The following is a 47,370-nucleotide window of genomic DNA, read 5'->3' on the forward strand; positions in this document are numbered from 1 at the left end:
GTGAAAGTGAAACAGTGATTCTTGCTTATGGTGCCTATGCGAAGCGCCCTGTTGTAGTCGAACGTGTAGCGCAAGTGATGGAAATGTTAAAACCACATAAAAAGAAAGTTAAAAAACTCATTAATCCAGCAACAAATGAAATCATGCATCCACTTAACCCTAAAGCACGTCAAAAATGGACTTTGAAATAAAGGAGGATTATCTATGAACCATGACACTACACAATCAAATTGGCGAACAGTTGCTAACTTCTTAGCAAAGCATAATTATACATCAGTAGTAAAAGGGCTAGTATATCATTTCACAGTAATTGAAGATGAAGAAATATTGGATAAAATCTATGAAGATTTTATGAATGACGATTGTATTACAACGGTACTTAATAATGATTTACAGACAATTATTAACCATTATCTATCAAAATGAAAACTATATTCTAATAAAACTAGAGCATCCTTCACTTTTGCGGTGAGGGATGCTCTATTAATTTATTTTTTTAAATATTACTTAATAACCTTTTCAATGACTCTTTTTGTTGCTTTTCCATCATCTAATAAACAGAATTTATTATAAAATGCTTCGTATCTCTCTTTATAATTATTATTTACAACCTCAATATTTTTTATATTATTAATAACTTCCAATGAATCAAATAAAAGCGGTCCTGGTAAATCTTTTTCCATATCTATATAGAAACCACGCAGTTCATCTTTATATTTATCTAAGTCATAAGTATAGAACAAAATAGGTCTTTTCAGATTGGCATAATCAAAGAAAACTGAAGAATAATCTGTGATTAATATATCGCTTACAATATAAAGATCATTTACATCATTATATTTAGAAAAGTCAAACGCAAACCCTTCATATTCTGAAATATCTAATCTATCTGATATAAAGTAATGCATTCTAAGTAGTACGATATATTCTTCTCCCAATTCTTGTCTCATTTGTTCTAAGTCTAAATTTAATGAAAATTTGTATTGCCCTACTCCATGATATTCATCATCTCTCCAAGTAGGAGCATAAAGAACGACTTTTTTATCTGTAGGTATATTTAATTTTTGTTTAACCTTATTTTTATATTCTCGATTATAATTACTTAAGATATCATTTCGAGGATAACCATAAGTTAAAATATTTGAAGTAGGATATTTGAATGCTCTCTCGAAAATTTGCTCACTATATTTATTAGCAGCAATTAGGTAATCCCAATTTCTTGATTGCTGATAAAAATCTTGTTTATAATTTTTACTTGCTGAAGTTACATTATCCATATCAAATACTAATCTTTTTAAAGGAGTACCATGCCATGTAGATAAAATAGTTTGATCTTTCTTTTTAACTAACCATTTGGGTTGTCTCATATTTAGTATAAAATACTTTGCGACAGTTACATAATAAAAATATTCCCAGCTAAATCTATCGATAATTTTCACATTTTCATCATTTAATATTGGATAGTCTTCTAAAATATCTTTATTATTTAAAATCCAAACATGCTTAAATTTATCGCTATCAGAGGATTTAAGATATTCAAAAATTGCTTTAGGACTGTCAGAGTAATTTTTCCCTAAAAAGCTTTCATAAACTATCAAATCTTTACGTATTGGCAGCTTTGTAAAAATATTTTTTTGTATAACTTTTTTTCTATATCTTTCATTTTTAGGCTTCAAAAATTTATAAGTGTTATACAACTTAACTCTTCTTCTTGTTCTATTATAGGCTTTTCTATATTCCCCGCTCTTAATAGGATTAATTTCCAATTTATGACGCAAATTGATTTTGAGTCTTTTTGAAGGTTTATTTAGTAAATCTCGTAAAATTGAATATATTGGTTTTACATTGTTAAATGAGTTTCGAAAATCTTCACTTTTACATACATAATACAAATATTCTCTCGTAGCAAAACCTTTTAATTTTCTCGCTAAGTTTAAATTAGGACAATAATTCAATGCTTTATCATAAGCTAATAATTTATAATAGCTTTTAGTTTCTTTAAATTTTTGTGTATGTGACGGATAACTAATACTATCGTTATGTATTAATTTAAAATACAATTTTACCTTTGTTTGTTTTATTCTATCTACTAAATTATATAATTTGATAACAAATGGAATATCTCCATATAAACTGTTAGTTGTATCAAATTCTAGTTCATGATCTATTATGAATTGTCTATTAATTATTAACCCATTAGATTTCAAACGATAACTAATATTGTCTAAAAATTTATTTTGTTTAATATTATCATAACTATGCTTTACTAATTCAAGCTCATATAGTTTATTAATAAACTCTGGATTAGATACATTTTCATTGTTTATATCAATAAGTAGCTTTCTTAATTTTTCGGAAGTTTCAGGTTTATAAAAACTTCGAGTGTTTTCCTTGAAAGTTAAACTTTTAGTATAGTGAGTTTTTTTTACTCCTAGTTTAACCACAAAATCGTGTTCTTCATTTATAATTTCATTGGCATAAATTAACGAATTAGGATGTAAGTAATCATCACTATCCATAAACAAGATATATTCACCCTTTGCTTCCTTAATGCCTATATTTCTATAGTATTGAGGGTTTGATGAAACATTAGATTCTAAAACTTTATGGTTAAAATTAATATTTTTTATTTCATCATGCAAATTTGAATCTCCATCATGTATAAATAACACCTCAAAATCTTTAAAAGTTTGATTATTAAGACTATCTAAACAATCATTAAACATCTTTGAATCTGTTTCTTTATAAGGCATAACTATTGAATATTGCAAACTATTTTCCTCCCTAAAATGTTCACCTAATACTAAAGAGCATAGTTTTCTCATATGTATATATTATAATTTAATCTTTACATAAAATTTACATATTATGGATAATTTTAACAAATGTGCTGTGAAAGGTAAATTTTAATTTTACTACTTTTTGATAATTTTTAATTATATAAATCTATTTTTAATAATATATTTATAAGTGTTATACATTCTTAACAATTATTATTTAATATTAAAAAAATATATTTACTAATATTAAAATAAATGCTATTTTTAGCTTATAGTTATTGAATAAGGAAGGGAACTTCTATGAAAAAATTAAAATTCTTTTTATTAATTCCTTTTTTACATATTTTTTATACACGACTTATTGATATTAGAAATAAAAAATTGGTAGATAGTGTAGATATTGAATCTGAAGAAGATATCCTTTTGCAAAAAAATCTATATAGAGATTCAGATGGAAAAATAAGAGAATTTATTAATTATTAATTATATTTTATATTTTTAAAGATTTATTTCTTTTTCAAGAAATAAATCTTTATTTTTATATCTTAATACATGTATTGCGCTAATTCTAATTTTTTCATGAAGCGGTTAAAAAAACCGCATCACTTATGATATGCTTCGCCTCTCATAATCTTAAATGCTCGATACACTTGTTCGATTAAGACGACGCGCATCATTTGGTGTGGGAAGGTCATTTTGCTGAATGAGAGTGCGTAGTTGCTGCGATTTAAGACGTCTTGATGGAGTCCGTTCGATCCCCCAATGACGAAGACGAAGTCGCTTTGTCCTTGTGTCATACGTTGTTGTAGTTCTTTAGCTAAACCTTCTGATGACAACATCTTACCTTGTATTTCTAATGTAATAACGGTGGCTTGTGGTTTAATTTTGGCTAATAATCGTTGTCCTTCTTTTGCTTTGACATGTTCAATCTCTTTGTCGCTCATAGTTTCAGGTGCTTTTTCATCCGGCACTTCAATCATCTCAATTTTAGAGTATGCCCCGAGTCTTTTTTCATATTCAGCAATCGCTTGTTTCCAGTACTTTTCTTTTAATTTTCCGACAGCTAAAATAGTAATCTTCATTATAGTCCTCCATGTTGATAATAGTTATTCGACTTATCCACAAGTTATCAACTTGTTAACAGAATTCCCTCTAATTATAACAGTAATGTATATAAATTCTGTGGAAAATTCAAGATTTATCTACAAAAAATCTCATTCATCCATCACTTTTGTGGATAAGTCTGTGTATAATGTGAGTATTTCTGTGTGTATTATTCACAATAGTGGATAACTTTCTTCAGATTTGGGGATAACTTCACGACCGTCTTTTATATTTATTCACAGATTCTAAGTAAATCACTTTAATTATCCACTTTTTAATGAATATTCATGTATAGTCCAAATTGTTAGATCATATCTTTAATTTTTCCAAAAAAAGAGCTTAATAAAAACCTCATATTCCCTTAAGATTTTCATTAAGCTTCATACTTCTTTTCAATTTTATAACGTGTAAATCGGTGTCGCTTGTGCTTTATCTGTGTCACATAACAATACTTCTTTTTCAGTATCGATATCATGTTCATTTAATACTTGTCCGACGCTCATTCGTGCTAAATCTTTCATATTATTATCACGAGATAAATGTGAAAGATAGATACGTTTCGTATTACCTGTAATCACATCCGCCATCGCATGTCCTGCATCTTCATTTGACACATGTCCCATATCACTTAAAATACGCTGTTTCGTCTTCCAAGGATAACGACACATGCGTAACATATCCACATCATGATTACTTTCAAACATAAATGCGTCACTACCTTGAATCATACCTTTCATTCGGTCTGACACATAGCCGGTATCTGTAATCATCGTAAATTTCTTATAGTTATTATGGAAAATGTAAAATTGTGGATCAATCGCATCATGAGAGACATTAAACGATTCTATATCAAAACCTGCAATAGATTTTGTTTCATAGGGATTGAAAATAAATTTTTGATCCATCGGAATTTTATCATCTTTTTTTTCAATCGCTTTCCAAGTTTTTTCATTCGCATACACTGGTAAACCATATCGACGTGCAATGACGCCAAGTCCTTTAATATGGTCGCTATGTTCATGTGTCACTAGGATGCCATTCAGATTCTTCATATCCCTATCAATCTGACTAAATAAATCTTCCATCTTTTTACCCGTAAGACCGACATCTACTAAAAGACTGCCTTTCTCACTTTCTACATAAGTCGCGTTTCCTGTACTACCGCTTGCTAATACGCTCATTCGAATCAAGATGGTTCATCCTTTCTCATTATCTTAAGTTTTAATTATTTAGAGTGCCTTCAGTCTAATTATTTTATATTTACTCTTTTTTCTAAAAAAATATAGTTTCGAACTTGTATCTCTGTTCGAAACTTTCCGCTCTAAAAGTACTTTTATAGTATACTATACCAACCTGTAACTAAAAATTCCAATTCTCTGTTTATATTAAATATGTAAGAGCAAAACAACGGGCAAATTTGACCGCCATTTTGCTCTATTTAAAATGATTCACTTTTTAGTTATCAATCACTTTTGGATTGACTGAAGTGGCTTCAACATAATATTTTTTCGTTTCTTCTTTACCTTTATGTTTCACTTTGATTTCCCAGTTTGCTTGTAGTAATTGAACGTTGGTTTCTCTTACTACTGAGTAATATCCTAATCTTGCATCTAATACTTCATCGCCAGCTTTTAAGTAACGATTGAAATACAAGCTTTCAATTGCTTTACGCGGTGTAATGACTTGCTTCTTAGGATTATTGTCACCTTTTGCAGGTTCAATTTTACTCATTAATGTTTGTTTATACATTGTCGCTTTACCATCGTCTATATTAAAGCGAAGGCGTGCTTTATTGTTATTAAGCAATGGGTACCCATCATATGTTTGTTCATAGGTAACAGCATTTGAATTAATATCGCCAAGTTGATAGACCTTACCATTATAAATATGATTGATAATGTAATCTTTTAAATCACTAAGATTACGATCACTTACATTTACAGTATTATCTACGTCACCACTTACTGTGAAACCAGAATCACTTGTTTCTAATGAAGATTTATTTTCAGCGTATGATTTAAAGTTTTTAGAAGTAGCAGTAATCATTTGCATCTTCGTACCACTTACATCTTTATTTAATACATCTGTCGATACTTTAATCTCTTCTTGCTGGAAGTTGACTTCATTATCGCTTTCAGTTTCATTAATTTGCGATTTAGTCACCTTATTAATATAAATCAGAATGAGAAAAATATTGACTAGAACAAACACGAAAATAAACAATGTTTTGGTTAGTTTCCAGTTCATTTATTCAAGCCTCCCATCCTGATATACATACCATTCACCATCATACTCAACATACCACGTTGGAATAAATTCACTATTACGTTGTACTTCGATGTCATCTTTATCTGGCTGATCATCTTCTTTATAGCCAACGATCATATTCGATATTTTTTCAAAATCAATATTATGATTGTTCGCAAGTGACGCACGCACAGTTTCCAAACTATCTAATGATGTCGTTGCACCTTCTAAAGGCACGCTTGAACGTAGAAGAGCACGTTTATAGTCATAAATTCCTTTTTCTCCCCAAGTCACGTTAATTTCATTTAACTGCTGATCATTAAATGTAGGATGTCCATTGAGGAATAATTGATAGGTTAATTCTCCTGACATATTATCCGTATTGAACAGACGGAAATCATCGTTAAAGAAACCACCATGATTATTAATATATTCGAATGTACTTGGAATGGAGGTATCCATATCTTTCGAACCTGATTCATCTTCAGATAAGTTTTTATAATGGTACTTTTTACTGTCATCATTATAGTTTGCGACGCCGGTATTATTATTATATGTGGTTGAACCACTTTTTCCGCTTCGAATAATGACAGAATCATCAAATAAAATTGAGTTCATCGTTTCGACTGAAATCGTATCATATACCATACGATATGAGCGTAGGTCTTTTGGATGTTTCGGCGCAAAAATATGCGTTGATTTATCAATCGTCGTCTTATTCGTAATCACTTCCGAATAGGTTTCCATATCTTTTTCTAAATGATGAATGGTTTTATTAAATGGCGTTGCCTTAGCGTCTATCGTCACTTTCATGACTTGTTGATGACGTTTACTCAGCGCATATAATTCTAAATCACCCTTAGGATTTTTATCAATTAAAATTCGATTAAAGCTAAAATGTTTAGGAATTTTAGCTGAGTTATTAAGTACTTGACCTAAATAGGTTGTTAGTGGCATATCATACGTAAAATCCAACACGACAAAATCATGGTCTAATATCGGAGTTTGCAAATTATACCCTTTTTGCATTAATTCCACTTTACTCACTTCATGATCTTTGAGTGGATCAATAACTTGAGCGAGTTGAGATCTTGATGGTGTCAATCCTTTTACTTTATCTCCTTTAACTGACACAACTTGATAAGGTGAAATCACTGTGTCCATCTTTGCAGCTAAAGGTTTACCAATGGTTTTAGTATTATTTTTTTTACTATCCGCGCTGTCTAAATTATTTAAATCTGGAGTAAAGTTCCATATCATATACGTAAGGACAATACTCATCATGACTAAAAGAAAAAGGATAACTGATTTAATATGTTCCTTACTGTTCATCCCAATCACCGTCGTCTATCACTTCACATGGAAGTGTAATAAATATCGATGTGCCTTGTCCTTCAACACTGTTTGCCCAGATACGACCATTATGTGCTTCGACAATTTCTTTTGAAATGGCCAGTCCAAGACCCGTACCACCCATTTTACGTGTACGTGCTTTATCTACGCGGTAGAAGCGATCAAAGATTTTATCCACTTTATTAATTGGAATACCGATGCCATTATCTTTAATACGAATGGTCATTCGATTATAAAGTGCATTTTGTTTCACGTGGAACTCGACACGTTTATCTCCACGAGAATATTTCATCGCATTCGTAATGACGTTATCAAATACTTGCGTCATCTTATCTGGATCTATTTCTGTGAAAATCGTTTCATTTGGAATTTCACGTACAAACGTTGTATCTTTCGCTGCCATTTCATGTCGATTAATAATTTTATTAATAAACATATTAAAGTCAACAATTTCTTTTGTAATTTGTTCTGTCTCATTATCCATTTTAGATAATTGAAGTAAGTCATTGACCAGTCGAATCATACGTATCGTTTCTTCACGTGTGACTGAAAGGAACGATGGCGCAAGATTTTCATCTTTCCAAGCGCCTTCTTCAAGTGCTTCAATATAACTGTTCATTGAGGTTAGTGGCGTACGTAATTCGTGTGATACATTGGCAACGAATTCGCGACGTTCACGTTCTACTTGTTGTTGCTCTGTAACATCGTGTAATACGGCGATATAACCATTAACAAATCCCGTATCTTGTACAATCGTGCTAAAGTTGACACGTGCAATAATACCTTCTTCTTCATTCATATCAATTAAGATACTATCATTATTCTCTTGAATTTCTTCTAATGAAAAATCGCCTTCTATTTTTAAAACATTTAGCATGTAATAACCAATGAGGTCTTCTTTCGCCATACCTAACATTTTAATCGCCATATCATTCACAATACGAATACGACCACGTCGATCCGTCGCAATGATACCATCACTCATATGTGTAATGACAGAATCGAGTCGACGTTTTTCACTTTCTGTATTCGCTTGGGCTTCTTGTACACGTTTAGAAAGATTATTAAACGCAAGCGCAAGTTCACCAATTTCGTCATTGCCATAAATCTTAACACGCTGTGTATAGTTCCCTTTTGACATTTCAACTGTTTGGTTACGCATATCTGTAATCGGTCGCGTAATCGTTCGCGCAATAAAGAAACCGAGTATGACCGTGATAAATAAAGAAATAGCCGTACCAATAATAAAGATTTGATTAATATTGTTAAGCTGGTTATATACATCATTAATATTTGACTCTATGTAAATATTACCGATCACATCATTGCCATTCTTAACTGGTAAGTTGTAAATCCAAATCCGTTCTTTACCATTACCATAGTCTTTTAAGACGTTATGACTATTTGCTTCGCCAAGAGAGATTGCTTTTTGAACAGAATTATCATTCACCTTTTGATTAATTAAGCTATGTGATGATAACTTCGCTGTAGCCATTATAATTTGATCTTTATCAATAAAGCGGATTTCTTCAATCTCTTGTCGGTTAGCGTATTCATTCAGTAGCGATTGAACTTCCTTTTGTGCATTTGAAGGATTATCTTTATAAATACGCTCAATATTGACTTCGAGTTGTGTCGCATATTGTTTAATATTCTTCATGAAATTATTGGTTAATTCTTTTTCTAAACTATTAGTGAAATACAGACCAATAATCTGCATTCCAATAATAATCAGTAAGACATAAACAATAACGAGTTTTGTGTGAAGGGATTGGAGTTGTTTCAGCCACTTCATCGTTTGCAACCCCTAATCATGTTGTTGGAGGAAGTATCCAACGCCTCGACGTGTCACTATATATTCTGGATGAGATGGATCGTCTTCAATTTTTTCTCTTAAACGACGAATGGTTACATCCACTGTACGCACGTCTCCAAAATAATCGTATCCCCAAACCGTTTGTAGTAAGTGTTCACGTGTCATAACTTGACCCATATGTTTTGACAAATAGTGGAATAATTCAAATTCACGATGTGTTAATTCAATATCCTCACCACGTTTTTTAATTGAATAAGCCTCAGGATAAATTACGATATCTTTAATCGCAATTTCATTCGTTTTACCTTCAGATTCTTGCGCAGGTTGAGAATAGTGACGTCTTAAGTTTGCTTTCACACGTGCAATTAATTCACGTGTACTAAATGGTTTCGTCACATAATCATCAGCGCCTAATTCAAGACCCAATACTTTATCAATTTCTGAGTCTTTCGCTGTTAACATAATAATTGGCATTTCGTATTTTTTACGTACTTCACGACATACTTCCATGCCATCACGACCAGGTAACATAATGTCTAACAATACGATGTCTGGCTCTTCTTCATAAATTAAATCGACTGCATCATTACCATCATAAGCGCAATGAACTTCATAGCCTTCTTTTTTTAAATTAAATTCTAAAATATCCGCAATTGGCTTTTCATCATCAACTACAACAACTTTTCTAGCCATATCTATAAACCTCATTTCTCAAATTGTAGTTTAAACCTTAATGTTTATTATATTTTGAGTAAAACATTAACTGTATTATATGGCGCTATCTTACGTCTTAACGCACGTTTATCTACTATATAATTTAACATTAATATTCACTTAATTCTATTTTCATATTTAAAATTATAGAATAACATTAATTTAAAGTTTACCACTCTCGTTTTATATTACAAATAAGTTGAGCGCCTTGAATATTGGACAAAAGTCGTAGGAAGACTGAAACGATACAATGTTACAAAATGATGATAGAGGATAGTCGTTGAAAATTAAGAGTGATATATAAAAGATGTATAAAAAAAGAGAGAAATATTAAAAATATATTGCGACGTCACCTATTTGTAATACACACATCGTTTTACTCATGATAACGTCTATATATTTATAAAAATAAAGACGCAATATTAAAAAAGCATAAAAAAAATGCCTACCCTTTTGGATAAGCAATACGGTCTCGACGGGAATCGAACCCGCGATCTCCTGCGTGACAGGCAGGCGTGTTAACCGCTACACTACGAGACCTAAAATGGTGACTCCTACGGGACTCGAACCCGTGTTACCGCCGTGAAAGGGCGGTGTCTTAACCGCTTGACCAAGGAGCCGTTCTTAAGCACAAGATAGATTATAGCATAGCTTTTATTTTAAAGACAAGAACTTTTTTACATAATTTTAATATTTTTTTATAATTCCTTAATTTTTAGAAAAAAAGAGTTGTTTTGAAGATAGATTACATAACAATATACTTTTTTTCTTTACTTTTACATTATTAATTCATATTCAAATTTAAATGATACGGTTATCATTATCTTATTTTATATATAAAAAACGTTGCTAAAGTGAGTCACTTTAACAACGTTAGATGTATACAATTAAATGTTTTATTATTAACGGGCTTCGAAACGTAATTCTCTCATCCATCATATGCTAATCTCTAAAATCAAAAACCGATTTTCGCTCTTAGCACGTTATTGCTCTAGGTTTATACGCTTTTCTTACCATAATTTTTCTAATAGGTTTGTTTGCTCACGGTCAGGGCCTACAGAGAAGATTGAAATATGAACGCCACATAATTCAGAAATACGTTCTAAGTATTTACGTGCGTTTTCAGGTAATTCTTCTAATGTACGACAACCTGTAATGTCTTCCGTCCAACCAGGTAATTCTTCGAAGATGGGTTTACAACGACGTAATTGATCTAAGTTTGCTGGATATTCTGTGATTGTTTCACCATCTAACTCATATGCTGTACAGATTTTAACTGTATCTAAACCTGTTAAAACGTCAATTGAGTTAATAGATAAGTCTGTAATACCACTTACACGACGAGAGTGACGTAATACAACTGAGTCGAACCAACCTACACGACGAGGACGTCCTGTTGTCGTTCCATATTCACGACCTACTTCTCTAATATGATGACCATCTTCATCGAATAATTCAGTAGGGAATGGGCCATCACCTACACGAGATGTATAGGATTTACATACACCAATCACTTTAGATACGAAGGTTGGACCCACGCCAGTTCCTACTGTCACGTTACCTGCAACAGGATTACTTGACGTTACGAAAGGATATGTACCATGGTCGATATCTAACATAACACCTTGTGCACCTTCAAATAAAACCTTTTCATCAGCTACGAAAGCGTCATCCAAAATTTTAGCTGTATCTGTAACGAATTCTTTTAAACGTTGACCAGCGGCATAGTATTCATCGAACATTTCATCAAAGTGTGGACAAGTTTCATTAAACATCCCTTTGAAATATGCATTTTTAATCTCAATATTTTCTTTTAAACGTCTTTCAAATGTATCTTTTTCTAATAGATCAGCCATACGAATACCAATACGTTGTGCTTTATCTACATAAGCTGGTCCAATACCTTTTTTCGTTGTACCGATTTTATTATCGCCGCGACGACGTTCTTCATATTCATCTTGTGCTAAGTGATACGGTAAGATGACTTGCGCACGGTTTGAAATACGTAGATTATCTGTAGAAATACCACGTTCATTTAAACCGTCTAATTCTTTTAATAATGCAACAGGATCTACAACCACTCCATTACCAATCACTGCTAATTTATCTTTATAAAAAATACCTGATGGTACTAAATGTAATTTGTATGTTTCTCCACCAAACTGAATGGTATGACCTGCGTTATTACCACCTGAAAAACGCGCAATCACATCTGCTTGTTCTGCTAAGAAATCTGTAATTTTACCTTTACCTTCGTCTCCCCATTGTGTCCCAACTACTACGATTGATGACATGTGAGCACCTCCAAAGTTTTCTCAATTAACCACTAAGTATTCTATCAATACGTTTCATATAATGCAAATAAAAATCGAACATTAAAAATAGCATTCACATCAGTCAAATAAATACGTATTTTTTATTAAAAAACCTTTAAAATTGCTAATTTACCAGTATCTCAAGTCAGTTTTACAAATGTTTAATACACATACTTCACTTAACTTTACTTTTTAAAAACAAAATAAAAACCGTACATTTATATTAAAAATAATAATAATGTACGGTAAAAAATATTTTTATGACATGTCTGCATGTGCATAATCAATGTCTGTAAATTTATTATATTGTTTCATAAAGTGTAACTTCACTGTGCCTGTCGGGCCGTTACGTTGTTTGGCAATAATAATTTCAATCTCACCATTATCGTCATTGGATTGAGGTTCGAACTGCGTACTATCGTCATCTTCTTCACCATCGCCTCGATTATAATAATCATCACGATACAAGAACGCAACAATATCTGCGTCTTGCTCAATTGATCCTGATTCACGAATATCACTCATCATTGGTCGTTTATCTTGACGTTGTTCTACGCCACGAGATAACTGACTCAGTGCGATAACGGGACATTCTAATTCACGAGCGATGGCTTTTAACGTACGTGAGATTTCAGAGACTTCTTGTTGTCTATTATCTGAAAAGCGTGAGCCACTCCCTTGAATAAGTTGTAGATAGTCAATGACAATCATATCAAGACCATGTTCTTGTTTAAGACGACGACACTTTGATCGTAAATCTGTAATACGAATTCCTGGTGTATCATCAATAAAAATCTTTGTTCTCGATAATTTACCTACTGCAATCGTAAATCGATTCCAGTCTTCTTCTGTCATTGTCCCTGTTCTTAAACGGTTAGAATCTACATTTCCTGAACTACAAATCATACGTGTCGCAAGTTGATCGGCACCCATTTCAAGTGAGAAAATACCTACTGTATAGTTATCTTCATGAGTGGCTACTTTTTGAGCGATATTAAGTGCGAAGGCAGTCTTACCTACAGAAGGACGGGCTGCTAAAATAATTAAATCATTTCTATTAAAGCCCGCAGTCATCTGGTCTAAATCGCGGTATCCAGTAGGAATACCCGGCGTTTGCCCACTATTTTGATCAAGTTCCTCTGCAGTCTCATATACTTGACCTAAGACATCTCTAATATCTTTAAATCCATCACTTTGACGGTTTGCTGAGAGTTCAAGAATACGTTTTTCAGCATCACTTAAAATAGCATCTAATTCAAGCTCATTATTATACCCATCATTCGCAATGCTATCAGCTGTTTGAATTAATCGACGTTTAAGCGCAAGATTAGCAACTATATTTCTATAGTATTCAATATTACGTGTCGTCGGTACATTATTCGATAATTCAGCTAAATATTGAGGGCCACCAGCCTCACTTAATGTACCTTCTTTCGTTAATTGTTCCATTAACGTGACTACATCAATCTCATGAGCATCTTCGTTTAAGTTCATCATTGCTCTAAAGATATGTTGGTGTGCACCTCTATAAAACGACTCAGGAAGTAATACCTCCTGAGTCGAACCTATTAATTCTGGATCTAAAATAATTGCACCTAAGACAGACTGTTCAGCTTCATTGTTATGGGGCATTTGTCTTTGATCATACATATTATCCATCAATCATTACACCCATCTATCTTAAAATTTTCGACATGCTAGTGCAACATTATATCTTTCTATGAATTGCTTTTAAAAGAATGGACTACCTATTTGTCCTAAATCTTTTTATTTTTCTACAGTGTGTACGCGAATTGTACCTTCAACTTCTTTGTCTAATTTAACAGGTACATTAGTATAACCTAACGCGTGAATACCGTGTGGTAAATCCATTTTACGTTTATCAATTTTAATATCGTGTTGATTTTTTAATGCGTCAGCAATTTGTTTTGTACTAATAGAACCAAACAATTTACCGCCTTCACCAGTTTTAGCACTTACTTCAACTTCGATATCTTCTAATTTTGCTTTTAATGCTTTAGCATCATCGATTTCTTGTTGTCTATCCGCTTCAGCACGTCTATTTTGTTGTTCTAATTGTTTTAAATTACCTGGTGTTGCTTCAACAGCATATTTATTTTTTAATAAAAAGTTATTTGCGTAACCTACTGGCACGTCTTTAACTTCACCTTTTTTACCTTTACCTTTAACATCTTGTGTAAATATTACTTTCATGTATCTTCACTCCTACTCATTTGTTCAGTAATTGCTTGTTGTAATTGCTCGATTGCTTCTTCTATAGTGACACCTTTTATTTGCGTTGCAGCATTTGTTAAGTGACCTCCGCCACCTAAGGCTTCCATTGTTAATTGAACATTAATACCGCCTAATGAACGTGCTGAAATACCAATAAGATTATCTTCACGTTTCGCTACAACGTAAGAAGCTTCAATGCCTTCTAAACTTAACAATTCATCCGCAGCTTGTGCAACTGTTACAGGATGATAGATTTTATCATTAGAACCGTGAGCAATCGCGACACCGTGATCTTGAACTTCAACTGTACGTATCAATTCAGAACGATTAATATACGTATCAACATCATCTTTAAGGAATTGTTGCGTTAAGATTGTATCGGCACCATGCGCACGTAAATAACTTGCCGCATCAAACGTTCTTGAACCTGTTCGTAATGTAAAATTACGTGTATCAACAATAATACCTGCATACATAATTGTAGATTCTAAACGTGATAAACGTTGTTCTGTTGGCTGATATTCTAATAACTCTGTGACAAGTTCTGCAGTTGAACTTGCATAAGGTTCCATATAAACGAGTAATGGATTTGAAATAAAGCTTTCTCCACGTCTATGATGATCAATGACTACTTTACGATTCGCTTTATTTAAAATATTTTCATCTAATACCATTTCAGGTTTATGTGTGTCTACCACAACAACCGTTGTTTTTGACGTCATCATATCCCAAGCCTCATCAGATGTCACAAATCGTTCTTTCAATTCAGGTTTTTTATCAATTTCTTCCATCACACGACTTAATGTTGGATCGATATCTTCTTCATTAAGTACCACATATGCTTCTAAATTATTCATTGACGCAAATCGAGATACTCCAATAGCTGCGCCAACCGCATCTAAGTCGGGACGTTTATGTCCCATAATAATCACTTTGTCGCCTTCAGTTAAGATATCTTTCAATGCGTGAGAGATAACACGTGCTCTAACACGTGTTCGTTTTTCCATCGGGTCAGTCTTACCTCCGTAAAAGCGGACATTACCATTCATGTTTTTAATTGCAACTTGGTCTCCTCCACGACCTAAGGCTAAATCAAGTCCTGATTGAGATAATTCACCAAGTTCAATTAAATCTTCGGTACCTTCACCAACACCAATACTTAATGTCAATTGTGCACGATAGCCTACACTTTTTTCACGTAACTGACTTAGAATATCAAAATTAGAATCTTCTATTTCTGCTAAGATTTTTTGGTTTAAATACGCTACGAATTGATCTGAACTATAACGTTTAAAATAAATGTTATATTCAGTTGCCCATCGACTAATAATACGTGTCACCATTGAGTTGATTTCAGAACGTTGTGTGTCATTCATATTTTGTGTAATTTCATCGTAGTTATCTAAAAACAACGTTGCAATGATAGGCTTTGATTCTTCATATAATTCATTTGTATGTACTTCTTCTGTAATATCGAAGAAATATAAACAACGTTCTTCTTCAGAATAACGCACATGATAATGGTACTGACCATGTTCGATTTCTATTTCTTGTATTCTTTCAAGTTGCTTAAGAATATTCGGAAAAACTTCATTGACTGGTTCTGAGATGACATTCGTTTCTAGATGTTCAGACATATATTGGTTGATCCATTCGATGTGATCGTCAGCATCAATCACAACTAAACCAATTGGCATGCGTTTAATTGCTTTATTACTTCCTGCTGAAATATGACCACTCAGATTATCCACATAATGATCCATTTTTGATAATGCTTGTTTAATCAATACCGCACTAATGACGATCATAATGATTAAAGCAATCGCCGTAAACGTTGCAATTAAAGGTTTAAATATAAACCCTACAATAACAATTGCAATTGCCGTAAGCACCATCAAAATGTAAGGAATAAGCAATGCTTTTTTAGTGGATTGACGGTTCATTCTTCCACCTCTATTCACTTTTTAAAGTCATTTTTTAATCATTCGTTTTAAGTTAATTCCTAAATCAAGTACGCCAAGTAATGATACGATATGCGTAAAGGGTGAAATCACTGTCCCCACGACCATTAATAATATAGATACCGCATCAGGTAATCGTTTGGCCTTTCCAAAGAAATGAATCAAACTCAATCCTTGGATATACATTAATAATGATAACACAACTTCGAAATTCAATACGATACTTTGGAATATACTTGGTTTCATCGCAAACATCACACATACTAGCACAATCATGTAAATCCATAATAATGTGCGATTCATCTGCCAAGCAAATAAAGGTCTAAAAATAGGTGTTGCTACTTTGAATTTGCGTAAAATTGGAAATGTAATGATGATATTAATTAAAACTAAAAGAAAGACCATAATAATGATGTAACTTGGAAGTTGAACAGCCATTTGACGAAATCCTTCTTCTAAGATGATCTTATAATCTGATTCAACGCCTGAATTTACAATCGCATTGTTCATTGCGTCTTTTGCTGGTTTAATCAATACTTCGGTATTTGGAATCTTTTTGAACGCTTGTAATAACATAAATGCAATTAACGTCACAATACTTATATACATTGTTGTAATATATAAGATGCGTTCTTTAGATGTACGTTCTTTTAATAATTGGCCAATTACAAAACTTAGTAATAAAACTAGAATCATGGCACTTAATACAAAGGTATTCCCTAATAAGGTCGTGATGACTACAGTGAGTAAAGCTCCAATTCCAAATGTAGCAATTGATTTATGCCACATGATAATCCCTGGAATGGTAGCGAATAAACATAGAATCAGACCAATTATTGGCAATACATACGTAACTAAAGCAACTGCTACAAGCACGATAGTTCCTATAATTATTGCTTTAGGATGTACTTTTGAAAACACATTCGCCACTCCTATACTTTTTTGACTATAACGTCTATTTTAACCTCTATATTCAAATTAAACAAATGTGTTAACTGTTCTCTTATCTATTATTTTCGTTTGAATTTCGAAACTTTTAAAAAGTGATACAAGTTAGGTGCCCAGTCATTAAAATTAAGTAAAAAACCATCATGGCCTACGTTGTCTGGAACAAAAAAGTGACGATGATATTTAAAACGTTCTCCTACTGCTCTAACTTGATCATCTGGATATAACAAGTCATCTGTAAAGCCCATAGTTAGTACTTTTGTATTTAAAGATTGGAAGACCTCATCCACATCATCGCGCTGACGATCAAGATGATGACTATCTAAGACATTCAACATCGTTAAGTAACACGATAAATCGTAGGATTCTTTAAACTTATTGCCTTGATAACGTTGATAATTGACTACTTCATCTGGTGTGAAACGCGCGTCATAACTTTTTGAAGAACGATATGTTAAGAATCCAAGTTGTCTTGCAATACTAAGTCCCTCTTTACCTCCAATATGAATCGCTTCACGTGCAATTTCATTGAAAGCACGACTGTATGAAGAGGTTTTATCTGTAGCTGCTAAGATGACTGCCTTATCTACTTCGAATTGATGATTATATAATAATTCCATCACTTGCATGCCACCTAAACTGCCACCAATTAAAATATCGATTTTAGTAAATCCAAGGGCCTTTATTCCCAATTCAATTGCCTTAACTATATCTCTTAATGTTATTGTTTTAGGAAAATGAGCATCGTTTAATGGGGAGCTTGAACCAAAAGGACTTCCAATAACATTAAAAGTAAGAAACTGATAATCATAGATTGGCATATAACCACCATCAATGATTTCACGCCACCATCCAGGATGTTCATCTGTACCATAAGTTAAATGATTACCAGTCAGAGCATGACAAACCACAACAAGCGGTTGTCCCGAATAACCTACGTGCTCATAACGCAATTTTAGATTCTCAATTGTTTCACCTGATTCTGTTGTAAAAGCACCTAAATGTAATGTATCTACTGTATAATTTGTCATGCTATGCCTCCTTAGAATAAAAAAATCGCTTCTACTCTTAATTTTAAAAGTGTGAAGCGATAATACTTTAGTACTTATCATTCGAGTATCTCGTTGGTTGTAGCACCGTACAATGATTTGTCGGTTGCTGAAGCTTCATAGGGCCAATTCCCTCTACTTCTCAAAATAAGAGTATCTATATATTGATTGCATTGTTTAATTTAAATTTATTTTAATACAATTGTCTAGTTAACTTCAATGCGCAGTAAATAAATGGGTTAAAAGAACCATCGTATACCTGCAATGAATATAATACCTACAATAATAGTGATGGTTAGACTACGCGTCACAATTGCGATAATGACTGTAGGAATGGTTGCTACAATGAATGGAATATTTAATTCAAAGCCCTGCATGCCTTTATGTTGAACGATAAAACTATCAATAACTAACGCAGTGAATAATGAAATTGGAATAAACGACAGCCATTTGATGACTGTTTCTGACAGTTGAATACGTGAAATCATTAAAAAAGGTACGACACGTACAATTAATGTCACTAATCCACATAAAACGATGAGTAAAAGCATATGTCCAGTTATCGTCATCGATCCATCACCACCCCAAGTGTTGCAGCACAAATTGATGTAACAAGAATGGCCACATAAGAGGGCATCAACCAACTTAAAATGAACATCATTACAATAACGAACGCAATTAATACGATATATATACTTATTTTGGAACGTGTAATCGTTTCAAATTGAGCCATAGCCAAGAAAATAAACATAGCTGTAATCGCAAAGTCTAATCCTAACATTTCAGGATGAGAGATGTATTTCCCAAAGACTGCTCCTAACACACAAGCGATTGCCCAAAATGAATAAGCAGTAATATTTAATCCATGTAACCATCGGTCATTAATTGTTTCCCCTTTTAAGTGTGGCGTTATAGCAACCCCAAAGGTCTCGTCAGTAAGAAGAGAAGACAAAGCTAAACGATTCCATATACCATAATCTTTATAATTAGGTGATAATGTCATAGACAATAAAAAGAAGCGGGAATTCACAATTAACGTTGTTAACACGATTGCTGATATAGGTGTACCAGTAATAACTAAAGCACAAATAATAAATTGTGCTGCGCCTGCATAAACCAATAAACATAACAGAAGAATTTCTAGAACACTAAAATCCTGAGAAGCTGCCACAATGCCAAATGATAGTCCTATACCGATGTATCCTAGTAGTGTTGGAATACATTCTTTGACTCCTTGTTGAAATGTTACATGTGACGTCATGTTAGCTCCCTCTTTATATATGTATTTTCAAATTGACTATATATTTTAATTAAATTCAGTCTAATATAATCTAATAGACGCTTCAATATCTTTAGACGTCCGTTTGAGTGAGGTTAGAGAGAAGGGCGTTTAGAAATATTGATAATTCAATGTTTTAAAAATATCAGAAATTTTCGATATTTTTAAAAGCTACCTTTATCAAAGCAGTCTTATTTAATATAAAAATAAATAAAGCGATAGAGGACTATGTCACTCTATCACTTTATGAGTTGAATTCTATTGAATGATTAGTTGACTGGACGAATTTCTGTTTTGCCGCCCATAAATGGTACAAGTGCTTCTGGAATTGTAATTGAACCATCTTCGTTTTGGTAGTTTTCTACGATAGCTGCAAATGTACGACCTACTGCAAGTCCACTACCATTTAATGTGTGTACTAATTCTGGTTTAGAAGAAGCATCACGTTTGAAACGAATGTTAGCACGACGAGCTTGGAAATCAGTACAGTTTGAGCAAGAACTAATTTCTTTGTAGTCATTGTAACTTGGTAACCATACTTCTAAGTCATATGTTTTACTTGCGCTGAAACCAATATCTCCAGTACATAAGATCACGCGACGATATGGTAATTTTAATTCTTCTAAAATTGCTTCGGCATTTTGAGTCATATCTTCTAATGCATCCCAAGAATCTTCAGGTTTTTCAAAACGCACCATTTCAACTTTATCGAATTGATGTAAACGAATTAAACCTCTTGTATCTCTACCAGCTGATCCCGCTTCACTACGGAAACATGCAGTTTGACCAGTGAATTTTTCTGGTAACACGCCAGGTTGGATAATTTCATTTCTATAGAAGTTTGTTAATGGCACTTCTGCAGTTGGAATTGTATATAAGCCTTCTTTTTCAACTTTGAATAAATCTTCTTCAAATTTAGGTAATTGGCCTGTACCAAACATTGTATCTGCATTTACCAATTGAGGTGTCATCATTTCTGTATAACCATGTTGTGTTGTATGTTTTGTTAACATATAGTTCATTAATGCACGTTCTAATAAAGCACCATCTTTAGTTAAATAAACGAAGCGCGCACCTGATACTTTTGCAGCACGTTCGAAATCAGCCATTTTTAATTCTTCTACTAAATCCCAGTGCGCTTTTGGTTCAAAATCAAATTCACGAGGCGTACCCCATTTTTTTAATTCAACATTTTCAGTGTCGTCAGCACCTTGTGGTACGTCATCTGCAATTAAGTTTGGAATACGAATTAAGATATCACGAATTTTGTTATCTACTTCATTTAATTTTGCATCATTTTCTTTAATTTCATCGCCTAATTCACGCATTTCTTTAATGACGTCATCTGCATCTTCTTTATTACGTTTTTTTTCAGCGATTTGATCACTTACTTTGTTACGACGTGCTTTCATTTCTTCTGTTTTACCAATTAAATCACGACGTTGATTATCTAATTCTAATACTTCATCAACAACCTTTGAATCATCTCCTCGTAATTCAATTTTGCTCTTAACTTTGTCCGTTTCGTCTCTGAATTGCTTGATGTCTAACATATAATATTCATCCTTCCAAAAAATTTATATTGAGTGACCATAGCGATTTAAAATAAAAAAAGACCACGTCCCCATACAAGGGACGTGGTCTACGCGTTGCCACCCTATTTAACAATTTAATTAAATAAACTAAATTGCACTCCACTATCGATAACGGTTAAAACCGATTGTTCAATATAAGTAGGTAGATTCGCATAAAAATTAATTACTTGTTTACACTAACCACAAGCTCTCTGAAATTAATACCCTTATGTTACTTAGCCTACGAACAATACTTTATTAAGTTAATTTTAATATAGCAAAGTCATATATAATTTTCAAGCAGTTACCTCAACCAAATATAACAAACTACATACGTTAAAATTCTGTCAATTTTAGCATTTATAAATTTATTTAAAATAGTGTTGACGAAACGCTTAAGCAGGTATAATATTTTCTATTGTATTTAAAATGCACATGATATTTTCGCTTGTCTTAATAACTCATCATTTCATTAATTTAATATATAGAAGTTATGACTTTCGAATCTAAATAGGGAGGATTCATCATATGGAAACATTAACTAATGTGACAATTCCTAAACGTAATGACGAAACGCATAAAGGTGATTATGGAAAAATTCTTTTAATTGGTGGTAGTGCAAATTTAGGCGGAGCAATCATGTTAGCTGCCCGTGCATGTCTTTTTAGTGGAAGTGGTTTAATTACTGTAGCCACACATCCTACTAATCATGCAGCCATTCATTCACGTTGTCCTGAAGCAATGGTAATAGATATTAATGATACTAAAATGTTAACAAAAATGATTGAGAATACAGATAGTATTTTAATTGGACCAGGTCTTGGCGTTGATTTTAAAGGAAATAATGCGATTACTTTCTTACTACAAAATATTCAACCCCACCAAAACTTAATTGTAGATGGTGATGCAATTACAATATTTTGTAAACTTAAACCTGATATTCCTACATGTCGTGTTATCTTTACACCACATCAAAAAGAATGGGAACGTCTAAGTGGTATTCCTATTGAAGAACAAACGTATGAAAGAAATAGAGAAGCTGTGGATAAATTAGGTGCTACTGTAGTACTAAAAAAACACGGTACAGAAATCTTCTTTAAAGATAAAGAATACAAATTACCAATTGGCACACCTGCAATGGCTACAGGTGGTATGGGTGATACATTAGCTGGTATGATTACAAGTTTTGTAGGTCAATTTGATAGCTTACAAGATGCCGTTACGAGCGCAACTTATATTCACAGTTATATTGGTGAAAAACTTTCTGAAAAAATGTACGTTGTGCCCCCTTCAAAATTAATTAATCAAATTCCTTATGTAATGAAAGAATTAGAACGATAAATAATAAAAATAAGACTTCCCTATATGTGGGAAGTCTTATTTTTATATTTAATTCTGATCTGAATCATTCTCAATATCTTCATTTACACGATCCATGAAATCTTGTCTTACTTCGATGCGTTCATCATCTTCATCAGATTCAGTATGCAAAGCGTTACCAGGTGTCGTATCATCTATCACTTGTTCATTTGCGCTTTCTGTAGTTTGAGCACTCGCATTTTCTGTTTGTTGTGCCGCTTCAGTCGCAGCTTCATCTTCAGTTTTATCAATGACTTTCGCAACGGTTGATACGGCTTGATTATCGCCTAATTTCATTAATCGCACACCTTGTGTGGCACGGCCATTTTGAGAAATATCTTCAACTTGTAGACGAATAATAATGCCACCATCCGTTACAATCATTAAATCTTCTTGACCACTTACCGTTGTAATACATACCACATTACCATTACGTTCTGTAATTTTAGCCGTTTTTATACCTTTACCACCACGATTAGATAAACGATATTCACTTACAGGTGTTCGTTTACCATAACCTTTTTCAGTAACGACTAGAACTTCATCTTCACTTTCAGCATAGGCTACGTCTAAACCTACGACTACGTCATTTTCTCTTAGAGAAATACCTCTCACACCTGAAGCTGTACGACCTAGTGGGCGTAAACTATTTTCAGGGAATCGAATTAATGAGGCATGTGCTGTACCAAGTAAAATATCTTGTTTACCATCAGTAAGACGAACTGCGATTAATTCATCATCTTCTTTAAAGCCAATCGCAATTTTACCATTCTTATTAATATGAGAGAAGTTACTTAATGCAGAACGTTTAACAATACCTTTTTTAGTAGCAAAGACTAAGAAACTGTTCTCATCTTCTAAATCTCTTACGGCAATCATCGTACTAATCACTTCATCATTTTCAAGCTCAATCGCATTAATGACTGGAATACCTTTAGATTGACGAGATAATTCAGGTACTTCGTATCCTTTCAACTTATAAACACGGCCTTTATTCGTAAAGAATAAAACATTATCATGTGTACTTAATGTTACAAGTTGACTGACAAAGTCTTCTTCTAAGGTATTCATACCTTGTACACCTCGTCCACCTCTGTTTTGTGAACGATATGTAGATACAGGTAAACGTTTAATATAGTTGTTATGACTTAAAGTGATGACAATTTGTTCTTCAGGGATTAAGTCTTCATCTTCTAAGTGATCTAAACCACCCAATTGAATTTCAGTACGACGTTCGTCACCGAAACGTTCTTTAATTTCTGTAAGCTCATCACGAACAAGTTGAAGTAATACATCTTCATTTGCTAAAATCTCTTCTAATTCTGCAATATAACTTAATAATTCATTATACTCATTTTCAATTTTATCGCGCTCTAACCCAGTTAAACGACGTAAACGCATATCTAAAATGGCTTGAGCTTGACGTTCAGACAATTTAAAACGTTCTTGCAATGTTTCCATCGCCACTTTATCTGTGTCAGACTCACGAATAATAGAAATAATTTCATCAATATGATCCAGCGCAATTCTTAAACCTTCTAAGATATGTGCACGATCTTTCGCTTTTTTCAAATTGTATTCTGTACGACGACGTACAACTGTTTTTTGATGTTCTAAATATTCAACAAGCGCTTCTTTTAAGTTAATTAATTTAGGTCGACCATTCACAAGGGCAATCATATTTACACCAAATGATGTTTGTAATGGTGTATGTTTATATAAATTATTTAAAATAACATTTGCATTGGCATCTTTACGTACATCAATAACAACTCTTACCCCTGTACGTAAACTTGTTTCGTCACGAAGATCTGTGATACCTTCAATTCTTTTCTCACGCGCTAATTCTGCAATTTTCTCAATCATTCTTGCTTTATTCACTTGATATGGAATTTCAGTCACAACAATACGCTGACGACCACCGCCACGTTCTTCTATTGATGCACGTGCACGCATTTGAATTGATCCACGACCAGTTTCATAGGCACGTCTAATGCCACTTTTACCTAAAATTAAGCCAGAAGTTGGAAAATCAGGACCTTGAATATCTTCCATCAATTCTGAGATTGTGATATCAGGATTTTGACTTAAACGTAAGACTCCGTCAATGACTTCTGTTAAATTGTGTGGTGGAATATTTGTAGCCATACCAACCGCAATACCTGAAGCACCATTCACTAAAAGGTTAGGGAAACGAGAAGGTAAGACTTCGGGCTCTCTTTCTGTACCATCATAGTTATCTAAGAAATCAATAGTATCTTTATTGATATCACGTAACAGTTCTAATGTGATTTTGGTCATTTTTGCTTCGGTATAACGCATTGCCGCAGCACCGTCACCATCCATTGAACCAAAGTTACCTTGACCATCAACAAGAGGATAACGATAGCTAAAGGTTTGTGCCATTCTTACCATAGCATCATAAATTGAAGAGTCGCCGTGTGGATGATATTTCCCCATAACGTCCCCAACAATACGTGCTGATTTTTTATAAGGTTTGTCTGGAGTCATTCCTTGTTCATTTAGACCATATAAAATACGACGATGTACAGGTTTTAAACCATCACGTACATCTGGTAATGCACGTGAAACGATAACGCTCATCGCATAGTCTAAAAATGATTCGCGCATTTCGTTGGTTATATTTCTTTCATTAATTCTTGATTGTGGTAGAGAATCAGCCATCAAGATATCCTCCTTTTATAGTCAGTTCACATTAAGTTAAATTAGAAATCTAAATTAGCATAAACTGCATTATCTTCGATAAATTGTCTACGATTTTCAACAACGTCACCCATTAACATTTCAAATGTTTGATCCGCTTCTACTGCATCTTCAAGTTTTACTTGTAACATCATACGATTTTCAGGATTCATTGTTGTTTCCCATAATTGATCGGCATTCATTTCACCTAAACCTTTGTAACGAGAAATTTGCCATTTTGGAGTAGGATTTAGTTCAGCTTTTAATTTATCCAATTCACGATCGTTAAAGACGTAATATTTTTGTTTACCTTGTGTTAGCTTATACAATGGTGGTTGAGCGATGTATACATACCCAGCCTCAATTAATGGACGCATAAATCTGTAGAAGAATGTAAGTAATAATGTACGAATATGCGCACCATCTACATCAGCATCTGTCATGATAACAATCTTATGATAACGGGCTTTAGAAATATCAAATTCGCCACCTATGCCTGTACCAAATGCTGTAATCATTTGACGGATTTCATTGTTATTTAAAATACGATCTAAACGTGCTTTTTCCACATTTAATATTTTACCTCTCAACGGTAAAATCGCTTGTGTTTTTGAGTCACGACCTTCTTTTGTAGACCCCCCGGCAGAGTCACCCTCAACTAAGAAAATTTCACTTTCATCAGGATTTTTACTTGAACAGTCTGCCAGTTTACCAGGTAAACTTGAAATTTCTAATGCTGATTTACGACGTGTCACTTCACGCGCTTTTTTAGCTGCTACACGTGCTCTTGACGCCATGATTCCTTTTTCAACAATGATTCTTGCAACATTTGGATTCTCATATAAAAAGCGTTCAAAGTGTTCTGAAAATAATCGATCAACGATTTGACGTACTTCAGAGTTACCTAATTTCGTCTTCGTTTGACCTTCGAATTGTGGATTACCATGTTTTATAGAGACAACTGCTGTTAAACCTTCACGTGTATCTTCACCTGAAAGACGTTCTTTATCATCTTTAATAATCTTACTTTGAGTCCCATAACTGTTTAAGACACGTGTAAGTGCACGTTTAAAGCCATCTTCATGTGTACCACCTTCATATGTGTGGATATTATTCGCATAGGATAATAAGTTTGTAGCATAACCGCTATTGTATTGTATTGCAATTTCTACTTCGATATCATCTTTTGACTGATGAATATAAATAGGTTCGTCATGAATAGGTTCTTTATTTTCGTTCAGTAATTCAACGTAAGATTTAATACCACCTTCATAATGATACGTGTCTTCACGTTGTTCTTCATCTTCACGTTCGTCTCTTAGTGTAATTGAAATACCTTTATTTAAGAATGCTAATTCTCTAATACGTTTTTGAAGTGTTTCATAATTATAAACTGTTGTTTCTGAAAAGATTTCACTATCTGCTTTAAAGCGAATCACTGTACCTGTTTTATCCGTACTACCTATTTCTTTAAGATCAAATTGAGGCACGCCTTTTTTGTATGCTTGATGATAAATTGTTTCATTACGGTGTACATACACTTCTAAATCTTGTGATAACGCATTTACTACAGATGAACCTACACCATGTAGTCCACCAGATACTTTGTATCCGCCACCACCGAATTTACCTCCGGCATGAAGTACAGTAAGAATAACTTCTACTGCGGGACGTCCCATTTTTTCTTGAATATCGACAGGAATACCACGACCATTGTCAGTCACTTTAATCCAGTTGTCATTCTCAATCACTACTTCAATTTGATTAGCATATCCAGCTAGCGCTTCGTCAATACTGTTATCAACGATTTCCCATACCAAATGATGCAAACCTCTTTCTGAAGTTGAGCCAATATACATACCAGGGCGTTTACGTACCGCTTCAAGTCCTTCTAATACCTGTATTTGTCCAGCACCATAATTATCTGTGTTGTTTACATCTGACAATGTATTCACCATCACTTTCTATTACTTAATAATTTCACCTTGATTAATTCGGTAAAGTTTCGCATTATTCATGATTTCATGATCAATACCGTCTACCGATGTAGTTGTTACGAAGGTTTGTACTTTATGTTGAATTGTACTGAGTAAATGCGTCTGACGAGAATCATCAAGTTCACTTAAGACATCGTCTAATAATAAAATCGGATATTCTCCGACTTCAATGTTCATTAATTCTATTTCTGCTAGTTTAATTGATAAAGCGGTTGTTCTTTGTTGACCTTGAGATCCATAGGTTTGAGCATCCATGTCATTCACATTAAATCCTAAGTCATCTCTATGTGGACCGTATAAACATACTGCTCTATCCATTTCACGTTGTTGATATTCATTCAATAACGTGATGACTTCATCTAATAATTCACTCTTATTTTTACTTGTATCGCTAAGTTTAATACTTGGTAAATATTTTAGAGATAATGTTTCACGTTGGTTCGTAATACCAGCGTGGATAGGCTGTGCTAAAGCCTCTAATTCTTCAATAAATTGCTCACGTCTTAAAGTGACATTAAGCGCATATTGTGCAAATTGTTGATTTAAAACCTCTAGCATCGTTTTATCTGTTTTTTGACCAAGTTGTAACTGCTTAAGATAATTATTTTTTTGTTTGAGAATACGTTGATATTGAGCTAAATCGTTGAGATATACTGCAGAAATTTGCCCTAATTCCATATCTATAAATCGTCTTCTAATTTGAGGAGAACCTTTAACAATATTTAAGTCTTCAGGTGCAAAAAGAACCACATTTAGATGTCCAACATACTGTGTTAGTCGACTTTGTTCCAAGTGGTTCACTTTAACTTGTTTACCTTTTTTAGTTATATACATCGTTAATGGCATGGTTCCGTGTCTATAACTTAGCTCACCCTCTATTTTAGCATACTCAGAGTTAAACCGTATAAGTTCCTTGTCATTGGAGGTTCGGTGACTTTTAGCTAAAGCAAGGACGTAAATTGATTCAAGTAAATTTGTCTTTCCCTGTGCATTTTCTCCAATAAGAATATTCACTTCAGGATGACAATTTAACGTAACCGCTTCATAGTTACGATAGTTTTCTAATTGGAGTGTTTTAAGCTTCATTGCTCACCTTGATGAATAATAATAAATGAATCGATATCTGGAATATCAGGGAAGTCGATACGATCTTGGTCAGCTAGCTTTTTTCCACGACGTGTTTCACGTTCGCCATTTAATAAAACATCGTAATCTTGTAAGAACCATTTTGCTTGTCCACCTGATTCGATGATACCTTCTGTTTTAAGAAATTGACCTAACGTAATCTCGCCTTCAACTATTACTTCTTGAACCAAAATAATCACTCCATTTCTTTATATATCATTACTATATTATACCTTTTTTAGGAATAAATTTCATTTAAAATGAAGTGTGAAACCGTTTACTTTTAAATAAGTTTTTGTTATTTTAAATTGTTATGTAAAAAATAGATGATTTTTTGAAATTATGACAAAAATAATCAGAGACAATATCTCAATTTTTAATTTTAAGGCCTATTTCAGCGAATATAATGAGTTGTAGATAAAAACCACGTTTTACTAAATTTAGCTTCACTATGAACCTCTGAGATAGTTTAAAATTACTGTTTTAATCAATAAAAAAGTAGAACAGTAATTCAATAAGAACTCTGTTCTACTTTAACTTTTTAATTAATCTTTAATGACTAGTATGTTCTGATTGGTAAAATGAGTTGAGTGACTGAATCATCTGCTTTTGGTTTTAAGATAAATGGTTTCATCGTACCAAAGAATTCTACTTCAACTTCATCATTATCAATTGCTTTTAATGCGTCCATCATATATTTTGAGTTGAATGAAATTTTCAAATTGCCACCTTCAACATCAGTTGCTGTAACTTCTTCTTTTACTGTACCGATTTCTGGTGATGTAGATGATAATTCTACAACCTCATTTCCAGTACTTAATTTAATTACGTTATTTCCGCCTTCACGTGCAAGTAATGACGCACGATCTATCGCATGATAGAATTCTCCGTTATCTAATCCTAATTTGATTTCATAGTTTTCAGGGAAAAGACGTGTTGTATCAGGATAATGACCTTCTAATAAACGTGAAATAAAGTTTACGTTACCGACCTTGAACAATACTTGATTAGATGCAAAGAAGATATCGATGTCTTCATCATTATCACTCATAATTTTATTTAATTCAGATAATGCTTTACCTGGAATAATAACATTTTTATTTTCCGATTCATCTTCAAGCTTTAATTTTCTTACAGCCAAGCGGTGTGAATCCGTAGCAGTGCATATTAATTCATTATCTTGTATAAGCCAGTTCACACCAGTTAAAACTGGCCGTGTTTCTGAGGTGGACACTGCAAAGTTTGTTTGCGCAATAATGTTTTTAAGTACTTTTACAGATAATTGAATTGCATCATCACGTGATACTTGCGGTAATAATGGATATTGTTCAGGATCTAAACCACTTAAATTAAATTCTGAATGTCCTGATGTGATAAGGGTTTGAAACTGTTCATTTGTTGATAATTTAACATCTTTGCCTGGTAATTTTTTAATGATGTCAACAAAGAAACGACCAGGAAGAACCACTGATCCAGTTTCAGTAATATCAACAATATCTTCTCCATCTACTTGTTTAGGAATCGTGATTTCAATTGAAATTTCTGAATCAGAACCAGTTAAAATAACATTATTATCTTTAGCATCAATTTTGATACCTGTTAAAATTGGTAAAGTTGTTCTTGGTGAGATTGCCTTTAATGTATCATTCAATTGTGTGATAAAGTAATCTCTTTTTATTGTAAATTCCATTATTAATTTAAACTCCTTCCAGTCGTTTATACTTAAATTATATAGGTTTTAAAATCATAGTAATAGTAGTAGGGCTTGTGGATTAGTGGATATCTTATGAAACGCCTTTTATATCAAAGTTATACACATGTGGATAAGTTGTTAATGATGTGTATTACTTTTTCACATTATCCACAATTTAACCTTTTCTAGATTCTTGCTATATTTATAAAATTATTTAGAAGCACAATCATCTTTGATATTGAATGTCATATTTTAGCAATGCTGTTATATAACAGATTCATATTTCCTATTACTGTTTACGTATTTCTTTTTCTAAATCTTCGACTTCTTGTTTGAAAATTGGATCCGCCTTAATATCATTCGAAATTTTTTCGTGTGCGTGAATAACTGTAGTATGATCGCGTCCTCCAAATTCCTCACCAATTTTTGGTAATGAAAAATCAGTTAATTCTCTAGATAGATACATTGCGATTTGTCGTGGATATGCAATCGACTTTGTTCTTTTCTTAGCACTAAAATCTTCGATGCGTACATTGTAATAATGCCCAACTACTTTTTGAATATCTTGAATCGAGATTTTTTTAGATTTGGGAACTTGAATAATATCTTTTAATGCTTCAGCAGCAAGTTCTGTTGTAATCGGTTTACCTTGTAATTTTGAATAAGCAAGTAAACGCGTTAAAGCTCCTTCAAGTTCACGAATATTTGATTGAATTTGATTTGCAATATAATTCAATGCTTCTGCTGGAATTTCTAAGTTCTCTTCTTCGATTTTTTTCTGCAAGATGGCCATACGTGTTTCATAATCTGGTGGCGTGATATCAACAATGAGACCCCATTCAAATCGAGAACGTAAGCGATCTTCAAGTTTTGCTATTTCTTTAGGTGGACGATCACTTGAAATAACAATTTGTTTTTTATTTTGATGTAATTCATTAAATGTGTGGAAAAATTCTTCTTGTGTTTGTTCTTTATTTTGAATGAATTGAATATCATCAATTAATAATACATCGATATTTCTATATTTTTCTCTAAATGCTTCAGGTTCATTGTTACGAATGGATTTAATAAAATCATTTGTAAACTTTTCGCTTGAAGTATAAAGCACTTTGGCATTCGGTTTATTACTTAGTACGTGATGACCAATGGCATGCATTAAATGCGTTTTCCCTAATCCTACGCCTCCATAGATAAATAATGGATTATAAGCTTGTGCAGGTGCTTCAGCTACAGCTAAGCTTGCTGCATGTGGGAAGCGGTTGCCAGGACCAATCACAAATGTATCAAACGTATTATGTGTATTAAATTGATCGATATCATCATGGCTATCATCAATGGCAGACGTTTTGTTTACAGTATTTGATTGTTTACGACTCGTTTCATCAAGTTCAGCGAGTTGTTCAGCAGTGTAAAATTTTGGATCAACTTCATAACCAATGATGTCTTTCATAATTGTTTGAATTACATCTTTATAATTTGAGTTTAACCAATCAGCATAAAACTCATGAATAACAAAGATGTAAGCAACATTGTCGCGAATTTCTTTAAGTTCAGTGTCTTTTAAAAACGTATTAAACGTTGTTTTCGAAATCTCTGACTCAGCTACTTCTAATACCTTTTTCCAAATTTCTTGTTCCGACATATATAAACTCCATCTTTCTATAAATTTAAGACTTATACACAGTTTTTATAAGCGTGGATAAAAATAATCACAGCATGTTAATAATTATCCACAAGTTAATCACATTCGGTGGATAACTTTATATATGCTATGATTTATACACAGTAAAAACACGTATAGAATTTATAAAAAAATCCTATAAGATAAATGATTCAGACGACTTATCCACACAATTATACTTTTTAACTGCAATAGATGTCAAATGGCTGTGAATATGTTTGTAAATTTGGTATAAATCTGTGAATATGTTATTGATTATCCACAAAAAATTAAATACTATATGTGAATAAGTGGATAAAAAATGATACCATAATTTAATGTACTATAACAGGTTTGGGAAATAATTTATAAACGTGTATTAAATATGTATAAAATTGAGAAGCTACTAAATCAATGAAATGTATAAATATTAAAAAATAAAAGTGATATAACTAAAAGAACGTCTTGAAATTCATTAATTGGTTTCAAAAGCTGCTTGCTTTATAAATGGTAATTTGTTATATTGTAGTAGTTGCTTGAATTATGACTAGATAAAATCGAATTAAATCAAAATGATTTGATATTAACAATTATCATTTATCTATTAAAATAGTCAGGTTCATTAGAAGTAGATTTAGTGAACGAGATATAATATGTAGATGGAGGTGTTTTGCATGGTAAAACGTACTTATCAACCAAATAAACGTAAACATAGTAAAGTTCATGGTTTCAGAAAACGTATGAGCACTAAAAATGGCCGTAAAGTTTTAGCGCGTCGTCGTCGTAAAGGCCGTAAAGTTTTATCAGCATAAGATCACTGACTTCTCAGTGGTCTTTTTTTTCGTTTTAAACCCACACATTTTAATAGATGAATGTAACATAAAGAACAATGTAAGCGAGTGATTTAAGCGTGGAGAAAGCTTATCGTATAAAAAGGAATAGTGAGTTCCAAAAAATTTATAAAAAGGGAAAATCTGTAGCCAATAGACAATTTGTTGTGTATACATTAAACAATGAGTATGAACATTTTCGCTTAGGCATTAGCGTTTCTAAGAAAATCGGAAATGCTGTAACTCGAAATCGTATTAAGCGTGCCATTAGAGAAAACTTTAAAGTGCATAAGCAAGATATGATTTCAAAAGATATTATTGTAATAGCGAGACAACCTGCTAAAAATATGTCAACTTTAGAGATTCAAGGCAGTTTAGAACATGTATTGAAAATAGCAAAGGTATTTAATAAGAGAATTAATTAAATTTAGACTGACGGAAGTCTAACGTTAGACAAACCGAAGACTAATCATTAGGTTATAAAACAATATATTCGCAATTTAATTAGAAACTTATTACAATATTATATTGAAATTTTACTTAACTAGGGAGGCGAGAATGGATAATGGATTTTGATACAATTACAAGTATTTCAACTCCAATGGGAGAAGGTGCAATTGGTATTGTACGGTTGTCTGGTCCAGAAGCGGTTGAAATAGGCGATAAGTTATATAAAGGAAAGAAAAAATTAAAAGATGTTCCATCACACACTATTAATTACGGCCATATTATAGATCCTGAGACAGACGAAGTTGTAGAAGAAGTGATGATTTCAGTTTTACGTGCACCAAAAACCTTTACACGTGAAGATATTATTGAAATTAATTGTCATGGAGGTATTTTGACAATCAATCGCATACTAGAACTTACCATGACACATGGTGCTAGAATGGCGGAACCTGGCGAATATACTAAGCGTGCGTTTTTAAATGGCCGAATTGACTTATCTCAAGCAGAAGCAGTCATGGACTTCATTCGTTCTAAAACGGATAGAGCCTCTAAAGTTGCAATGAATCAAATTGAAGGTCGTTTGAGTGATTTAATTAAACGACAACGTCAATCGATATTGGAAATTCTTGCCCAAGTTGAAGTGAACATTGATTATCCAGAATATGATGATGTTGAAGATGCAACAACGGAATTTTTACTTGCGCAGTCTAAAAAAATTAAAAATGAAATTAATCAATTATTAGAAACGGGAACTCAAGGTAAGATTATGAGAGAAGGATTATCTACAGTGATTGTCGGTAAACCGAATGTAGGTAAATCTTCAATGCTAAATAATCTTATTCAAGATAATAAAGCCATTGTCACTGAAGTAGCTGGAACAACTCGAGATGTATTAGAAGAATACGTTAATGTACGTGGTGTCCCATTAAGACTTGTTGATACAGCAGGTATTCGTGATACTGAAGATATTGTAGAAAAAATAGGCGTAGAGCGCTCACGTAAAGCATTAAGTGAAGCGGATTTAATTCTTTTTGTATTAAATAATAACGAGCCTTTAACTGAAGAAGATCGTACATTATATGAAGTAATAAAAACTGAAGATGCTATTGTTATCGTTAATAAAACAGATTTAGAACGTCGATTAGATATTGAAGAAGTTAAAACTATGATAGGGGACACACCACTTATTCAAACATCAATGTTAAAACAAGAAGGTATCGACGAATTAGAATTACAAATCAGAGATTTATTCTTTGGTGGAGAAGTACAAAATCAAGATATGACGTATGTTTCAAACTCTAGACATATCTCACTTTTAAAACAAGCAAGACAAACAATTCAAGATGCCATTGATGCAGCTGAAGCTGGTATTCCTATGGATATGGTTCAAATTGATTTAACTCGTACATGGGAAATATTAGGAGAAATTATTGGAGAATCAGCAAGTGATGAATTAATTAATCAGCTATTTAGTCAATTTTGTTTAGGTAAATAATAAAAATTAAGACGGTCATTAGTCTAAAATGAATAATAATAATTAAGGAAAAAATAGGGAGGTCAATTCAATGGTTCAAGAATATGACGTAATTGTTATTGGTGCCGGTCACGCTGGAATTGAAGCGGGATTAGCTTCAGCAAGACGTGGTGCTAAAACGTTAATGTTAACCATTAATTTAGATAATATCGCCTTTATGCCATGTAACCCATCAGTCGGTGGCCCAGCAAAAGGAATAGTAGTACGTGAAATCGACGCATTAGGTGGCCAAATGGCTAAAGCCATTGATAAAACACACATTCAAATGCGTATGCTTAATACTGGTAAAGGTCCAGCAGTTCGTGCATTACGTGCTCAAGCTGATAAAGTGCTTTATCAACAAGAAATGAAACGTGTCATTGAAGATGAAGATAACTTAGATATCATGCAAGGCATGGTAGACGAATTATTGATTGAAAATGATGAAGTTAAAGGTGTACGTACGAATATAGGTACAGAGTATCATGCGAAAGCTGTAGTCATCACGACAGGTACATTTTTACGTGGAGAAATCATTTTAGGTAATATGAAATATTCAAGTGGTCCAAACCATCAACTTCCATCTATTTCATTAGCTGATAACTTAAGAGAACTTGGGTTTGAAGTGGTGCGTTTTAAAACAGGTACACCGCCACGTGTGAATTCTAAAACAATTGACTATTCTAAAACCGAGATTCAACCTGGCGATGACGTTAGTCGTGCGTTTAGTTTTGAAACTACCGAATACATTTTAGACCAACTCCCTTGTTGGCTCACGTATACAAATGATCGTACACATAAAGTCATTGATGATAATTTACATTTATCAGCTATGTACTCAGGTATGATTAAAGGTACAGGTCCACGTTATTGTCCATCTATTGAAGATAAATTTGTACGTTTCAATGACAAACCACGTCATCAACTTTTCTTAGAACCAGAAGGACGTAATACGAATGAAGTTTATGTGCAAGGCTTATCAACCAGTCTTCCTGAACATGTTCAACGCCAAATGTTAGCTACTATTCCGGGTCTTGAAAAAGCAGATATGATGCGTGCAGGTTACGCGATTGAATATGATGCGATTGTGCCAACACAATTATGGCCAACATTAGAAACTAAAATGATTAAAAACTTATATACTGCAGGGCAAATTAATGGTACATCTGGTTATGAAGAAGCAGCAGGCCAAGGCATTATGGCAGGTATTAACGCTGCAGGTAAAGTATTAGGTATAGGCGAAAAAATTCTAAGTCGTTCAGATGCTTATATTGGTGTCTTAATTGATGATTTAGTAACAAAAGGAACGAATGAGCCTTATCGTTTATTGACTTCTCGTGCTGAATATCGCTTATTATTACGTCATGATAATGCCGACTTACGTTTAACTGATATTGGTTATGACTTAGGCATGATTTCTGAAGAACGTTATGCACGTTTTAATGATAAACGTCAACAAATTCAAGATGAAATTGACCGTTTATCAAATATCCGTATTAAACCAAATGAACATACGCAATCTGTGATTGAAGCTCATGGTGGTTCACGCTTAAAAGATGGTATCTTAGCCATTGATTTATTGCGTCGTCCTGAAATGACGTATGATACAATTTTAGAGATATTAGAAGAAACACATCAGTTACCAGAAGCGGTAGAAGAACAAGTTGAAATTCAAACGAAATATGAAGGTTACATCAATAAATCATTACAACAAGTTGAAAAAGTTAAACGTATGGAAGAAAAGAAAATTCCAGAAGACTTAGATTATAGTAAAGTGGATAGTTTAGCCACTGAAGCACGAGAAAAATTAGCAGAGGTTAAACCATTAAATATTGCGCAAGCATCACGTATTTCAGGTGTTAATCCTGCAGATATTTCTATCTTACTTGTATATTTAGAACAAGGTAAATTACAAAGGGTGAAAAATTAATGAGTGGCATCGAATGGTTAACAAAAGCGTTAAGTGAGCAAGGGATTGAATTAACAGAACAACAACAACAACAATTTCAAACCTATTATCGTTTGCTTGTTGAATGGAATGAAAAAATGAATTTAACAAGTATTACTGATGAGCATGAAGTTTACTTGAAACATTTCTATGATTCTATTACAGCTGGATTTTACTATGATTTTAATCAACCACTAACACTTTGTGATGTAGGGGCTGGTGCTGGATTTCCAAGTATTCCTTTAAAAATTGTTTTTCCAGAATTGAAAGTAACCATTGTCGATTCATTAAATAAACGTATTCAGTTTTTAAATCATTTAGCAGTTGAACTTGGATTAACACAAGTAAGTTTTGTTCATGATCGAGCAGAAACATTTGGTAAAGGTGTCAATAGAGAAACATATGATGTGGTAACAGCACGTGCAGTGGCAAGACTTACTGTTCTAAGTGAGTTATGCTTGCCGTTAGTTAAAAAAGGCGGGCAGTTTATTGCATTAAAGTCTGCAAAAGGTGAAGAAGAATTAGCAGAAGCACAATTTGGTATAAGCATCTTAGGTGGAGAGTTTAGTGATTCTTACACATTTGATTTACCAGAAGATGCAGGTGAAAGACAAATGATTATAGTTGATAAGCGCCGTCAAACGCCTAAAAAATATCCTAGAAAACCTGGTACACCTAATAAAGCTCCTTTATTAGAAAATTAATCAATTTTTCGGTTACTCATGTTAAAATTGATTTTAAGAGGAGTGAATGGACAATGAAAAAACCTTTTTCTAAACTATTTGGTTTAAAAAATAAAGAAGACATCGTTGATTATATTGAAGAAAATCGTCATTCAAGTGTGGAATCCATTCAAATAGAGCGTATCGTACCTAACCGTTATCAACCGCGCCAAGTGTTTGATTCAAGTAAAATTACAGAACTTGCTGAGTCGATAGAAGAACATGGGTTATTACAACCCATTGTCGTTCGACCTATAGAAGAGAATATGTATGAAATTATTGCAGGTGAACGACGATTTAGAGCATTACAATCCTTGCATCAATCTAAAGCAGACGTCATTATTCGTCATATGAATGATGAAGAAACTGCTGTAGTGGCCCTTATTGAGAATATCCAACGTGAAAATTTATCTGCAATAGAAGAAGCCGAAGCTTATAAAAAGTTACTTGAAATTGGACAAACCACTCAAAGTGAGTTAGCGCAAAGTCTTGGAAAAAGCCAAAGTTTTATAGCTAATAAATTACGCTTACTTAAATTAGCACCAAAAGTAATTGTACGATTACGTGAAGGTAAAATTACAGAACGCCATGCACGCGCAGTATTATCCTTAAAAGAAGCGGATCAAGAACAATTGATTGAACAAGTTATTGCTCAGAAATTGAATGTCAAACAGACAGAAGCTCGTGTGAAACAAAAATTAGGCCCTGAAAAAGTAAAAGCAAAAACATTCCAATTTTCTAAAGATTTGACACAAGCACGTGATGAAGTTGGTAAGAGTATTCAAGCCATTGAAGACTCGGGTATTCATGTTGAGCATCGTGATAAAGATCACGAGGATTATTATGAAATTAAAATAAAACTATATAAACGTTAATGACTAAAAGAACAGGTAGAATGAATGTTGCATTCAGTATCCTGTTCTTTTTTTGTCACCTATTTTATAATAATGGATTCTTTATTTCATATTTACATAGTTTAAAAATAGAATTACAATATTATTAAACGAAACGTATCGTTTAATAATTAAGGTAAGAAGGGTTTCATGTGTTCGGAATATCAATTTCAAGTGCGATACTTCATTTTGTGATTGGAGGTATCGCTGTTGCCTTTGCATCGATTATGGCTGAGAAAGTAGGAGGAAAAATGGGTGGCATTATTGCGACTATGCCGGCAGTCTACCTAGCAGCTATTATTGCTTTAGCCATAGATCATCGAGGAGAACAGCTGATTCAAATGTCGATACATCTTAGTTCAGGAGCTATAATAGGTATTATTTCTTGCATCATTACAGTATTTATTACGTCGATTTATATAAATAAACGAGATTATAAAAAAGGTACAGCGTTTGCATTTATTTGTTGGTTAGTCATTTCAATTGCTATTTTTGCGGTACGACACATTTCTTAATATTTGGAGGATTTTTTAATGAAATTAACTTTTATCAAATTTCTCGTGGGTGGTTTAGCTGTTATGTTAAGTTATATTATTTCAGTTATGCTACCTTGGAAAGAATTAGGTGGCGTTTTTGCAACATTACCTGCAGTATTTCTTGTTTCTTTATTTATTACTGGTATGCAACATGGAGATGTCGTTGCCAAACATGTTAGTAGAGGTGCAGTTTTTGGTATGACAGGTGTATTATGTAGTATCTTAGCAACATGGGCAATGTTATATTCTACACATGAGTGGTTACTTAGTATTTTGGTTGGTTTTGTTGTATGGTTTATTAGTGCAGTAATTATCTTTGAAATTGTAGAATTTATTTCACGTTTAAGAAGGAGAAAAGATGGCTGGAAGACCGAAAGATCCAACAATCAATGAAAAAATATTTAAAGAAATTGATCAATTATTAGAAACGACTTATTTTAGAGATATAACAATAGATCAAATTTCTGAAAATACAGGTGTTTCTAAAGCGACAATTTATAGACGTTGGAAAGATAAATCATCTATTATTGTCGATATGTTTGTCAGTCGAATCCACGTTTTTGAAAATGATTATAAAACGATGTACGAGGAATTGTATCATTTTCTAATAAGAATTATGAATATTTATCAAACTCATTTAGGTCGTGCTGTGATTGAAATATTAATTAGTTATCAACCATCTGAAGCACGTGACATATTTATGAAAGGTTATTTTGATAGCAATCGTAAAATATTGAAGACTATTATTTCTAAATATATTGACGAAGCGGACCAAGATTTATTTATTGATTTAATTTTTTCACCGATTTATTTTAATATATTGATTAAACCTCACGTCCTTAATGAAACTTATATTAAAAAGTTATTAAAAGTAATTTTAGATGCATATAATGTTGAATAGTAAAAATATTGAAACTATAAGAAATTAGAGTATCATTCTTATTCTTATATAACCCGTAGATGATTTTAATCTATGGGTTTTTTATTAATAATCAGTATTATACGATTTCGCTTTCCTAGGGGATAGTTTCAGTTTATGTCAACTCAAAGTCTTTTCATGTTTATTTATGATTAAGGTCTCAATCTTTAATTTGTCCTACCCCTTTAGGAGTTTCATTACCAATACTTTGCTTATATTTGTTCTAAAGATCTTAAAATATTGCGATATACTAAAATGTAAAACATTTTTTACACTAAAACTAAGATAATGTAAAAGAAAATTGATAGCTTTTTATTAGAAAAAACGCTTTTATAAATATAGTATTATGATTTTAAAAATTAAATAAAAATAGTTTAATTTATAACGAGGTGAATGAATGGATATCGGTCAACAAATAAGAAAATATCGAGAAAGAGATGAATATTCTCAAGAATACTTAGCGGAAAAATTATATGTTTCTAGACAGACAATATCAAATTGGGAAAATGAAAAGAGTTATCCAGATATTCATAATTTACTAGTAATGTGTGAGTTGTTTGATATCTCACTAGATGATTTAGTTAGAGGAGATTTAAATTCAAATAAACAAGAATCTATAAAAAGAAAAATGAACATTTGGTCGTTAGTTATGATTATTGGATTTACTTTGTCTTCTATACTTATAGGTCCTCTCTTATATTATTTTAATTCATGGGGATTTATAATAATTGCTATTCTTTTTTTAATTAGCTTTTATAGTGGTACTCAAATTGATAAAATTAAGTATAAATATAATTTAGATAACTACGATAGAATAGTAGCTTTTATGAATGGTAAAGATCCAAACGAAGTAAAATCTAGTGAAAAAAGGAATATATTTACTAGTATATTATCTTTTATTTTTATAGTGGGTTTATTTTTATGTATGTGTTATTTGAGTATATATTTAACAGAGATATTTTTAAAATATTAATGAAAGAGAAGCTCAATTCATTTTGAGCTTCTTTTTTTATTCTAATGGTTATTTTTTTCGTATCTTTTCAAAATATAGCCACCGCCAAGTAAGCCTACCGGCACACCAATAAATGGCGTTGTAATACTACTAGCAACTAATACTATCAGAGCTAACATGATACCATTAAACCCATTTACTTTTAAACTTAATAAGTCGTAATATGCGTGTTGAATCATTTCTTTAATAGTCATTTTAACATTTCCTTTCAATCTATTATTTAAATGGCGTCTTTAATGATGCGTTCTGAATGAATGAACGAAATAACTGCAAATATCAGATATACAAGTGAATAGATAACCATGACAATGAAGATAGGTGTCAATGTATAATTACCTATTAACATCATAAATGCGTTTGCTGCAAAAAAGGCATGGAGTAAAGAAACCACTAATGGTAAACCGAAATTGAATATAATCTTTAAAGCTAGTCCTTTTATCATATCTGTATTCGTAAAACCAATACGTCGCAGAATACGATAATTATTTATTTCATCTTCAGTTTCATCCATTTGTTTAATATAAATAATGCAACCAGCTGCTACTAAAAATGCAAGACCTAAGAAAGAAGTGACAAATATAAGAATGCCATTACTTTCATCAATTGCTTTTTTGTTTTCACTTTTTAAAACTACATTTTGGTTTCCTTTTTTAGCTAATGTTTCACCTTTTGAAAGATCACTATGATGCTTAATATTAAAACCATAATGATGTGTAAGTTGATTTTTTGTTTTTAAAGCATTATAGTTGTCTACGCTAATTTTAAGTACTGGCCCACCCAGTGAAGCATCCATTGGAATGATTTCATTTAAATCTTTTTTATCTACATAAAATGTCTTTACTTGTTGTCCTTTTAGTTTTAAATCTTTATGAATTTGAACATTAAACATCATTGAAAGTGGACCTTGTAAATTTGTAATTGTAGCGTGATGACCTTTGATATGAGGATCAGCCATAATCGATATACTTTCATTTTGCATTGCATTACCCGTTTTACTTTTAATGACATCATTTTCAATAATATGGGTATTGGCATTTTCATACGTTTTTTTTGTATAGGGTATACCGTGTTGGTTAAGTTGATGTTCAAATTGTTGGGCCGTCTTTGCTTTAGTAAAGTTAATATCTTGAGGTGACGATGATTGAATATTAAAGTCAGCATTTGCTTTACTAATTGCTCCGAAACACAATATTGTTACTGTAACTGCTGAAATGACTGTAATAATAGTTAAAGACATCGCATTTTTCTTCATTCTATACATAATCGAAGATGTAAAGACGACATCAGTGATAGAGACACGACCCTGTTTTGATTTTTTTAAAGATTTAAAAATAATTGAAACTGAACTTCTGAAAAACAAATATGCGCCTGCTACAGTTAAGAATAAAATAATAAACGGCGTTAATAAGGCCATTGTTAATTCTTGAAATTTACCAAACATTTCTGTAGACATATAATAACCTAACATCATCATTATGAGTCCAAGAATACCAGCAATACATTCTGGCGTGGTGATTTTCGCTTTTACTGCCTCTGTTTTCATACTGTCTTTCATCATAGAAAGTATGGTTCTTCGTTTTAAAAAGATAGTATCTTCTAACATAATTAGAATAAACGCTAACATTAGCATGATCATTGTTTGAATTAAAGCTGCTACTTCAAATCCTATAGATGCATGAATATGTAAATGCATCAGTTTTATTAATATTGAAAGCAATAATTTTGAACCTAAAATACCAACGATGACGCCAATAATGCCTGTACTAATAAATAAAGTGATTTGTTCGATAGCAAGCATTCTAAGAATGTTACCACGTGTTAGTCCAATGAGTTCGAATAATGCAAATTCGCGTGTACGACGTTTAATAAATAGATGGTTCGTATACATTAAGAAAATGATAATCGTAATGAATAAAAAAATTGAACCAACTTTTGCACCTTGATTGATTATTTTTGATGTACCATTATTTAAGCTATGTGTGTATTGTAATGTGACAAAACTAAAATATAAGATGATACTTAAGATTAATGAAAAAAGATATAATACATAATGTTTGATATTACTTTTTAAATTCTTTAATGTAATTTGATTAAACGTCATTTGCCACACCACCTAGGGCTGATTGTAATTGAATGATTTCATTATAAAATTTAGATTTTGTTTTACTTTGTTGAAGAATTTCTGAATGAATATCGCCATCTTTTAACATAATGACACGTTGTGCAAAACTTGCTGCTGAAGGATCATGAGTAACCATAATAATCGTACTATTAAATTGTTTGTTCATATCTTCTAAGCGATGAAGTAAATCTTGTGCACTTTTCGAATCCAGTGCACCTGTTGGTTCATCTGCAAAAATGATGGATGGTTGATGTACAAAAGCACGTGCAGCAGCTGTACGTTGTTGTTGACCTCCAGAAATTTCACTAGGATATTTATCACTTAAATCATAAATATCAAGTGCCTCTGTGACATCTTGATAGTTTTTTTCCATTTCATCTTTTTTCATTTTTTGGACAGATAATGGCAACATAATATTTTCTTTAACTGTTAATGTAGGTAAAACGCTATAATCTTGGAAAATAAAACCAAGTTCTTTCTTACGGAATTGTGCTAATTTTTTATTAGACAACTGGTTTATCTCATTGCCACTGATTTCTACAGTACCGTCTGAAATGCTATCAATCGAACTGATAACATTAAGAAGGGTTGTCTTACCTGAACCAGATGGTCCCATAATGGCAACGAATTCTCCTTTATCGACTGAAAAGTTAATATCGTGTAGTGCTTTAAATTTTTGTTTCGTTCCATAAATTTTTGATACATGATTAACGTTTAAAATAGGCATGATTTTCATACTCCTTGTAAGTTTTATAATTTTTCTTTCGCTTTAATTGGAATGTCTGATTGTTTTACTTCTTTATATGATGTAATGGTGTGAGATTTTTCGCTTACAACTAAGTAATGATGTTGTTTTAATTTTTTAGACGCTGTATAATCAATGTTTTTAGCTTTACCATCTTTGGTGTAACCTGTTTGATTGTAATGGTAGATATAGAAGTCTTTTTCCTTATCAACGACTTCCACTTTTGATGGTTTTTGAGTCTTAACATAATACTCATGCGTTGGTGCTAAGGGATTTAATTTATTCCAATCATTGATAGAACGATTGTTAGGATGTTGGTCTGAATATGCGTTTAATCCAAATAAACCACCTATAATGACTACAATAATGACAAGAATAGTTAATATGATTCTTAATAATAATTTCAATCTCATCACTCCTTATCTCTATTACACTTCTTATTTTAAAAGGGTGAATGAAGCGGTGCCTTTATCTAACCTTACAAAGTAAGAGGTGTATCTTACGAATGTGAAAGATTTAAATAATAATCAGTCGTAAGAAGAATGAAACGTGTTTGAAAAGTATGTATGATAGAGTAGAAGTAATCGAGAATAAGAAAAGATGATAGGCGGGATGAAATGTGAAAAGAGAAATCATGGAGTGGGTTATATCCATTGTAGTGGGGCTACTGGTTGTTATTGTAGTAACAAAGTTTATTGGCGAATCTTATACAGTATCTGGATCTTCAATGCATCCAACGTTTCAAGATCGCAATAAAGTGATTATAAGTAAAATTTCTAAATCTATGAATCACATTGATAATGGTGATGTCGTTGTATTTCATGAAGATTCAAAACGTGATTTTATTAAACGTGTGATTGGCACACCAGGGGATACAGTAGAATATAAGGGAGACCAATTATATGTAAATAATAAAAAAGTGTCTGAACCGTATTTAGATTACAATAAGAAACATAAACAAGGTCAATATTTAACAGGCTCATTTAAATCAAGTCAAATTAAAGGTTCAAATGGTGAAATGAAACTTCCTAAAGATAAATATTTAGTTTTAGGAGATAATAGACAAAATAGTATAGATAGCCGATTTGATGTTGTAGGTCTAGTAGATAAAAAACAACTTGTAGGTAAAGTCGTTTGGAGATATTGGCCATTTAATGAATGGAAAACTAACTTCAATCCAGGAACATTTTAAAAATAAAGTCACAACGAACATTTTTAATTCGTTGTGACCTTTTATTTTATAGTAGAGTTTTTATCCTATACAAACTACAAGAGTAAATAGAATTTATTTTGAATTTGTCGTCCCCAAAAAAGAGAACTAAGCTTGAAAAAAGCTTGCGACAAATGCATTTTTCAATTCAATCATCGACTACTAATATATATAAAACCGGAGACATTTAATGATGTCTCCGGTTCTGTCCTATTTCATTTTAGATTGTTGGTTTGTGTTATGTTTAATATAGTCCTTTTTACGTTGATGATCAGGTTGTAAGGTTAAACCTAAGAATTTTCTTTCTTGATTTGCATCTTTGAAAAATGAAATCATCATTAAAATAACAACAAAACTAAATGGTAATGCTGAAATAATAGCAGCTGATTGCAGAGCATCTAGACCTGTCGATCCACCAGATAGTAAAAGTACGTAGGCAATCGCTGATAACATGACGCCCCAAACAATCTTAACAAAACCGGATGGATTTAAACGACCAAATGATGTTTGCATACCTAATACAAATGTAGCTGAGTCTGCGGATGTAATAAAGAATGAGCCTACTAAGATAATAGCGATAAACGATAAAATTGCACCCATAGGCATCTCATTGAAAATACCAAATAATTGTGTTTCAGGTGGCATACTAAAGATATGTTTAGATTGCTTACCAATTTCAATACCAGTAATACCGAAGGCTGTAAACCATAGCATACTAATAATTGTAGGAACGCCTAATACTGCGATAACGAATTCACGAATCGAACGACCTTTTGAAATACGGGCAATGAAGATACCTACAAATGGTGACCAACTCATCCACCAGCCCCAATAATAAATCGTCCATGACTGTAACCATTCATGTTTTTGTGAGTTAAGTGGAGCAACATCAAAGCTATTAAAAATAAGTGTATTCAAATATTCACCAATTGAGGATGTAAACATATTCATAATTAAAATTGTAGGACCTACAATTAGAGTAATAATAAGTAACATCGCAGCTAAAAGCATATTTAAATTACTTAAATACTGAATACCTTTGCTTAAACCACTCCAAGCACTAATTAAGAATAAAACTGTAACAATAAGAATAATAATGCCTTGAATAAGTTTATTGTTTGGCACTCCAAATAAATAATTTAAACCACCGTTAATTTGCATGGCGCCAACACCAAGTGACACTGCAACCCCAATAATAGTAGCAAAAACGGCTAAAACATCTACAACAGTACCTAATGGACCTTCTACTTTATTTCCGAAAATAGGACGTAATGTACGAGAAATGAGTCCTAAGTCATTTTTTCTAAACTGTGTATATGCAAGAGCTAATGCAACAATACCGTAAACTGCCCAAGGATGTAGTCCATAATGTAAGAAACTTGAACGCATGGCTTCAGCTAGAGCAGCTTCTGTTTCTTTACTCGCTGTTGGTGGCGATAGATAATGTGAAATGGGCTCAGAAGATCCATAGAATACAAGTCCAATACCCATACCTGCACTAAATAGCATTGTTAACCATGAAATGGTATTAAATTCTGGTTTATCATCAGGTTTTCCTAACTTAAGCTTTCCAATTGGATGAAAAATAAGTGTGATACAAAATATCAGAATAATGCTAATAAGTAGCATATAGTACCAACCAAACGTTTCTGTAATAAAACTTCCGATTGCTCCAGAAATTGAACCAAATTGATTAGGGAAGATGGCTCCAATAATTACCAGTAACCCTACAATAACTGAAGCAAAAATAAATACATTTGAAAACTGTTTAGATTTGTTTTCCATGTATTTAACTCCTTTCAAATTTAATAAAACAGATGTATAAAAGCTTAACATATATCGTTAAAAGAATAATGAATAAGTTTAAAATTTTACAAATATTTAATAAGTTTATGTTTTTAATGTATGTAATTATGTTATTATACTTATAATTTATCGAATATTTTGAAAATATAGGAGGTTTTAATTATGTTTGGATATCAAATTAATGACCACTTAAAATTAAAAATATTAGAAGAACGAGAAGCGGATCAACTTTTTAAATTAGTAGATAGTAATCGTGAGTCTCTAGGGGAGTTCTTGCCATTTGTAGCGTACACAACTGAGGTTGAACACAGTAAGAAGTTTATTCATTCGGCCTTACAACAATTTGCGCGTGGAGATGGATTTCCATATCCTCTTTAGTAGCGGTTTTTTTCTTTAAGGTTCATTAATAATTATATAAGCGGGTGGGATAGTTATGATCTTTGGTTATCAAATAGATAAAGATATTAAATTAAAGATATTAGAAGAACGAGAAGCAGGGCAGTTATTTAAATTAGTAGATAGTAACCGCAAATATCTAGCGGAATTTTTACCTTTTGTTGAACATACAAAGAGGGTAGAAGATAGTCAACACTTTATCCACTCAGCTTTACAACAATTTATCGATGGTAATGGGTTTCATTGTGGAATATGGAGTGATAAAAAACTGATTGGTGTTATTGGATTACATTATTTAGACTTAGTTAATAAACGTACCTCAATTGGTTATTATTTAGCTGAAGATTTCCAGAAGA

43 protein-coding genes, 2 tRNA genes, 1 pseudogene, 1 riboswitch and 1 other annotated feature are annotated in these 47,370 nt (G+C 32.5%); of the genes and pseudogenes, 17 read left to right on the plus strand and 29 right to left on the minus strand.

The annotated features are described in order from the left end of the window. The coding region (locus tag HMPREF2629_RS10315) for a DUF1643 domain-containing protein (RefSeq protein WP_141756724.1) at positions 1-191 on the plus strand (191 nt) is incomplete at its 5' end. A gap of 13 nt (positions 192-204) precedes the next feature. Beyond that, positions 205-426, plus strand: a complete 222-nt coding sequence (locus HMPREF2629_RS10320) for a hypothetical protein (RefSeq protein WP_070519080.1) — start codon at positions 205-207, stop codon at positions 424-426. A 77-nt stretch (positions 427-503) separates the two neighbouring features. On the opposite strand, the gene HMPREF2629_RS10325 is transcribed toward HMPREF2629_RS10320, so the two are convergent. After that, positions 504-2,771, minus strand: coding sequence for a bifunctional glycosyltransferase/CDP-glycerol:glycerophosphate glycerophosphotransferase (locus tag HMPREF2629_RS10325; protein WP_053018580.1), 2,268 nt, complete (start codon positions 2,769-2,771; stop codon positions 504-506). 309 nt (positions 2,772-3,080) lie between these two features. Between HMPREF2629_RS10325 and HMPREF2629_RS10330 the strand changes: the two genes are divergently transcribed. Then, positions 3,081-3,263, plus strand: a complete 183-nt coding sequence (locus HMPREF2629_RS10330; protein WP_053018577.1) for a hypothetical protein — start codon at positions 3,081-3,083, stop codon at positions 3,261-3,263. Positions 3,264-3,382: 119 nt separating this feature from the next. Here HMPREF2629_RS10330 and rlmH read toward each other — a convergent pair whose 3' ends face one another. The 17 genes from rlmH to serS all read right to left on the minus strand — a co-directional run bounded on the left by rlmH (position 3,383) and on the right by serS (position 21,354). After that, positions 3,383-3,862 (minus strand): 23S rRNA (pseudouridine(1915)-N(3))-methyltransferase RlmH, encoded by a 480-nt coding sequence (gene rlmH / locus HMPREF2629_RS10335; protein WP_049379432.1) that lies wholly within the window; start codon positions 3,860-3,862, stop codon positions 3,383-3,385. Between the two features lie 420 nt (positions 3,863-4,282). Next, positions 4,283-5,065 carry an MBL fold metallo-hydrolase gene (locus tag HMPREF2629_RS10340; protein WP_029376799.1) on the minus strand — a complete coding sequence of 261 codons (783 nt, stop codon included), beginning with the start codon at positions 5,063-5,065 and terminating at the stop codon, positions 4,283-4,285. A gap of 274 nt (positions 5,066-5,339) precedes the next feature. After that, positions 5,340-6,131 (minus strand): two-component system regulatory protein YycI, encoded by a 792-nt coding sequence (locus HMPREF2629_RS10345; protein ID WP_017175611.1) that lies wholly within the window; start codon positions 6,129-6,131, stop codon positions 5,340-5,342. Then, positions 6,132-7,463 carry a YycH family regulatory protein gene (locus HMPREF2629_RS10350; protein WP_049379433.1) on the minus strand — a complete coding sequence of 444 codons (1,332 nt, stop codon included), beginning with the start codon at positions 7,461-7,463 and terminating at the stop codon, positions 6,132-6,134. Next, a complete protein-coding gene (gene walK / locus HMPREF2629_RS10355; RefSeq protein WP_070813367.1) occupies positions 7,453-9,279 on the minus strand; it encodes a cell wall metabolism sensor histidine kinase WalK in 1,827 nt (608 codons plus the stop codon). Before walK ends, HMPREF2629_RS10350 begins: the two co-directional genes overlap by 11 nt. Before the next feature lie 12 nt (positions 9,280-9,291). After that, positions 9,292-9,993: a response regulator YycF gene (gene yycF / locus HMPREF2629_RS10360; protein WP_049379434.1), complete on the minus strand. Its 702-nt coding sequence runs from the start codon at positions 9,991-9,993 to the stop codon at positions 9,292-9,294. 488 nt (positions 9,994-10,481) lie between these two features. Next, positions 10,482-10,554: transfer RNA gene (locus HMPREF2629_RS10365), tRNA-Asp, on the minus strand. Positions 10,555-10,559: 5 nt separating this feature from the next. Then, positions 10,560-10,634: transfer RNA gene (locus tag HMPREF2629_RS10370), tRNA-Glu, on the minus strand. Positions 10,635-11,024: 390 nt separating this feature from the next. Continuing rightward, positions 11,025-12,308 (minus strand): adenylosuccinate synthase, encoded by a 1,284-nt coding sequence (locus HMPREF2629_RS10375; RefSeq protein WP_017175614.1) that lies wholly within the window; start codon positions 12,306-12,308, stop codon positions 11,025-11,027. A 279-nt stretch (positions 12,309-12,587) separates the two neighbouring features. Continuing rightward, positions 12,588-13,988, minus strand: a complete 1,401-nt coding sequence (gene dnaB / locus HMPREF2629_RS10380) for a replicative DNA helicase (RefSeq protein WP_002449507.1) — start codon at positions 13,986-13,988, stop codon at positions 12,588-12,590. A 108-nt stretch (positions 13,989-14,096) separates the two neighbouring features. Continuing rightward, the gene (gene rplI, locus HMPREF2629_RS10385) at positions 14,097-14,543 is read right to left on the minus strand and encodes a 50S ribosomal protein L9 (protein WP_002488452.1); all 447 of its coding nucleotides are present in this window, start codon (positions 14,541-14,543) and stop codon (positions 14,097-14,099) included. Beyond that, positions 14,540-16,507 carry a DHH family phosphoesterase gene (locus HMPREF2629_RS10390; protein ID WP_017175615.1) on the minus strand — a complete coding sequence of 656 codons (1,968 nt, stop codon included), beginning with the start codon at positions 16,505-16,507 and terminating at the stop codon, positions 14,540-14,542. Before HMPREF2629_RS10390 ends, rplI begins: the two co-directional genes overlap by 4 nt. A gap of 27 nt (positions 16,508-16,534) precedes the next feature. Beyond that, on the minus strand, positions 16,535-17,446 hold the full coding sequence (locus tag HMPREF2629_RS10395; RefSeq protein WP_017175616.1) for a YybS family protein: 912 nt from the start codon (positions 17,444-17,446) through the stop codon (positions 16,535-16,537). An 89-nt stretch (positions 17,447-17,535) separates the two neighbouring features. Continuing rightward, a complete protein-coding gene (locus HMPREF2629_RS10400; protein ID WP_017175617.1) occupies positions 17,536-18,504 on the minus strand; it encodes a homoserine O-acetyltransferase MetX in 969 nt (322 codons plus the stop codon). Between the two features lie 71 nt (positions 18,505-18,575). Then, positions 18,576-18,676: riboswitch (SAM riboswitch) on the minus strand. Between the two features lie 85 nt (positions 18,677-18,761). Further along, positions 18,762-19,091 (minus strand): AzlD domain-containing protein, encoded by a 330-nt coding sequence (locus HMPREF2629_RS10405; RefSeq protein WP_048680094.1) that lies wholly within the window; start codon positions 19,089-19,091, stop codon positions 18,762-18,764. Beyond that, complete coding sequence (locus tag HMPREF2629_RS10410; protein ID WP_017175619.1) at positions 19,088-19,783, minus strand: AzlC family ABC transporter permease; 696 nt, start codon at positions 19,781-19,783, stop codon at positions 19,088-19,090. Before HMPREF2629_RS10410 ends, HMPREF2629_RS10405 begins: the two co-directional genes overlap by 4 nt. A gap of 287 nt (positions 19,784-20,070) precedes the next feature. Then, the gene (gene serS, locus HMPREF2629_RS10415; RefSeq protein ID WP_002488451.1) at positions 20,071-21,354 is read right to left on the minus strand and encodes a serine--tRNA ligase; all 1,284 of its coding nucleotides are present in this window, start codon (positions 21,352-21,354) and stop codon (positions 20,071-20,073) included. Between the two features lie 75 nt (positions 21,355-21,429). Further along, positions 21,430-21,633 (minus strand) — a binding site (T-box leader). A gap of 270 nt (positions 21,634-21,903) precedes the next feature. On the opposite strand from serS, the gene HMPREF2629_RS10420 reads away from it, so the two are divergent. After that, entirely contained in the window at positions 21,904-22,716 is an 813-nt protein-coding gene (locus HMPREF2629_RS10420) for an NAD(P)H-hydrate dehydratase (protein WP_002488487.1), read from the plus strand. A 48-nt stretch (positions 22,717-22,764) separates the two neighbouring features. On the opposite strand, the gene gyrA is transcribed toward HMPREF2629_RS10420, so the two are convergent. The 6 genes from gyrA to dnaA form a co-directional block, all read right to left on the minus strand. Beyond that, the gene (gyrA, locus tag HMPREF2629_RS10425) at positions 22,765-25,419 is read right to left on the minus strand and encodes a DNA gyrase subunit A (protein ID WP_019834693.1); all 2,655 of its coding nucleotides are present in this window, start codon (positions 25,417-25,419) and stop codon (positions 22,765-22,767) included. 41 nt (positions 25,420-25,460) lie between these two features. Further along, complete coding sequence (gyrB, locus tag HMPREF2629_RS10430) at positions 25,461-27,395, minus strand: DNA topoisomerase (ATP-hydrolyzing) subunit B (protein ID WP_019834694.1); 1,935 nt, start codon at positions 27,393-27,395, stop codon at positions 25,461-25,463. A gap of 9 nt (positions 27,396-27,404) precedes the next feature. Further along, positions 27,405-28,520, minus strand: coding sequence for a DNA replication/repair protein RecF (recF, locus tag HMPREF2629_RS10435; protein WP_017175622.1), 1,116 nt, complete (start codon positions 28,518-28,520; stop codon positions 27,405-27,407). Then, positions 28,517-28,759 carry a S4 domain-containing protein YaaA gene (gene yaaA, locus HMPREF2629_RS10440; protein WP_170999996.1) on the minus strand — a complete coding sequence of 81 codons (243 nt, stop codon included), beginning with the start codon at positions 28,757-28,759 and terminating at the stop codon, positions 28,517-28,519. The genes recF and yaaA overlap by 4 nt, the downstream gene beginning before the upstream one ends. A gap of 359 nt (positions 28,760-29,118) precedes the next feature. Beyond that, on the minus strand, positions 29,119-30,252 hold the full coding sequence (gene dnaN, locus HMPREF2629_RS10445) for a DNA polymerase III subunit beta (protein ID WP_025987126.1): 1,134 nt from the start codon (positions 30,250-30,252) through the stop codon (positions 29,119-29,121). A gap of 289 nt (positions 30,253-30,541) precedes the next feature. Beyond that, positions 30,542-31,894, minus strand: a complete 1,353-nt coding sequence (dnaA, locus tag HMPREF2629_RS10450; RefSeq protein ID WP_002488122.1) for a chromosomal replication initiator protein DnaA — start codon at positions 31,892-31,894, stop codon at positions 30,542-30,544. Positions 31,895-32,586: 692 nt separating this feature from the next. On the opposite strand from dnaA, the gene rpmH reads away from it, so the two are divergent. From rpmH to HMPREF2629_RS10500, 10 genes are all read left to right on the plus strand, one after another. After that, entirely contained in the window at positions 32,587-32,724 is a 138-nt protein-coding gene (gene rpmH / locus HMPREF2629_RS10455; protein WP_000240855.1) for a 50S ribosomal protein L34, read from the plus strand. 98 nt (positions 32,725-32,822) lie between these two features. Beyond that, complete coding sequence (gene rnpA, locus HMPREF2629_RS10460) at positions 32,823-33,167, plus strand: ribonuclease P protein component (RefSeq protein WP_048679394.1); 345 nt, start codon at positions 32,823-32,825, stop codon at positions 33,165-33,167. A gap of 140 nt (positions 33,168-33,307) precedes the next feature. Beyond that, the gene (gene mnmE / locus HMPREF2629_RS10465) at positions 33,308-34,687 is read left to right on the plus strand and encodes a tRNA uridine-5-carboxymethylaminomethyl(34) synthesis GTPase MnmE (protein WP_048679397.1); all 1,380 of its coding nucleotides are present in this window, start codon (positions 33,308-33,310) and stop codon (positions 34,685-34,687) included. Positions 34,688-34,757: 70 nt separating this feature from the next. After that, complete coding sequence (gene mnmG / locus HMPREF2629_RS10470; protein ID WP_070813368.1) at positions 34,758-36,635, plus strand: tRNA uridine-5-carboxymethylaminomethyl(34) synthesis enzyme MnmG; 1,878 nt, start codon at positions 34,758-34,760, stop codon at positions 36,633-36,635. Further along, on the plus strand, positions 36,635-37,357 hold the full coding sequence (rsmG, locus tag HMPREF2629_RS10475; RefSeq protein WP_048762524.1) for a 16S rRNA (guanine(527)-N(7))-methyltransferase RsmG: 723 nt from the start codon (positions 36,635-36,637) through the stop codon (positions 37,355-37,357). Before mnmG ends, rsmG begins: the two co-directional genes overlap by 1 nt. 53 nt (positions 37,358-37,410) lie before the next feature. After that, positions 37,411-38,250, plus strand: coding sequence for a nucleoid occlusion protein (gene noc / locus HMPREF2629_RS10480; protein WP_017175627.1), 840 nt, complete (start codon positions 37,411-37,413; stop codon positions 38,248-38,250). 170 nt (positions 38,251-38,420) lie between these two features. Continuing rightward, positions 38,421-38,783: a DUF3147 family protein gene (locus HMPREF2629_RS10485; RefSeq protein WP_019834696.1), complete on the plus strand. Its 363-nt coding sequence runs from the start codon at positions 38,421-38,423 to the stop codon at positions 38,781-38,783. A gap of 18 nt (positions 38,784-38,801) precedes the next feature. Beyond that, positions 38,802-39,197 carry a DUF3147 family protein gene (locus HMPREF2629_RS10490; protein ID WP_017175629.1) on the plus strand — a complete coding sequence of 132 codons (396 nt, stop codon included), beginning with the start codon at positions 38,802-38,804 and terminating at the stop codon, positions 39,195-39,197. Continuing rightward, positions 39,163-39,705, plus strand: a complete 543-nt coding sequence (locus HMPREF2629_RS10495; protein ID WP_049335806.1) for a TetR/AcrR family transcriptional regulator — start codon at positions 39,163-39,165, stop codon at positions 39,703-39,705. Before HMPREF2629_RS10490 ends, HMPREF2629_RS10495 begins: the two co-directional genes overlap by 35 nt. A 415-nt stretch (positions 39,706-40,120) precedes the next feature. Then, a complete protein-coding gene (locus HMPREF2629_RS10500) occupies positions 40,121-40,696 on the plus strand; it encodes a helix-turn-helix transcriptional regulator (protein ID WP_017175631.1) in 576 nt (191 codons plus the stop codon). A 41-nt stretch (positions 40,697-40,737) separates the two neighbouring features. On the opposite strand, the gene HMPREF2629_RS10505 is transcribed toward HMPREF2629_RS10500, so the two are convergent. From HMPREF2629_RS10505 to HMPREF2629_RS10520, 4 genes are read right to left on the minus strand one after another with little or no spacing between them, the layout of a single operon-like run. Beyond that, positions 40,738-40,929: a VraH family peptide resistance protein gene (locus HMPREF2629_RS10505; RefSeq protein WP_070436572.1), complete on the minus strand. Its 192-nt coding sequence runs from the start codon at positions 40,927-40,929 to the stop codon at positions 40,738-40,740. A gap of 26 nt (positions 40,930-40,955) precedes the next feature. Next, positions 40,956-42,836, minus strand: a complete 1,881-nt coding sequence (locus tag HMPREF2629_RS10510) for an FtsX-like permease family protein (protein ID WP_070813369.1) — start codon at positions 42,834-42,836, stop codon at positions 40,956-40,958. Next, positions 42,826-43,584 carry an ABC transporter ATP-binding protein gene (locus tag HMPREF2629_RS10515; protein ID WP_049415210.1) on the minus strand — a complete coding sequence of 253 codons (759 nt, stop codon included), beginning with the start codon at positions 43,582-43,584 and terminating at the stop codon, positions 42,826-42,828. The genes HMPREF2629_RS10510 and HMPREF2629_RS10515 overlap by 11 nt, the downstream gene beginning before the upstream one ends. Positions 43,585-43,607: 23 nt before the next feature. Then, on the minus strand, positions 43,608-44,015 hold the full coding sequence (locus HMPREF2629_RS10520) for a YxeA family protein (protein ID WP_049415213.1): 408 nt from the start codon (positions 44,013-44,015) through the stop codon (positions 43,608-43,610). 206 nt (positions 44,016-44,221) lie between these two features. Between HMPREF2629_RS10520 and lepB the strand changes: the two genes are divergently transcribed. Further along, positions 44,222-44,794 (plus strand): signal peptidase I, encoded by a 573-nt coding sequence (gene lepB, locus HMPREF2629_RS10525; protein WP_049382454.1) that lies wholly within the window; start codon positions 44,222-44,224, stop codon positions 44,792-44,794. 228 nt (positions 44,795-45,022) lie between these two features. Here the strand turns inward: lepB and HMPREF2629_RS10530 are convergent, their stop codons facing one another. Further along, a complete protein-coding gene (locus HMPREF2629_RS10530; RefSeq protein ID WP_049382452.1) occupies positions 45,023-46,597 on the minus strand; it encodes a BCCT family transporter in 1,575 nt (524 codons plus the stop codon). A 183-nt stretch (positions 46,598-46,780) separates the two neighbouring features. Here HMPREF2629_RS10530 and HMPREF2629_RS11365 point away from each other — a divergent pair. Both HMPREF2629_RS11365 and HMPREF2629_RS10540 read left to right on the plus strand, forming a co-directional pair. Next, positions 46,781-46,873: pseudogene (locus HMPREF2629_RS11365) on the plus strand (RimJ/RimL family protein N-acetyltransferase); the annotation flags it as partial. A 181-nt stretch (positions 46,874-47,054) separates the two neighbouring features. Then, on the plus strand, positions 47,055-47,370 hold a 316-nt coding region (locus HMPREF2629_RS10540), incomplete at its 3' end, for a GNAT family N-acetyltransferase (RefSeq protein ID WP_141756726.1).

Source organism: Staphylococcus sp. HMSC034C12, assembly GCF_001835895.1.
Lineage (GTDB): Bacteria > Bacillota > Bacilli > Staphylococcales > Staphylococcaceae > Staphylococcus > Staphylococcus hominis.

Excerpts from the sequence above, each read along its gene's own strand:
- HMPREF2629_RS10515 (WP_049415210.1), bottom strand. The coding sequence starts at position 43,584 with ATGCCTATTTTAAACGTTAATCATGTATCAAAAATTTATGGAACGAAA.
- mnmE (WP_048679397.1), top strand. The coding sequence starts at position 33,308 with ATGGATTTTGATACAATTACAAGTATTTCAACTCCAATGGGAGAAGGT.
- HMPREF2629_RS10405 (WP_048680094.1), bottom strand. The coding sequence starts at position 19,091 with ATGACGATAACTGGACATATGCTTTTACTCATCGTTTTATGTGGATTA.
- HMPREF2629_RS10530 (WP_049382452.1), bottom strand. The coding sequence starts at position 46,597 with ATGGAAAACAAATCTAAACAGTTTTCAAATGTATTTATTTTTGCTTCA.
- rlmH (WP_049379432.1), bottom strand. The coding sequence starts at position 3,862 with ATGAAGATTACTATTTTAGCTGTCGGAAAATTAAAAGAAAAGTACTGG.
- HMPREF2629_RS10490 (WP_017175629.1), top strand. The coding sequence starts at position 38,802 with ATGAAATTAACTTTTATCAAATTTCTCGTGGGTGGTTTAGCTGTTATG.
- HMPREF2629_RS10510 (WP_070813369.1), bottom strand. The coding sequence starts at position 42,836 with ATGACGTTTAATCAAATTACATTAAAGAATTTAAAAAGTAATATCAAA.
- HMPREF2629_RS10390 (WP_017175615.1), bottom strand. The coding sequence starts at position 16,507 with ATGAACCGTCAATCCACTAAAAAAGCATTGCTTATTCCTTACATTTTG.
- rplI (WP_002488452.1), bottom strand. The coding sequence starts at position 14,543 with ATGAAAGTAATATTTACACAAGATGTTAAAGGTAAAGGTAAAAAAGGT.
- walK (WP_070813367.1), bottom strand. The coding sequence starts at position 9,279 with ATGAAGTGGCTGAAACAACTCCAATCCCTTCACACAAAACTCGTTATT.
- noc (WP_017175627.1), top strand. The coding sequence starts at position 37,411 with ATGAAAAAACCTTTTTCTAAACTATTTGGTTTAAAAAATAAAGAAGAC.
- HMPREF2629_RS10320 (WP_070519080.1), top strand. The coding sequence starts at position 205 with ATGAACCATGACACTACACAATCAAATTGGCGAACAGTTGCTAACTTC.
- serS (WP_002488451.1), bottom strand. The coding sequence starts at position 21,354 with ATGTTAGACATCAAGCAATTCAGAGACGAAACGGACAAAGTTAAGAGC.
- HMPREF2629_RS10505 (WP_070436572.1), bottom strand. The coding sequence starts at position 40,929 with ATGACTATTAAAGAAATGATTCAACACGCATATTACGACTTATTAAGT.
- HMPREF2629_RS10410 (WP_017175619.1), bottom strand. The coding sequence starts at position 19,783 with ATGACGTCACATGTAACATTTCAACAAGGAGTCAAAGAATGTATTCCA.
- HMPREF2629_RS10495 (WP_049335806.1), top strand. The coding sequence starts at position 39,163 with ATGGCTGGAAGACCGAAAGATCCAACAATCAATGAAAAAATATTTAAA.
- yycF (WP_049379434.1), bottom strand. The coding sequence starts at position 9,993 with ATGGCTAGAAAAGTTGTTGTAGTTGATGATGAAAAGCCAATTGCGGAT.
- dnaB (WP_002449507.1), bottom strand. The coding sequence starts at position 13,988 with ATGGATAATATGTATGATCAAAGACAAATGCCCCATAACAATGAAGCT.
- HMPREF2629_RS10420 (WP_002488487.1), top strand. The coding sequence starts at position 21,904 with ATGGAAACATTAACTAATGTGACAATTCCTAAACGTAATGACGAAACG.
- HMPREF2629_RS10350 (WP_049379433.1), bottom strand. The coding sequence starts at position 7,463 with ATGAACAGTAAGGAACATATTAAATCAGTTATCCTTTTTCTTTTAGTC.
- recF (WP_017175622.1), bottom strand. The coding sequence starts at position 28,520 with ATGAAGCTTAAAACACTCCAATTAGAAAACTATCGTAACTATGAAGCG.
- rsmG (WP_048762524.1), top strand. The coding sequence starts at position 36,635 with ATGAGTGGCATCGAATGGTTAACAAAAGCGTTAAGTGAGCAAGGGATT.
- gyrB (WP_019834694.1), bottom strand. The coding sequence starts at position 27,395 with ATGGTGAATACATTGTCAGATGTAAACAACACAGATAATTATGGTGCT.
- mnmG (WP_070813368.1), top strand. The coding sequence starts at position 34,758 with ATGGTTCAAGAATATGACGTAATTGTTATTGGTGCCGGTCACGCTGGA.
- HMPREF2629_RS10330 (WP_053018577.1), top strand. The coding sequence starts at position 3,081 with ATGAAAAAATTAAAATTCTTTTTATTAATTCCTTTTTTACATATTTTT.
- rpmH (WP_000240855.1), top strand. The coding sequence starts at position 32,587 with ATGGTAAAACGTACTTATCAACCAAATAAACGTAAACATAGTAAAGTT.
- HMPREF2629_RS10375 (WP_017175614.1), bottom strand. The coding sequence starts at position 12,308 with ATGTCATCAATCGTAGTAGTTGGGACACAATGGGGAGACGAAGGTAAA.
- HMPREF2629_RS10400 (WP_017175617.1), bottom strand. The coding sequence starts at position 18,504 with ATGACAAATTATACAGTAGATACATTACATTTAGGTGCTTTTACAACA.
- HMPREF2629_RS10500 (WP_017175631.1), top strand. The coding sequence starts at position 40,121 with ATGGATATCGGTCAACAAATAAGAAAATATCGAGAAAGAGATGAATAT.
- HMPREF2629_RS10345 (WP_017175611.1), bottom strand. The coding sequence starts at position 6,131 with ATGAACTGGAAACTAACCAAAACATTGTTTATTTTCGTGTTTGTTCTA.
- gyrA (WP_019834693.1), bottom strand. The coding sequence starts at position 25,419 with ATGGCTGATTCTCTACCACAATCAAGAATTAATGAAAGAAATATAACC.
- HMPREF2629_RS10340 (WP_029376799.1), bottom strand. The coding sequence starts at position 5,065 with ATGAGCGTATTAGCAAGCGGTAGTACAGGAAACGCGACTTATGTAGAA.
- dnaA (WP_002488122.1), bottom strand. The coding sequence starts at position 31,894 with ATGTCGGAACAAGAAATTTGGAAAAAGGTATTAGAAGTAGCTGAGTCA.
- HMPREF2629_RS10520 (WP_049415213.1), bottom strand. The coding sequence starts at position 44,015 with ATGAGATTGAAATTATTATTAAGAATCATATTAACTATTCTTGTCATT.